Below are 57671 nucleotides of genomic sequence, written 5' to 3'. Positions count from 1 at the left end.
AGGACGCCGCCGGTGGCTGGCCTGGTCGGCGGGGCGGCGACACGCCGAGCGGGTGCGACCGGGCCGCCGGGCGGTGGCGTACAGTCGGCATCGGCGCGGACCTCCTGGGGCGATGGTGATGCAGACCGGGGTGCGCAGCGGCGCCGCGAAGGACGTCGGACGGCTCCGACGCCGGGTGGTCGTCGGGAGGGGGCAACGAGCACATGGCTGGCAACGGTGACCGTGCCGAGACCTGGACGTCGGAGCTCCGCGAGCAGCAGGCCACGCTCGGGGCGGATCTCGGTCCGGCGGATCCGGCGGCATACACGATGCGTAAGCCGATTCCCGAGCCGATGCCGACCGACCGGCACGGCCCGGCCCGGATCATCGCGATGGCCAACCAGAAGGGTGGTGTGGGCAAGACCACCACGACCATCAACCTGGGCGCCGCGCTGGCCGAGTACGGCCGCAAGGTGCTGCTCGTCGACTTCGACCCGCAGGGCGCCCTCTCGGTCGGGCTGGGGGTCAACCCGCACAACCTCGACCTGTCGGTCTACAACCTGCTCATGCAGGACGACGTCACCGCCGAGGACGTCCTGATCAAGACCGACGTGGCGGGGCTGCACCTGCTGCCGGCCAACATCGACCTCTCCGCGGCCGAGATCCAGCTGGTCAACGAGGTCGCCCGGGAGATGGCCCTGGCCCGCGTGCTCCGGTCGGTCCGCAAGGAGTACGACTACATCCTGATCGACTGCCAGCCCTCGCTGGGCCTGCTGGCGATCAACGCGCTGACCGTGGCGCACGGCGTGCTCATCCCGCTGGAGTGCGAGTTCTTCAGCCTGCGCGGGGTGGCCCTGCTGCTGGACACCATCGACAAGGTGCGTGAGCGGCTCAACTTCGACCTGGAGCTCGAGGGCATCCTCGCCACCATGTACGACAGTCGCACCACCCATTGCCGGCAGGTGCTCCAGCGGGTGGTGGAGGCCTTCGGCGACAAGGTCTACCAGACGGTGATCACCAAGACCGTCAAGTTCCCCGAGTCCACCGTCGCCGGCGCCCCGATCACCACGCTCGACCCGGCCTCGTCCGGCGCCCGCAACTACCGCCAACTGGCCCGCGAGGTGATCGCCGCCCAGGCCGAGCGGTAGGCCGGCGTGCACCTTCGCGCCGAGCCGGCCGGGGCGTGGACTACGGTCTTCCGGTGACCGCGCCACCCCTCGACCCTCCGACGACGCCGGAGCAGCCGCCCGTACGGGCCGCCGAGGCCGTCGCCGAGGTGCCGACGGATCCGGCCGGCGTGCCCGAGGCGGCGGTGGAGAGCGGCGGGTTCACCGTCCGGCTGGCGAACTTCACCGGCCCGTTCGACCTGCTGCTCCAGTTGATCGGCAAGCACAAGCTCGACGTGACCGAGGTGGCGCTGCACCGGGTCACCGACGAGTTCATCGCCTACATCCGCGCCATGGGCGACCAGTGGGACCTGGACGAGGCCAGCGAGTTCCTGCTCATCGCCGCGACGCTGCTCGACCTGAAGGCGGCCCGGCTGCTGCCCGCCGCCGAGGTCGAGGACGAGGAGGACCTCGCGCTGCTGGAGGCGCGGGACCTGCTCTTCGCCCGGCTGTTGCAGTACAAGGCGTACAAGGAGGCGGCGGCGCACATCGCCGCGCTGGAGGAGGTCGGCGGCCGGCGCTACCCCCGCGCGGTCACCCTGGAGGCCCGGTACGCCGACGCGCTGCCCGACCTGGTGCTCGGCATCGGCCCGGAGCGGCTGCTGAAGCTGGCGATCAGGGCGATGACGCCGAAGCCGGTGCCCGAGGTCTCCATCGCCCACGTGCACATGGTCCGGGTCAGCGTCCGGGAGCACGCGGGCATCCTCACCGAGCGGCTGCGCCGGGTCGGCACGGCCACCTTCTCGCTGCTCTGCGCCGACTGCGAGGCCACCCTGGAGGTGGTGGCCCGGTTCCTGGCCCTGCTGGAGCTCTACCGGGAGGGCCTGGTCGCCTTCGTCCAGGAGCAGGCCCTGGAGGAGTTGACCGTACGCTGGACCGGTCCCGCCGACGGCGGCCCCGACCTGCACGTCGACGAGTACGCCGGCACCCCGCCCGAGCCGGCCCCGACGTCGCCCGAGCCAGCCCCGGCGTTGCCCGAGCCGGCGGGCTCCGGTCCGTTGCCGGCGGCGTCGGCCGAGCGGCGGCCGGTGCCGGACGGCACGGCGGACGAGAGCGGCTCAGGCACGGTCACAGGTGCACTGGCGGCCGACACCGCATCGGCGGCGGACGCCGGTTCGGCCGTGGTCGACGCCGGAGCGGTGCCGGGGGACGCCGGTTCGGTGGCCGACGCCGGATCGCCGCCGGATGCGACGGCGGAAACCGGATTGGTGGCCGACAACGAATTGGCGCCGGGCGCGACGGTGGACACCGGATTGATGGTCGACAGCGGAGCGGCGCCGGGTTCGGTGGCCGACGCCGGATCGGCAGAGGCCGACAGCGGAGCGGCGTCGGGTGCGGCGGTGGTGGAGAGCGGGACGTCGCCGGGTGTGGCGGCGGACGGGAGCGGGGCGGCGACGCCGGAGGAGCGAGCGGGATGAGCAACGACGAACGTCGGGACTCCCTGGCCGACCAGGCCGCCGCCTGGGTGCCGCCCTGGCAGCGCCCCACGGCCCCTGCCGCGGCCCCCGAAGCCGGAGATCTTGGCACTTCCGCGCCCCCGGAGGGGCCCGAACCTACCAAGATCTCCGAGGACTCCGACGCCGCACGGGAGGCGGGTGCGGGGGCGGGCTTCGAGGATTCCGACGCCGCGCCCGGAGCGGAGGCTGGCTCGGGCGCGGCGACCGTGAACGGGGACCAGCCCGGGGAGCGGGCAGGGACTGAGGAGCCGGCACCGGCGGCAGGGCTTGAAGCACCGGCACCGGCGGCAGGGCCTGAAGCGGCGGCACCGGCGGCTGCGCCCGAGGAACCGGCATCGGCGGTCGGGTCGGCAGGGTCGGCCGGGAAAAGCGGGACCGTGGTCGGGCCGGCGGGAAGTGGAGCGGCAGGGGAGAGCGGGGCTGCGGTCGGGTCGGCGGGGAGGGGGCCGGCGGGGGGCGTACCCGCGAAGGGGCCGGCGGGGCGGCGGCGGGCGGTGCCCGAGCCTGCGCCGGAACTCGACGACGCGGAGCTGCGGGGGGCGCTGGAGGCGATCCTGCTGGTGGTGGACGAGCCGGTCAGCGAGTTGGTCCTCGCCCAGGTGCTGGAGCAGCCCGCCGAGCGGATCGGGCCGGCGCTGGACGAGATCGCCGCGGGCTACACGGCCGCCGGGCACGGCTTCGAGCTGCGCCGGGCCGCGGGTGGCTGGCGTCTCTACACCCGCCCGGAATACGCCACCTACGTGGAACGGTTCGTACTGGACGGGCAGTCCGTGCGGCTGACCCAGGCGGCGCTGGAGACACTGGCCGTGGTCGCCTACAAGCAGCCAGTGACCCGGTCGCGGATCTCGGCCATCCGGGGTGTCAACTGTGACGGGGTGATCCGTACCCTGGTCTCCCGCGGGTTGGTCGAGGAGTGCGGCACCGAACCGGACAGCGGGGCGTTCCTCTACCGGACCACCACGATGTTCCTGGAGAAGCTCGGGCTGAACAGCGTCGACGACCTCCCGCCGCTGGCCCCGTTCCTTCCCGACGACGTAGAAGAGCTTGCCGATGCCACGCGATGACCGCACGCCCCGCCCCGACGCGCCCGCCTTCGAGGGGGCCGAGCGCCTGCAGAAGGTGCTGGCCGCCGCCGGCGTGGGTTCCCGGCGCGCCTGCGAGGACCTGATCTTCCGTCGCCGGGTCACCGTCGACGGCCGGGTCGCCCAGCTCGGCGACAAGGTCGACCCCGCCACCGCCGTGATCCACGTCGACGGCGAGCGCCTCGTCGCCGACACCCGACTGGTCTACCTGGCCATGAACAAGCCCCGCGGGGTCGTCTCCACGATGGCCGACGAGAAGGGCCGCACGGCGCTCGCCGACTTCCTCGGCAACCGGGTGGAGCAGCGGGTCTACCACGTCGGGCGGCTCGACGCCGACAGCGAGGGCCTGCTGCTGCTCACCAACGACGGCACCCTCGCCCACAAGCTGATGCACCCGTCGTACGGGGTGCAGAAGACGTACCTCTGCGAGGTGTCCGGGCCGATCCCGCGCAACCTCGGCAAGCGGCTGATGGCCGGCGTGGAACTCGAGGACGGGCCGGCGAAGGTCGACTCCTTCCGGGTGGTGGACACGCTGGGACGGACCGCCCAGGTGGAGCTGAGCCTGCACGAGGGACGCAAGCACATCGTCCGCCGGCTGCTCGGCGAGGCGGGCCATCCGGTGAGCCGGCTGGTGCGTACCGCGATCGGGCCGATCCGGTTGGGCGACCTGCGCGCGGGGCGGACGCGGCGGCTGACCAACGCGGAGGTCGCCGCCCTGTTCAAGGCCGTGGGTGACTGACCCCCGAGTTCGGGGTACGGCTGCCGGTAGGCTCCCTGGCGGCCCGGCGCGGGCGGCGCCCACCGGGCGGCGCGACGCCGGGCATCATTGAGAACGTTTGGACAACCGCTCGCGACACATCCGGTGTTTCGTGAGGTACGGGCTGAGGAGGACGACGGTGGAGGAAAACGAACGGGCCGGGCGATGTGTGGTCGCTGTGGACGGACCGTCCGGTTCGGGTAAGTCCACCGTCTCCCGGCGGCTCGCCGTCGGCCTCGGTGCCCGCTATCTCGACACCGGCGCCATGTACCGCGCCATCACCTGGGCGGTGCTGCGCTCGGGGGTCGACCTGACCGATGCCGAGTCGGTGGCCAAGGTCGCCGGCGAGGTGGACCTGCGCATCGGCACCGACCCGCAGGGGTACGGCGTGACCGCCGACGGCGTGAACGTCGACGCCGAGATCCGCGGGCCGGAGGTGACCGGGGCGGTCTCCGCCGTGGCCGCCGTGCCGGCGGTGCGCGCGCTGCTGGTCACCCGGCAGCAGGAGATGATCACCAATGCCGGTCGGATCGTGGTCGAGGGCCGCGACATCGGGTCCGTGGTGGCCCCGGACGCCGACCTGAAGGTCTACCTCACCGCCTCCGAGGCGGCCCGGGCCGCCCGACGCAGCGCCGAGGACGCCACCGACGTGGCGGCGACGGCGGCCGACCTGGCCCGGCGGGACCGGCTCGACTCGACGCGCAAGGCCGACCCGCTGACCCAGGCCGCCGACGCCGTGGTGCTGGACACCACCGAGTTGGGCATCGACGAGGTCGTCGGGCGCCTGCGCGGCCTGCTGACCGATCGGGGAGTGGCATGACCGACACCGACGGGTGGATCGAGCTGCGGGAACCGGACGTCGACACCGAGGAGCCGACCGGCCCGCAGCCGGTCGTGGCCGTGGTCGGCCGCCCCAACGTGGGCAAGTCGACACTGGTCAACCGGATCATCGGCCGCCGTCAGGCGGTCGTCGAGGACGTCCCCGGGGTCACCCGGGACCGCGTCCCGTACGACGCGCAGTGGGCCGGCCGGCAGTTCACCGTGGTGGACACCGGCGGCTGGGAGCCCGACGCCAAGGACCGGGCCGCCGCGATCGCCGCGCAGGCCGAGACGGCGGTCGTCACGGCCGACGTGGTGCTGTTCGTGGTCGACGCGATGGTCGGCTCGACGGACGTGGACGAGGCGGCCGTACGGATGCTGCGCCGCAGCGCCAAGCCGGTGATCCTGGTCGCGAACAAGGCCGACAACACCGCCATCGAGATGGAGGCCACCTCGCTGTGGTCGCTGGGCCTGGGTGAGCCGTACCCGGTGTCGGCGCTGCACGGACGTGGTTCCGGCGACCTGCTCGACGCCATCATGGCCGCGCTGCCGGAGGCCCCGAAGATCGTCGAGAACCGCCCGCGCGGCCCGCGCCGGGTGGCCCTCGTCGGCCGGCCGAACGTCGGCAAGTCCAGCCTGCTCAACCGCTTCTCGGGCGAGGAGCGGGCGGTCGTCGACTCGGTCGCCGGCACCACTGTGGACCCGGTCGACAGCCTGGTCGAGATCGGCGGGGAGACCTGGCAGCTCGTCGACACGGCGGGCCTGCGCAAGCGGGTCGGCAAGGCCAGCGGCACCGAGTACTACGCCAGCCTGCGGACCGCCGGGGCGATCGAGGCCGCCGAGGTCGCCGTGGTGCTGCTGGACTCCAGCGAGCCCATCAGCGAGCAGGACCAGCGGATCCTGTCCATGGTCACCGAGGCCGGCCGGGCGCTGGTGATCGCCTTCAACAAGTGGGACCTGGTCGACGCCGACCGCCGGTACTACCTGGACAAGGAGATCGAGCGCGAGTTGCGCCGCATCCCGTGGGCGATCCGGCTCAACCTGTCGGCGCAGACCGGCCGGGCGGTCGACAAGCTCGCACCGGCGCTGCGCAAGGCCCTGGCCAGCTGGGAGACCCGCGTACCGACCGCGCAGCTCAACTCGTGGCTGACCGCGCTGGTGCAGGCGACCCCGCACCCGGTGCGGGGCGGGCGGGCGCCGAAGATCCTCTTCGCCACCCAGGCGGGCGTGGCGCCGCCGCGCTTCGTGCTGTTCACCACGGCCCCGCTGGACGCCGGCTACCAGCGGTTCGTCGAGCGCAAGCTGCGCGAGGAGTTCGGCTACGAGGGCAGCCCGATCGAGATCTCCGTACGCCCCCGCAAGAAGCTCGGCCCCGGCGGCCGGGGCAAGGCGCACGGCTGACCCGACCGATCGGAAGCCGGGTGGGAGCACGCTCCCACCCGGCTTTTCCGCTGCCCATCAACTTCCCTATCCTCCTAGGACGCTGTAGGGGATGTGCGCGGGACGACGCGTTCCGGCACGGGAGGGGGCAGTGCGGACGGCGTGAAGATCCTGCGCTAAGCTGTACCGGCTGTCGCGGGGAGATCCGCGCGGGGGCATCGGGACGTGGCGCAGCTTGGTAGCGCACTTGACTGGGGGTCAAGGGGTCGTCGGTTCGAATCCGGCCGTCCCGACGCAGGTCAGAGGGCTGATCCGGACATCGGGTCGGCCCTCTTTGGCGTTCTGGGGACCACGCCGGTCAAGTGCGCCGCCCGGTAGCGCTCCTTGACCGCTGGTCAAGTTCCAACGGCTGCCGCTCTTGCCTTCCGGATCGTTCGCTCACAGCAACAAAGATCCTGGACGGGCCGTACGTGTGCCGTCACCTGGGCGTCCTCGGCCGCTTGCCACTCTCGCTCGGCGACCGCCACGCCCTTGCCCGACGGCTGGCGGGGGGCAGGCACGTTCCTGCCCTCCACCCTCTGACCTGCGACGGGAAGCAACGTGACGAGCTGCGGTACGGTGCCAGATCAGCTGCCGAGTCTGTGGGGCATTCGTCTTGTCAGGAGGGGTGACCGTGCAGTTGCATCGGAACACTGCGAAACTGCGCAAGATTTGCCTCGCCTGGGGGCTGTTCGGGGCGCTCGTCTGGTTGGCGGCGCGGTGGGCCGGGGCCAACCCTGACCACTTTCATCACAGCAAGGCGCCCTTCTACGAAGTTGTTAGCGTGGCTATAGTCGCTGTTTCTCTCCTTACGTGGCTGATGCTGCTCTGGCCGTTTCTGATTAAAGTCGATGTGAATGGACTGACACTTCGGCTGCGGGGAATCACGACCCGGTTGTCTTGGGAGTCGGTGGAGTCGCTGACCGTAACGAAGGTGGGGGAGTCGTGGGATGCGACGAACATCAAGATCTGCCTGGCTCCGGGGGTGAAGCTCGGGGGACGGGTGGCCACCAAGCGAGACGGACGGCGAATCTACTCGTTGCTCGCATTGGACGATTTCACCATCGCGCCGGAAGAGGTGATTGCGGCTCTGCAGCGGTACGGCGGAGGCAGGGTCGACGCGCAGGAGTACCTTCAGCACCGGGCGGCGAAGCGGGTCGTTGCGCGATACATGCGCGGCGATGAAGTCCGAGCCGACCCGCATCTGGCCGAATACATGGCAGTACAGCGGAGCACCGATGCGGAGAAACGCGAGAAGTTGTCATCTGGTGACGACCAGGAGCCGGACTCGTTTACTCCTCGCTGAACCGGTGCTGCGTTTCGTCGAGCGTCTCAGTGCCTGGGGACCAGGTGGGGTGCCCTTCCCCTCGTAGCGTGGAGGCCAGAATTTGAGGGATAGAGGTTCATGGCTGAGACGAGACGCCGGTTCGATCCGGAGTTCCGCGCGGGCGCGGTCCGGATCGTGCGGGAGACCGGGAAGTCGATCGCGCAGGCAGCGCGTGATCTGGGGATCAACAGTGGCACCCTGGCCAACTGGGTGCAGCAGGATCGTGCCGCTCGTGGCGAAGCCGCTGCCGGGCAGCTGGCCGAGGACGAGCGGGCGGAGCTGGCGCGCTTGCGGCGGGAGAACGCCGAGTTGGCGATGGAGCGTGATGTCCTCAAGCGATCCGTGGTCCTGTGGGTCAAGGAAGCGACGGGCCGGTGAGCGTGGCCGCCTTCATCGCTTCCCAGAGGACCGAGCACGACGTGCCGCACGCGGTGGCCTGCCGGGCCCTGGGGGTGTCCGAATCGTGGTTCTACAAGTGGCGGGACCGTCGGCCGACACCCCGCCAGGACCGTCGGACCAGGCTGACGGACGCGGTCCGGTGCGTCTTCGACGCCTCGGGCGGCACCTACGGCAGTCCACGCGTCGGCGACGAGTTGCGCGAGCAGGGCTGGCGGGTGTCGGACAACACGATCGCCGCGCTCATGGCCGAGCTGGGCCTGGTCGCCAGAGCGAAACGACGCCGGCGTGGGCTGACCCGGCAAGGCAGACGGCCAGCCGCCCCGGACCTGGTCAAGCGCCAGTTCACCGCTCCCGCGCCGGACGTGGCCTGGTGCGGCGACATGACTGAGATCGTCACGCAGGAGGGCAAGCTCTACCTCGCCACCGTCATCGACCTGTACTCCCGGCACATCCTCGGCTACGCCATGGGCGACCGGCACGACGCCGGCCTGGTCGTCGCCGCGTTGAATCCACGCTACGAGGGGAAGGGCAGCTGAGACCTCTTGTCGGGCCGTGCTGATGCCAGGCTGATCGAGATGGGTCAACACATCGACACTCCCTCCTTCGGTGTCCGCCCCGGGATGCCCCGCGAACGCCCTTGGTGCCGACGGCCTCGATTGCTAGGCATCAGCTCCTTTGGTGGCGGCGGGACTCAGTCGTTGGTGGACGCCCCTGGTCCAGTCGCGGCGTACCGGGCGGCGATGGTGCGGACGGCCTCGTCGACTACCTGAGCGACGCGTTCGGCGCTCACCTCCCAGCCCGGCACTAGGAGTGTTGGCCAGAAGACGTAGTTGGAAATCATGCCCAGGAACTGGGTGGCTGCGAGGTCCACGTCCTCGACCCGCACCGTTCCCGCCTCGTGCTCAGCCAGGAGGTAGCTGCGTACGGACTCGAAGTAGGGCATCTTCCCGTGCGAGAACTGCGCATGGGCCAGCTCCGGGAACCGCGGCAGCTCGGCGATGACGATCCGGAACAGGTCGGTCATCTGGGCACGGCTTAGCAGCTCGGCGTAACGGCGACCGATGGCGCTGAGCCCGTCAACGACGTTGCCTGCCGGCGGAGGATTTTCCTCGTCAGCGGTTGACCAGGACTCGGTGACGATGGCGTCGAACAGGGCAGCCTTGCTTGGGAATTGCTTGAACAAGGTGGCCCGCGAGACACCCGAGCGCTCTGCGATCCGCGCCAGCGATGTCCGGTCGTAGCCCAACTCGAGGAACAGCGCGGTCGCGGCCGTCACGATCAGCGCGCGCTTTTCCTGGGCGACGCGCTGGTGGTACGTCGATACGACCCTGCTCATGGACTGAGCATACGAGGTGAGTGGCTTGACTCGCCACTGCCGCCAACCTAGTGTCAAGGCAGTGGTGAGTCGCTCGGCTCGCCATCGGCCGGCCGTTCATCGCCGATGATCCCGGTCAGTCACTCACGTACCGAAGGAACATCTGATGAACCGCTTCGACAACCAGACCGTGCTCGTGACCGGTGGGACCGGTGGCCAGGGATCGAGCCACGTGCGCGCCTTTCACGCGGAGGGAGCGAACGTGGTGATCGGCGACATCGACACCGAACGCGGCGCCGCTCTCGCCGACGAGCTCGGGACCCGCGCTCACTTCACCCGCCTCGACGTCACCGACGAGAGTTCGTGGTCCGCCGCTGTGCTAGCCGCCGAGAGCGCCTTCGGCGCCCTGAACGTGCTCGTCAACAACGCGGGCGTCCAGAACCCGCCGGCGCCGATTGAGAACACGGACCAGACCACGTGGTCGCGCATCCTCGACATCAACCTCACAGGGACCTTCCTCGGCATCAAGGTCGCCGCCCCCGCTCTGCGCCGCGCAACAGGGGGAGCCATCGTCAACATCGCCTCGACGATGGGCTTGGGCGGCACGGCGCACTACGCGCCGTACGTCGCCAGCAAGTGGGCCGTGCGAGGCCTAACCCGAACGGCAGCGCTCGAGCTCGGCCGGGACCACATCCGCGTGAACACCATCCACCCCGGCGTGATCGCGACCCCCTTCATCCAAGAACCAGCAGCCGGCGCCACCGCGGCAATCGCCGACTTCTACTCACCCGAGCCGTTCGCCATCCCCCGACTTGGAGAGCCGACCGACGTCACCCGGCTTCTCCTGTTCATCACGTCGTCAGACGCGTCGTTCATCACGGGGTCGGAGTACGTCATCGACGGTGGACTCCTCCTCGGGCCCGCCCTTCAGACCGAGACCGCATGAGCAGTCCAGACACGACCGGATGGAACGACTCCGCACGTGACGCGTCTTTGTGCACCTGCCCGATCACATCCGGCGAGCCATCGAGATCACACCCGCCGCAGGCACCAGCGAACGGATCATCGACATCACGACGCTGGGGCGCCGCACCGGCCGGCCACGCCGTATCGAGATCTTCTTCTACCGAGCTGCGGGCACCACCTACCTGTGTAGCGGCGCCGGCGGTGCCGCGACCGACTGGCATGCGAACCTTCTCGCCAATCCCAACTTCACCTTCCACCTCAAGAACGGGATCCGCGCAGATCTGCCTGCACGGGCCACGCCTGTCACCGACCCAGCTGAACGTCAGGCCGTGCTGGCGGAGATCGTCGCGGATCTCAATCAGCCCCACGACCCCGGCACCATCCGGCCGACTCGGCTCGAAGACTGGGCTGACAGTCGGCTGATGCGCATCAGCTTCCGCCATCGGCCGTGATCGCGGATCCCTCGACAGATGACCTACTACTCCCAGGGACTGGGGTGTAGTCGCGGCTAGAACAGCTCTTCGCCAGATGAGGGTGTAGCTGGCGCGGCGGTCCCAGATGGATGTCGAGGTTTCCAAAGGGAAAGTCTCCTACACGCTCATCCTGAAAGAACCGCCACGTGCCCGACGCTACCGTCGGCGACCGCTCGCACGCGTTCGCCCACCCCGATCTAACGACCTTCTGCAGACTCGACGAGCTCGGCCTCGTCGTCACCGGCCAACGCCTCGAGCCCGACCGCGCGGTCCTCGCGTGCCGGGTCCTCGAACCCGACCAATGCTGCCGCCGCTGCGGCTGCGAAGGGACCCCCGGTGTCAACGCCGGCTCAACCTTGACCCCTCTGTTCCGGGCTCAGTGATCGCTACGGTGGAACCGTCGGTCTCACGTCGTGACCAGACGCATCGGCTCACGCGGCCTGGGTGCTCGCCGTCGTACTGGTCATGCGGCGCGGTGAGCTGGCCGGCTTGAATTGGACGAGGCTTGACCTCATGAGGGGAGTCTTGTTCGTGGACTGGCAACGGACGACGACGAGCGCGGGCGTGGTGGAGAAGAGCGCGAAGGGCAGGAGTACGCGCCCCATCGCGATCGGAGGACTCGTTGTCGCAGTCCTCGAAGCTCATCACGAAGCCCAGGCGGCTGAGAAGGCCGCAGCGGGCATCGCCGTTCGCCCCCAGTAACCCCGACATTTGTCCGCCGAGGGTCGATCGTCGTCGACGCCTGCGTGCAGGTGATCTCCGCCGCCCGGCCCAAGTAGATCTCCCCGTTTCACCGAGGTTGCAGCCTGCCCAGCTCCGCCGGCAGCCGGGCGGTTACGTCGGAGTAGGCCGTCAGGAGACGGTTCGCCAAGACGTCGCCGACATCTGACTCTTCCTGCACCCGGGAAGGGGATCTACCTCTTTGCCGGCGACCTGTTTGAAGCAACGGCATTATGTGCTGATATGAGGACAATGTCAGCTCTGGTAGTACTCATGATCGCTGTTCTGGCGGGCGGCTGTGACGCGGCGGAGAGGGAGCCGAGAGGCGGGCCACCCCACTCCTCCACCGCCGCCACCAGCCCCGGACCCCGAACCACACTTACCGTGGTGGCGGCCGGCGACCTGCTCGTACACCCCGCGCTCACCGAGCAGGCAGCCGCCGATGCGCGCCGAGCAGGACGCGATGGGCACGACTTCACCCAAGTGCTCGCCGCGGTCCGCGCCCGCGTGAGCGCCGCCGATCTGGCCATCTGCCACATGGAGACGCCCCTGGCCGAGCCTGGCGGTCCGTTCACCGGCTGGCCGAACTTCAGCGTGCCTCCCGCACTCGCCGACGCCGCCGCATGGGCAGGATTCGACACCTGTTCCACCGCATCCAACCACTCACTGGACGTCGGAGCCGAGGGCATCGCCCGCACTCTCGACAACCTCGACCGGGTGGGCCTGCGGCATACGGGCACGGCCCGCACTGCGACGGAGAGCCAACGCCCAAACGTCATGGACGTGGGCGGCGTGAAGATCGGACAACTCTCGTACACCTTGAGCTTCAACGACATCCCACTGCCACCCGGACGACCGTGGGCGGCCAATCTGATCGACGCGGACGCCATTCTCGCCGAAGCACGGCGGGCCCGCGTTGCCGGCGCGGAGATCGTCATCCTGTCGATGCATTGGGGTACGGAGTACCAGAACGAACCGAACGCCGATCAGGTCGACCTCGCGAACCGGCTACTGTCCTCGCCCGACATCGACCTGATCATCGGCCATCATGCGCACGTGGTGCAGCCCTTCGAGAAGGTCGGCGCGAAGTGGGTCGCCTACGGCATGGGTAACCTGACCACCCGGTTCAGTGACGGCTCGGCGGAAAATACCCAGGACGCGGTTGTGCCTGAATTCACCTTCACTCGCACCCCGTCCGGCGGCTGGGAGGTCACCGCCGTGACTGTGCTGCCAACCTGGATGGAGTACCGACCGACGGCCCGCGTCGTCGACCTGACCGCCGCGCTGAGTGACCCAGTGGTGCCCGCTCCGCGTCGGGCGCACTATGCCGCGATCGTACGGCGGATCAACGGATACGTCGACCTGCGGGGCGCCTTCTCCGCCGGGCTACGGATGCCACACTGAATCGGAAAATGGATACCCCATTAGCCCCTGACGATGCGGCGAGGATCTACGGAGTGCAGGCTGCGGCAGCGTCTCAACGTGGCACACCCTGGCGGCGAGACGCTGCCCCAGGTAATACGCCCAACGTTCCGGCGTCATCGGCAATTATCCAATTTGGCTTCGCCCAGTTCGGAGCGGGTGCGCCGTGCCGCGATTGTCATTGCTCCGGAGTGGACCCGGGTTCGGCCGTTTTTTGCGGCGCGCCCTACCGACTCATTCCTGGTAACCGTCAGGTCTCATGTGTCGGGGAAGGCGTATTCTCTTGCATTAAGCGGGCAGTGGCCGGTGTCGGTCCGTGAGTGGTGCCGGGAAGAGTCGAGACCCATTCGTGCCCGCTGCCTCGCGTGTTGCTCCTCCTCGCCATTCGATTGAGATTCGGACGTATCCCAGGTTTTCCTGCCACCTCGCCGTCCAACTGCGGGCCGGAGGCGGGAGTGCCGCCCCGGTTCGGTGCCGAAGAGGGCGACCTGCCAGTTTTTCGTCCACTTTGGTAACTATGCATATTTTGCGGTCAAATTGTCGGTGGCGGCATTGGATGCTTTGCCAGGGCGTCGGGCGTGACTGATAGTTATCGCTTTGCCGGCGCTCGATGCAGATGAGAGGAAGCTGTCCGTTTGGATGATGTTTTCAAGAGACGCGGTGGACCGAGACTGTGCGAGTCACGGTGGCGTGGCGGGAAAACTATCCTTGTTTCAACCTAGGGTATTCATGCAGCTGGCGAGTATTGCGCGGACGGTTAGGGCTATTTCCGGAAAGGGTGGGAGCGCTCCTGTTCCCGCGCGGCAGGTCGGTCCATTGGCTGCGGCGCACCCTCTCCGGGTGGGACCGCGCGGTGGCCCGGTCGTCGAGTGGCCGCTGGCCGACGACCAAACGCCGGCTCGGCTGCGATCGCGCAGGGCACGGAGGGACGTTCGGTGAAGTACGGCATCCTGGGACCCCTGGAGGTGGTTCATGGCACCGAAACCGTGCAGCTCGGTGGCCCGCGCGACCGGGTGATCATGGCGATGCTGCTACTCGAGGGCAACCAGGTGATCCCGGTGGAGCGGCTGATCGACGCGGTCTGGGACGACCCCCCGTCGACGGCACGCGGTCAGGTGCAGATCTGCATCTCCAACCTGCGTCGGCGGCTCCAGGCGGTCAGCGGGCGGGACCTGATCGACACCCGTAGCCCCGGCTATCTGCTCAATGTCGGTCCGGACGAACTCGACCTGCGGGTCTTCGACGCCCGGGTGGCCGAGGCTCGTGACACCGGTGGTCCGCTCGCCGCTGCCGCGTTGCTGCGCGACGCGTTGGCCCTCTGGCGTGGTCCCGCGTTGTCCGGGATGGACAGCCGGGTGGTCAACTCCTACGTCAGCCGGCTCAACGAGCGCCGGTTGGCGGTGCACGGCGAGTGCATCGACCTGGAACTCCAGGCTGGTAAGCACTACGAGCTGGTCGGCGAGCTGATCGAACTGGTGGACCAGCACCCGCTCCAGGAGCACTTCCGTGCCCAGCTGATGATGGCGCTGTACCGCTCGGGCCGGCAGGTCGAGGCGCTGGAGGGCTACCGCCGCGCCAGCGAGGTGCTGATGGACGAGCTCGGCATCAACCCGGGCGAGGAGCTGCGTCGACTGCACCAGGCCATTCTCGAGGGCGAGTGTCCGATTCCGCTCCCGCCGCACGGTTCCGCTGTCGCGGGGACCATCGCCCAGGCAGCGCAGGTGCGGTCCTTGGTGCCGAGCCTGCTGCCGGCGGCGATTCCGGACTTCACCGGCCGGGCCCCGATCGTCGGCGCGATCCGCGCCCAGCTGGGGGAGCAGGGGCAGGTTGAGGCCGATCGGCCGGGGGTGCGGGTCGGGGTGATCGTCGGGCCGGGCGGGGCGGGCAAGACCACGCTGGCCGTCCACGTCGCGCACCAGCTCGCCCCGGAGTTCCCCGACGGGCAGCTCTTCGCCCGGCTGCGGGTCGGTGACCGTCCGGCCAATCCTGCGGACATCCTGGAACGCTTCCTGCGGGCCCTCGGCGTGAGCGGTGCGGCGATGCCGGACGGGATCGAGGAACGGGCCGAGCGCTTCCGTGACCTGCTCGGCGGGCGTCGGATCCTGGTCGTGCTGGACGACGCGATGACCGAACAGCAGATCGCGGTGCTGTTGCCGGGCACCGCGAAGTGCTCTGTGATCGTGACCAGCCGTCGCCGGCTCACCGGGTTGCCGTCGGTCAACCGGGTCGAACTCGGCGCGCTCAGCCGGGACAACGCCGTGCAGCTGCTCACCCGGATCGTCGGTCCGGCACGGATCGCCGCCGAGCCGTCGGCCGCCGACGAGTTGTGCCGGCTCAGCGGCGACCTGCCGCTGGCGCTGCGCATCGTCGGCGCCCGACTCGCGGCCCGGCCGCACTGGAGCGTGACCGACCTGCTCGAGCGGTTGGTGGACGAGTCCCGCCGCCTGGACGAGCTCAACCACGGCGAGATGGGGGTCCGGGCCAGCATCTCGGTGACCTACGAGGGGCTGTCCGCGGACGCCAAGGTCCTGCTGCGCCGACTCGCCCTGTTGGATTCGCCCAGCTTCGCGTCCTGGGTGGGCGCGCCGCTGCTGGAGACCGACCATCTGCGGGCGCAGGACGCGCTGGAGGAGCTGACCGAGGCGTACCTGATCGACACCGAGCCAGGGCCGGCGGCCGGTCAGCTGCGATATCGCTTCCACGACATCACCCGCCCGTTCGCCCGCGAGAGGTTCGTCGAGGAGGGCCCCGAACAGCGGCGGGCCGCTCTCGAACGCTGGTTCGGCGCGCTGCTGGCGCTGGCTGGTGAGGCGCACCGCCGGGAGTACTCCGACGACGTCCTCGCCCCGAACAGCGGGGCCAGCCGTTGGCCGCTGCCAGCGCCGTTGGTGGACCGGTTGCTGGCGGATCCGCTGGCCTGGTTCGAGCAGGAGCGCGCCACCATCGTCGCCGCCGTCGCCCAGGCCGCCGCCAGTGGGATGGTGGAGCACGCCTGGGACCTGGCGTTGACCGCGGTCACGCTGTTCGAGTCCCGCTCGTACCTCAACGACTGGCGGCAGACCCACGAGGTCGCGCTGAACGCCGCCTGCCGCGCCGGCGACGTGCGGGGTGAGGCGGCGATGCGCTACTCACTCGGCTCGCTGCACATGTTCGCCCAGCAGAGCGCACCGGCGGCCCGGCAGTTCACGCGTTCCTACGCCCTCTTTGAGGAGTTGGGCGACCGGCTCGGCATGGCACAGGTGCTGCGGAACTCGGCCTACCTCGACCGGGTCAACGGCGACCTGGCCTCGGCCCGCGACCGCTGGGGCCGGGCGCTGGAGGCCTTCCAACTGCTCGGTGACCGGATCGCCGAGGCGCACGTGCTGCACAACCTGGCTCAGATCCACCTTGACTACGGCGAACAGGACGCGGCCTACGAATTACTGGTCCGGGCCGGGCAGATCTGCGAAGAGGTCGGCAACCGTCGGGTCGGTGCGCAGGTCCGGCACCGGCTGGGTGAGCTGCTGCTGCGCCGGGGGGACCTTGAGGCAGCCGGGGTGGCCTACCACGGGGTGCTCGACTCGGTGCGGGCCGCCGGCGACCAGATCGGTGAGTGTTACGCCATCCTCGGGCTGGCGGCGGTCGACCATCGACGTGGCGACCTGGCGTCCGCCGCCAGGCGGCTGGCCCGGGCCCAGGCGCTCGCGGTGGCCGCTGGCGACCGGATGGCCGAGAGTCGGGTGGCACACGCGCTCGCCGACGTCGCCTTGGATGCCGGGGAGCTGGGTTCGGCCGCCGAGCACGCCGATCGCGCGGTGCGGATCTTCGGTGAGATAGGGGCCGCGCTGCTCGGTGCCAGCGCGATGGCGTTGCGCGGGCGGATCCACGTGGCCGCCGGTGAGCGGGCCGCCGCCCGGGCCGGTTGGGAGTCCTCCAGGGCGGTGCTGTCCGGGCTCAGCCTGCGCGGTGCGGTCACGCTGCAGGCGCAGCTGCGACGGGATTTGTCCGCACTGGGCGGCGCGGATGCCGATCGGCCCGTCACACCGGTTGGATCAGGCGGTGTTCACGCCGGCCGGCCCGCCGGCCGCGAGGAGGCGACCGGGTCCGGGCCGGCCCCACGGGCCTGAGAGCCGCCGCCGCGCCGGGATGGTCGTACCTGACCGTCCCGGCCATCCGGTCTCAGCCCCAGATCGTGTTGCGCTGCGGATCCGCGGGCGGGGTGGGAGATGCCGTGGGCGCTGGCTCCAGGGGCGCCGTGGGAGGTGCCGACGGGGCGGGCAGGTGACCGTGGCCGGGATCGGCCGAGGTGATCGGAGCGGCCCAGGACAAGCCGACGTATGCCACCGGTCCGGCCGCCACGGCGCCGAGGAGCACGACGCCGGCAAGGAACCTTCGGGAAACGTTGAACGCCATGGGTACCCACTCTCTGTGCGATAGCCGGCGTTGCCTACGACGGCTCGAACTGGATTGGCTAAGACGCTAGAAAAGCTGGCTATGGTCTCGCTAAAGGCTGGTTTTCGGTCCGGTATCGCCGCCGGCGTTGGTGCCATAGCCCACCAGGTGACGCCACTGGCTGAGGTTTGGCGCCGTCCCAACGACCAACCCAACATTCCATGAGGGACAACGAACGGCCAGTTCTTGTCGTCCACCCGGGTATCGATAACAAATCGATGAGCGAACGATATCGGCGTAACCGACCATCGTCCCTGCGGACGCCACCGGCGGCCGACCGGCAGCCGGACCGGCTGCCGGCAACGAGAGGTGGTCTAGCTCATGGTGCTCTCCGTCGAGGTCGTCGACTGTTCGTTCGGCATGGCCGCCGCAGACGTGGGCGTCGTGCTCACCCGGCAGGTCGGGCTGCGGTGGCGGGACCTGGCCAGCGGCCGCACCGGAACCGATGGTCGGCTCGCCATCTGGACCGAGCCGACCATCGACGCCGGCATCTACCAGCTGGCGGTCGACCTGGACGGCTACTACTCGATCCTCGGCGCCGTACCGCTGCACCCGAGAGCGGTGGTGGAGTTTCGCGTCGCGGACCCGGACGCCGACCTGCACCTGCCGCTGATGGTCACCTTGAACTCGTACCTGAGCTATCGGGGCTGCGGCTGACGGTGCCGGCGGCCGGACCGGCGCCGCGGGTCGCGGTACCGGTCCGGCCGTGCTCGACGTGGCGTCGCCGGAGTGGTCGCCGGTGCTCAGCGACCGGCCGGTGCCGGGCCCTGGCCGGGAAAGAGCGCCGGCTCCGGTACGACGGTGCCGGCGTCATCGAGGCTGCCGAGGCGGGCCTGTGGATCGGTGACCGAGCGTCGCACGGTCTCGGCGATCACCCGCAGGGCCCGTACGACCGCGTCCGCGCCGAGCACGTCGGGATCGACCCGCAGGGTGACGCCGATCCACTGCTGCCCGTCGCCGTGCACCCGGGCGTAGAACGGATGCCCGGCATTTCGCGGCGGAACGTCCCAGCTCAACTCAGCGGTACCGGCGGAGCGGGCGTCGTCCGGAACCTCGCGCGGCGGCTCGGAGATGTAGTTGAACCAGCAGTCGTGCGTGAACCGGGTGCCGTCCGGGCTGCCGATCTCCTTGGCCAGTTCCTCGGCCCGGTCCACGTCGTAGCTGCCGCTGCGGTAGGCCAGCATCGCGTTGAAGTGGGTCCGCTTCAGGTACTGCGCCAGCGTGCTGTCCGGATCGACCCGGCAGACCAGCGGGACCAGTTGGTTGAGGGTGCCGATCAGCGGCTGCCACTCGGGATCGAACCGGTTCGCCGACATCAGACTCATCATGATCCGGTCACGGTCGACGAACTGGGCGAGCGCGACGGCGGTCGCCGCCATCACCACGCTCTGCTGCGAGACACTGTGCGCCTTCGCCGCCTGGGCCACCAGCACAGCGAGGTGGTGTGATCGGAGGGTGGCCTGGATCCGTCGCTCGGCCGCGCGGCCTGTCGGCGGTGCGGGCAGGTTGCGTACGGGGCCGTCGGTCAGCAGCCGCCGCCAGTAGGTCTCGGCACGTCGGCGACGGGACTGCCAGGAATCGCTGCGCTGCGCCAGGGCCAGCTCACGGCTGCGCGGCGCCGGTGCCGAGCCGGCACCGGGGTCGGCCACGACGGCCCGGAACTGCTGCTCCAACTCCTGGATCGCCCACAGGTCGACGACCATGTGCGACAGCGACAGGGCCAGGAACTGCGGCTGCCCCGCCACGCTGACGAGCCGGCCGTGCCAGCCGGGATCGTCGAGCACCGGGAACGGCAGCTGGTGCAGCGCGCGCAGGGTGGCGGCCGGGTCCGCCGGGTCGCGTACGGCGTGGTCGACCTGCTCGATCCGCAGCGGCAACTGGTCGTGGATCCGCTGCACCGGCTGGTCGTCGACGACGTGATAGGTGGTCCGTAGCGACTCGTGCCGTCGCGCCAACGCGCCCAGCGCGCCGAGCACGGTGTCGGCGGTGAGGCCCCGGACGTCCCAGGTCGCCGGGACGTTGACCTCCATCAACCGGTCGGTGGCGAACGTCTCCATCGACCGCCAGGTCGACAGCTGTCCGTAGGTGAGTGGAGCGTCGATCGCCACGGTGACTCCTTCGAGGTCGGGGGTGGCCGCGCCCGGTCGAAACCCGGGCCTCGCCGGGCGCGGCGACGAGGTGCGACGGTCACCCGGCGAGGCTGGGCGACCGTCAGGTGCAGACGACCAACGACCGGTGTCCGGCACTGCGCATGTTCATCACCTCCTCCGCGGTGATCCGTGTCCGGGAACCGGACCGGCCACTACGGCCGGCGGTATCCCATCGGCGGTGCGATACGCATGTTAAGACCTACTCATAAGGCATTTGGTCAGGTCAACAGCGGCACTCTGGCAGCTTGTTACCGTCGCTTAATTGCCACTCGGAATAGGGCTGTACCAGCCTTGACGGCCACGCCGGCGGAGCAGACGATTCAAGCGCGTCTTCCAGGTCGGAGAACGGCCGGCGCGAAACATCTCCTCGGTATGACCGGATCGGTGCGGCGTTCCTTCTGGCCGTAAATCGGAAACGAACCGGGGCGGTGGCTGTTCACGAATGCACTGCGACGGGTGGGTGAGCGGATGTCTTCCTCGGTCAGCGGATCTGCGGCCATGGAGCCGGTGGCCGTCATCGGTATGTCCTGCCGGCTGCCTCGCGCCGCGGACGCCGACCAGTTCTGGCAGCTGCTGCGTGCCGGCGGGGACGCCGTCGCCGACGCTCCGGCGCACCGCTGGGCCGAGCAGTCCGAGTTCCGACGTGGTGGCTTCCTCGACGAGGTCGACCGGTTCGACGCCGGCTTCTTCGGCATCTCGCCGCACGAGGCGACGGCGATGGACCCGCAGCAGCGCCTGATGCTCGAACTGTGCTGGGAGGCGCTGGAGCACGCCCGGATCGTGCCGAGCGTGCTGCGCGACGCCGCCGTCGGAGTCTTCGTCGGTGCCATCGCAGCGGACTACGCGAACCTGCACGACCGGCTCGGTGCCCGTACCCTCGGCCCGCACACCCTCACCGGCACCCAGCGTGGCCTTATCGCGAACCGGCTGTCCTACCTGTTCGGACTGCGCGGGCCGAGCCTGACCGTCGACGCCGGTCAGTCGTCGTCGCTGCTCGCCGTGCAGTTGGCCTGCGACGAGCTGCGCCGCGGCGGTGCGACGGTGGCGATCGCCGGCGGGGTGAACCTCAACCTGCTGCCGGAGACCAGCGCGGTGATCGGCCGGTTCGGCGCGCTCTCCCCGGACGGCCGTTGCTACACCTTCGACCACCGCGCGAACGGCTACGTCCGCGGCGAGGGTGGTGGGCTGGTCGTGCTCAAGGCGCTCTCCGCGGCGCTCGCCGACGGCGACCCGGTGCACTGCGTGATCCTCGGCGGCGCGGTCAACAACGACGGCGGCGGTGCCGGGCTGACCGTCCCGAACCCGGTCGCCCAGACCGAGGTGATCCGGTTGGCCTGCCACCGGGCCGGGGTGGCCCCGGCCGACGTGCAGTACGTGGAGCTGCACGGCACCGGCACCCCGGTCGGCGACCCGATCGAGGCGGCGGCCCTGTCCGCCGCGCTCGCCGCCGACCGGCCGGCCGACCGACCGCTGCTGGTCGGCTCGGTCAAGACCAACATCGGTCACCTGGAAGGCGCCGCCGGCATCGCCGGCCTGCTCAAGACCATCCTCGCCATCAGTCACCGACGACTGGTGCCCGGCCTCAACTTCGAGGCCCCGCACCCGCTGATCAAGCTCGACGAGCTCAACCTGCGGGTGGTCTGCGCCGAACGCGACTGGCCCGCAGCCGACCGGCCGCTGGTCGCCGGGGTCAGCTCCTTCGGAATGGGCGGCACCAACTGTCACCTGCTGCTGGCCGAGGCGCCGCCCCGCCGCGCGGTGCACCGGGACCGCGCCCCGAGCGCCGACGCGCCGTGGTTGCTGTCGGCCCGTACCGCACCGGCGCTGCGCGCCCAGGCCGCCGCGTTGTCCGGCCACGTCACCGCCGACCCGTCGGTCGAGCCGGCCGACGTCGCGTACTCGCTGGCCCGCACCCGGGAGCGGTTCGAGCACCGGGCGGTCGTGCTCGGCGCCGACCGGCACGAGCTGCTCGCCGGCCTCGACGCGCTCGCCACCGGCCGCCCTGCCGACGCCGTCGTCGCCGGCCGGGTGGCCACCGGCCGGCGGGTGTTCGTCTTTCCCGGCCAGGGCTCGCAGTGGCCGGCGATGGCCCGCGAACTGCTCGCCCACTCGCCGGTCTTCGCCGACCGGCTCACCGCCTGCGCGCAGGCGCTCGCGCCGTACGTCGACTACCCGCTGCTCGACGTGCTGCGCGAGGCGCCCGGTGCGCCGAGTCTGGACCGGGTCGACGTGGTGCAGCCCGCGCTCTGGGCGGTGCTGGTCTCGCTGGCCGAGCTCTGGCGCGCGCACGGGGTCGAGCCGGACCTGGTCGTCGGCCACTCGCAGGGCGAGATCGCGGCCGCGACCGTGGTCGGCGCGCTGTCGCTGGCCGACGGGGCGCGGGTGGTCGCGCTGCGCAGCCGGGCCATCGCCGCGGTCTCCGGCGGCGGCGGAATGGCCTGGATCGGCGCGCCGGTCGACCTGCTCGTCGAGCGGCTGCGGGCCACCCCCGGGGTGAGCCTGGCGGCGGTGAACGGGCCGCGCTCGGCGGTCGTCTCCGGCGACCTGCGACAGATCGGGCGGCTGCGCGAGGCGATCGAGGCGGACGGGCACCGGACCAGAGACGTGCCGGTGGACTACGCCTCGCACTCGCCCGCGGTCGACGGTCTGCGCGACGAGATCGTCGAGGCGTTGGCCCCGATCCGGCCGCGCTCCACCACCGTCCCGTTCGTCTCCACCGTGACCGGCGAGCCGATCGACACCGCCGAACTCGACGCCGACTACTGGTTCCGCAGCCTGCGCCAGCCGGTCCGGTTCGACCAGGCGACCAGGACCGCGCTGCGCCTCGGCGGCGCGCTGTTCATCGAATGCAGCCCGCACCCGGTGCTCACCGCCAGCATCGAGGAGACAGCCGAGGAACTGGAGTCCGACGCACTGGCCGTGGGCACCCTGCGCCGCGACGACGGCGGCCAGGCCCGACTGCGGCACGCGCTGGCCCAGGCGTACGTCGGTGGGGCCGATGTCGACTGGGACGCGTACTGCGTCCGGCCCGACGCCCGGCCGGTCGACCTGCCGACGTACCCGTTCCAGCGGGAGCGGTACTGGCTCGGCGACGCCGCGCGCCCGACTGGTGAGGACATCGCCACGGCGGTGCCGCAGACCGCCGCGCCGGCCGGGACAGCACCACCCGCGGCGTCCCGGCGGGAACTGCGTGACCTGGTACTGGCGACGGCGGCGGCCGTCCTCGGGCATCGTGACGCCGCCGAACTCGACCCGGTACGCACCTTCAAGGAGCTGGGCTTCGACTCGGTGAGCACGGTCGAGCTGCGGCACCGGCTGCGCGCCGCGACCGGGCTGCGCCTGCACACCACCGTCGTCTTCGACCACCCCACCCCGAACCGGCTCGCCGAGCACCTGCACGCCGCGCTGGGCCAGCCCTCGGCGGGCACCGGCGGAGCCCGGGTCGACGCCGGCCACGGCGCCGGACGGGACAGCGCACCGATCGCCGTCGTGGCCATGGGCTGCCGCTACCCCGGTGGGGTCAACTCCCCCGAGAAGCTGTGGAGGCTGATCTCGACCGGCACCGACGCGATCTCCGCGCTGCCCACCAACCGGGGCTGGGACCTGGACACCCTCTACGGCGCCGGCCCGGAGCGGCCCGGCACCTGCGCCACCCGGTACGGCGGCTTCCTGCACGACGCGGACCTCTTCGACGCGGCGTTCTTCGGTGTCAGCCCCCGCGAAGCGCTGGCCATGGACCCCCAGCAGCGGCTGCTGCTCGAGGTGGCCTGGGAGGCGTTCGAGCGGGCCGGCATCGACCCGGCCGACCTCGCCGGCTCGTCGACCGGGGTGTACGTCGGCGCGATGGCCACCGACTACGGTCCCCGGCTGCACCTGCAGACCGGGGCCGCCGAGGGGCACCTGCTCACCGGGACGGCGCTGAGCGTGGCTTCCGGCCGGATCGCCTACACCTACGGTTTCCAGGGCCCGGCGGTCACCGTCGACACCGCCTGCTCCTCGTCACTGGTCGCCATCCAGCTCGCGATCGAGGCGTTGCGTCGCGGCGACTGCCCGCTCGCCCTGGCCGGCGGGGTGACCCTGATGGCCAACCCGGGCAACCTGGTGGAGTTCAGTCGGCAGAACGGGCTGGCCGTGGACGGCCGGGCGAAGGCGTTCGCCGCCTCGGCCGACGGGACCGCCTTCGCCGAGGGCGCCGGGGTGCTGCTGCTGGAACGGCTCGACGACGCACGCCGCAACGGGCACCCGGTGCTCGCGGTGCTGCGCGGTGGCGCGGTCAACCAGGACGGCGCCAGCAACGGGCTGACCGCGCCGAACGGCCTGGCCCAGGAACAGGTCATCCGGCTGGCCCTGGCCGACGCCGGACTCGGCGCCCAGGACGTGGACGTCGTCGAGGCGCACGGCACCGGCACCGTGCTGGGCGACCCGATCGAGGCGCACGCGATCCAGGCGACGTACGGCGAGAACCGGACCGGGCAGCCGCCGGTCTGGCTCGGCTCGGTCAAGTCGAACATCGGGCACACCCAGGCCGCCGCCGGGGTGGCCGGTGTGATCAAGATGGTGCAGGCGATGCGGTACGGCGTACTGCCCCGCTCGCTGCACTGCGAGGAGCCGACCACCAAGGTCGACTGGGACTCCGCCGGGGTCAGGCTGCTGACCGAGCAGCGACCCTGGCCGGCGACGGGGCGGCCGCGGCGCGCCTCGGTGTCGAGCTTCGGCATCAGCGGTACCAACGCGCATCTCATTCTGGAGTCGGTCGAGCCGGCCGAGCACCCGGACGAGGCCGGGCCGGCGACCGGCGACCCGCTGCCCTGGGTGCTCTCCGCGCGGACCGGTGACTCGCTGCGCGCGCTGGCCGAGCTGCTGCGCGGGTACGCCACGGACGCCCCGGACGCGGATCTCGGTGCCGCCGCCGCCGTACTGGCCGGCCGCGTCGCCTTCCCGCACCGGGCGGTCGTGTTCGGCGCCGACCGGCCCGGACTGTGCGCCGCGCTGGCCGATCTCGCCGCCGGTACGCCGAACCCGGCGGTGCTGACCGGCGTCGCCACGAACCGTCCCGGGCCGGTCGCGGCGGACGGCCAGCCAGCCGAGGCGGAGCCGGGCGTCGACGGGGCCGGTTCCGACGCCCTCAGCGCCGCCGCCCGGGCCTGGGTCGGTGGCGAGCCGGTCGGCTGGGCGCGGCTGCTCGGTCTTCCGACGCATCGTCCCGAGCTGCCGAGCTACCCCTTCGAGCGCCGGCGCTACTGGCTCTCCGACGCGGCCCAGCCGGCCACCGAGACGCTCCGGCACCCGCTGCTCCGCTCGGCGGTGCCGGTGGCCGAGAACGGCGGGCTGCTGCTCGGTGGGCGCCTGTCCGACACCGACACGCCCTGGCTGGTCGACCACATGATCGCCGGGCGGGTGCTGCTGCCCGGTACCGCCTTCGTGGAGCTCGGGCTCGCCGCCGCCGCCGCGGTCGGCGCCGACCGCCTCGCCGAGCTGACCCTGCACGCCCCGCTGTTGCTGGCCGAGGCGGCAGCCGCGGAGCTGCAGATCTGCCTCGGCGAGACCGAGGCTGACGGTCGCCGTACGCTCAGCATCCACTCCCGGCCGGTCGGTGAGGCTGAGGCCGAGTGGACCCGGCACGCCAGCGGGTCGGTGGCCCCCGCGACCGCCGACCCGACGTCCGAACCGCTCACCGTCTGGCCGCCGGCCGGTGCCGAGCCGATCGACCTGGCCACCGCGTACGCCGACCTGGCCGCGGTCGGTTACCAGTACGGCCCGGCGTTCCGGGGACTGGTCGCCGCCTGGCGGTGCGGCGCCGACCGGTACGCCGAGGTGCGGTTGCCCGATGTCGGCGGCGCGCGTGACTACCGCATCCACCCGGCCCTGCTGGACGCCGCACTGCACCCGCTGGTGCTCGACACCGGGGCCGGCGACGGCGAACTCCGGCTGCCGTTCGTCTTCTCCGACGTGCGGGTCACCGGGGCCGGCGCCGACCGGCTGCGGGTCCGGTTGAGCCCCGGCGCGGACGGCGCCGTCGCGCTGACCCTCCACGACGGCACCGGCCAGCGGATCGGTGCGGTGGCCGCGCTCAGCATGCGCAGTGTGCCGCCGGGCACCGAGCTGACCGCACCGGGCGCCTTCGGGCCGGGCCTGCACGACCTGCGCTGGGTCCCCGCCGGTACGCCGCAGGCGCAGCTCGCCGGCCGGAGCTGGGCGGTGCTCGGCGACACCGGAGCGGCCGACGCGATCCGCGCCGAGCTGGACGCCGCCGGGGTGACCGTCTCCCGGCACCACGACCTCGCCGCGCTGGCCGGGCCGGACGCCGGTACGGTGCCGCCGGTCGTGCTGGTGCCGCTGCCCACCGGCGACGACGAGGACGACCTCGATCCGGCGGGCCGGGCCCGGACCCACCTGCACCGCGTCCTCGGGCTGCTGCGCCAGTGGCTGGGCGAGGCCCGGTTCACCGGCGCCCGGCTGCTCATCCTGGCCGGGCACCGCTCGGTGGGCACGGCCGCGGTGTGGGGGCTGGTACGGACCGCGCAGGTCGAGCACCCCGGCCGGTTCGTCCTGGCCGACCTGCCCGGCGGTGACGGCTCCGCCGGCCGGTGGCAGCGGCTGGCCGCCGCGTTGGACGCCGGTGAACCGCAGTTCGCCGTGGCCGACGGCGCGCTGCTGGTGCCCCGGCTCGCCCGCCGGGAGTCCCGGCCCGGCCCGCTGGTGGACCTCGGCTCGGGCACGGTCCTGGTCACCGGGGGCACCAGCGGCCTGGGCGCGCTCGCCGCGGCCCGACTGGTCGAGCGCCACGGCGTGCGCGACCTGCTGCTGACCTCCCGTCGGGGCGAGAGCGCCGACGGCGTCGCCGAGCTGGTACGGCGGCTGACCGGGCTCGGTGCGTCGGTCCGGGTGGCGGCCTGTGACGTGGCCGACCGGGCGGCGTTGACCGGGCTGCTGGCCACGATCCCGCCGCGGCGGCCGCTGGTCGGCGTGGTGCACGCGGCCGGGGTGCTCGGTGACGCCACGGTGGACCGGCTCGACGCGTCCGCGCTGGACCGGGTGCTCCGCCCGAAAGTCGACGCCGGCTGGCTGCTGCACGAGCTGACCGCCGAGCTGCCGGTACGGATGTTCGTGCTTTTCTCCTCGGTGGCCGGCCTGTTGGGCAACGCCGGACAGGCCAACTACGCCGCGGCCAACGCCTTCCTCGACGCCCTGGCCGGTCACCGGCGCGACCTCGGCCTGCCGGGTACCTCGATCGCCTGGGGCCTGTGGGGCGTCCGGACGCAGATGACGGAGGGTCTCTCGGCCGCCGACGAGGCCCGGCTCGCCCGCGCGGGTCTGGCCGGCCTGAGCCAGCGGCAGGGACTGGAACTGTTCGACGCCGCGCTGCGCGACGCCGGGCAGGGCGACCCGCTGGTGGTCGCCGCCCGCTGGGAGCCGGCCGGCCTGCGGGCCCGGCTGGACGCAGGTGGCGAGTCACCGGCGATCCTGCGGCAACTGCTGGGTGCCGGCCGTCGGGCGGCGCCCGCCAGCCCGGCCGGCACCGTGCTGGCGGGTGCCGCCGGTGTCGTGCCCGGCGCCACCGGCCCGGCGGCCGCCGCCAGGCTGGCCGACCAACTGGCCGGGCTGGACCACACCGAGGGCCGCCAACTGGTGCTGGACCTGGTCGGGCGGACCGTGGCGCTGGTGCTGGCCTACGGCCCGCAGGACACCGTCGAGGCCGACCGGCCGTTCACCGAACTCGGACTGGACTCACTGTCCTCGATGGATCTGCGCGATCGGCTCGCGGCCGACACCGGTCTGCCGCTGCCCGCGACGCTGGTCTTCAACGAGCCGACCACCGAGGACGTGGCCGACTGGATCCTGCGCGAGCTGATGCCCGCCCCACCAGCCGCCGACGAGCTGCTGCGCGAGGCGCTGGACCGGGTCACCGCACGCCTGGCCGACGCCGACCCGGACGAACAGGACCGGGTGACGGCCGTGCTGCGGGCCGCGCTGCACCGGTTCGACGGCGGGCGCGAGCAGGAACCGGACACCCCGGCCCTGGCGCCGGTACTGACGTCGGCCCGCCTGGGCACGGCCTCTGACGAGGATCTCTTCAATTTCATCGACAGCCAGCTCTGAAACCACACCGGACACACGAAGAAGGGGAGGGACAGCCATGGCGATCGAAGACAAGCTCCGTGACTATCTCAGGCGGGTCACCGCTGATCTGGCCGATGCGAAGCAGCAGCTGGCCGTGGCCGACGAACGGCACCACGAGCCCATCGCGGTCATCGGCATGGCCTGTCGCTACCCCGGCGCCGTGACGACCCCGGAGCAGCTCTGGGACGTCGTCGCCGGCGAGGTGGACGCCACCGGCGAGTTCCCGACCGACCGTGGCTGGGACCTGGAGAAGCTCTACAACCCGGACCCGGACGCGTACGGCACCTCGTACACCCGCCGGGGTGGCTTCATCGACGACCCGGCCGGCTTCGACGCGCCGTTCTTCAACATGAGCCCCCGGCAGGCCCTGGCGACCGATCCGCACCACCGGCTCTTCCTGGAGATCACCTGGGAGGCGTTCGAGCGGGCCGGCATCGACCCTGCCACGGTGCGCGGCGACCGGGTGGGCATCTGGTCGGGGATGATGTACGACCACTACTCGACCCAGTTCCTCGGTGACATGCCGACGAGCGTCGAGGGCACCCTGATGGTCTCCAGCGTGCCGAGCGTGCTCTCCGGCCGGGTGGCCTACACGTTCGGGCTGGAGGGCCCGGCGGTCACCCTGGACACCGCCTGCTCGTCCTCGCTGGTCGCGCTGGACCTGGCCGTGCAGGCACTGCGGTCCGGGGACTGCCCGATGGCGCTCGCCGGTGGGGTCACCGTGATGGCGGTACCTGACCCGTTCGTCGAGTTCTCCCGCCAGCGGGCCCTGGCCACCGACGGCCGGTGCAAGGCGTTCTCCGACGACGCCGACGGTGCGGTGTGGGCCGAGGGAGCGGGCGTGCTGCTGCTCGAACGGCTCCGCGACGCGCGGCGCAACGGTCGCCGGATCCTGAGCGTCATCCGCGGCATCGCGGTGAACCAGGACGGTACGAGCAACGGGATGACCGCCCCCAGCGGGCGCGCCCAGGAGCGGGTCATCCGGCGGGCGCTGGCCGACGCGCGGCTGGAGCCGGCCGCGATCGACCTGGTCGAGGCGCACGGCACCGGCACGCCGCTGGGCGACCCGATCGAGGCGACCGCCATCCTCGCCACCTACGGGCAGAACCGCCCGGCCGACCGGCCGCTGTGGCTGGGCTCGTTGAAGTCCAACATCGGGCACAGCCAGGCCGCGGCCGGCGTCGGTGGCCTGATCAAACTGATCATGGCGATGCGGCACGGCACGATGCCCCGGACGGTGAACGTCACCGAGCCGACGCACCACGTCGACTGGAGCTCCGGCGCGGTGGAACTGCTCACCGAGGCGCGGCCCTGGGCCCGCCTCGACGAGCAGCCGCGCCGGGCCGGGATGTCCTCGTTCGGCATCAGCGGGACCAACGCGCACGTGATCCTGGAGGAGCCCACCGAGGCGCAGGCGCCCGCACCGGCAGCCGGGCACTCAGGCCCGCACGCCTGGGTGATCTCCGCCCGCACCCCGACCGCGCTGCGCCGGCAGGCCCGGCGACTGCACGACCGGGTGCTCGCCGACGCCGCCGTACGGCCTGCCGACATCGCCTTCTCGCTGGCCGACACCCGAGCCCGTTTCGACCACCGGGCGGTGGTCGTCGGCCGGGACCGGGCCGAGCTCGTCGACCGGCTGGCCGGGTACATCGACGGCCGGCCCGGCGCGGTGGTATCGGCCGGCGTGGCCCGGGGCCAGGTGTCGACCACCTTCCTCTTCACCGGGCAGGGTGGCCAGCGCCCCGGCATGGGCCGGGACCTGTACCGGGCGTTCCCGGTCTTCGCGGCGGCCTTCGACGAGGCCTGCGCGGCGCTCGACCCGTACCTGGAGCGGCCGCTGCGCGAGGTGATGTGGGCCGAGCCGAACACGGCCGGCGCGGCGGCGCTGAACCAGACCCTCTACACCCAGCCGGCGCTCTTCGTCTACGAGGTGGCCGCCTTCCGGCTGCTCACCTCGCTCGGGGTACGCCCGACCAGGCTGGCCGGGCACTCCGTCGGCGAGATCGCCGCCGCGCACGTGGCCGGCATCTGGACGCTGGCCGACGCCGCCCGCCTGGTCGCCACCCGGGCCCGCCTGATGCAGAACCTGCCCGCCGACGGCGCCATGGTCGCGGTGGCGGCACCGGCCGCCGAGGTACGCGCCTCGCTGGCGGGGATGGAGCACCTGGTCGGGATCGCCGCGATCAACAGCCCGGGTGACGTGGTGGTCTCCGGCGACGAGCAGTCCTGCCTCGCGGTGCAGGCGCACTGGCGCGCGCTCGGCAAGCGCACCGGGCGGCTGCCGGTCAGCCACGCGTTCCACTCGCCGCTGATGGAGCCGATGCTCGACGAGTTCGCCCGCGAGCTGAAAGCGACCAGTTTCGGCGCGGCCCAGCTGCCCTACGAGACCAACCTCGGGCCGGAGCGGTCCTGGACCGACCCCGACTACTGGGTGGACCAGATCCGCCAGACCGTCGGCTTCGCACCGATCATCGAGCGGCTGGAGGCCGCCGGCACCGACGTCTACCTGGAGGTCGGTCCGTTGCCGGTGCTCTCCGGGATGGCCGGCAACTGCCTCACCGACCAGCGGGCGGTCGTGACCGCCACCTACCGCCGCAAGCAGGAGGAGCTGGAGGCGCTCCACGGCTGCCTCGCCGAAGCGTTCGTGGTCGGCGTGCCCGTCGACTGGACGGCCCTGACGGCCGGCGGCCGCGCTGTCGACCTGCCGACCTACGCCTTCGAGCGGGAGCGCTACTGGCTGATCCACCGGCGCTCCAGCGCGGACGTCGCCTCGGCCGGGCTGCGCCCGGTCGACCACCCGCTGCTGCGCGCCGCGGTCGACGTCGCCGACGGTACCCGGGTGGTGGTCACCGGCCGGGTGTCACTGACCGAGCTCCCCTGGCTCGCCGACCACGCGGTCGGTGGCGGGGTGGTCGTGCCCGGCGCCGCCCTGCTCGACGTGGTCGGCCAGGTCGGTGCCCAGGCCGGGCTGGCCGAGGTGGTGGAGCTGACCTTCGAGGCGCCGCTGGTGCTGCCCGCCGACGGCGGACTCTCGCTACAGGTGGTGGCCGACGGTGGCGACGGCACGGTGGGCGTCTACGCCCGCGCCGACGGCGACGACACCTGGGTACGACACGCCAGCGGCATCCTCGCCCCGGACGGCGGCGGCACCGACGGCCGGTGCGGCTGGGCGACCTCGTGGCCGCCGGCGGGTGCCGTCCCGATCGCCTTCGACGGCGCGTACGACCGGCTGGCCGAACTCGGCTACGAGTACGGTGACGCGTTCCGCGGCGTGCAGGCCGCCTGGCGGGCCGACGACGCGCTCTACGTCGACGTCGCCCTGCCGCAGGCCGCCGAGACCGAGGGCTTCGGACTGCACCCGGTCCTGCTGGACACGGCGTTCCACCCGTACATCTTCGAGGGTGGTTCGGACGAGCTGCGGTTGCCGTTCGTCTTCCGCGGGGTCCGGCTGGCTGGCCACGGCGCCTCGGCGCTGCGGGTCCGGCTCAGCTCCGACGGCGCGGACAAGCTCGCGGTCGAGGCCGCGGACGCGGACGGCCGGCTGGTACTCGCCATCGAGGAGCTGCGGGTCCGGCCGGTCTCCATCGCCTCGATGGTCACCGCGATGGGCCGGGCCACCGGGCCGGCCGGGTTCTTCGGCCTGGACTGGGTGGACCTGCCGGTTGCCGACGCCGACGAGGCGCCGACCTGGCGGTACCTCGGCGAGCCGGTGGCCGGGCTGCCCGGTCACCCGACGGTGGCCGCGCTGGCCGCCGCGGTGGCCGGCGGCGAGCGGTGCGACTTCGCGGTCTTCTCCGGCGCCGGCACCGAGCCGGACGTGCCGACCGCCGCCCGCGAGCTGACGGGGCGGGCGCTGGAGGCCATGCAGCAGTGGGTCGCCGACGAGCGGCTGGCCGGATCCCGGCTGGTCTTCCTGGCCGACCCGCTGTCGGTGCGCACCGGCGCGGTGTGGGGACTGGTCCGCGCCGCGCAGGTCGAGCACCCCGGCCGGTTCGTGCTGGCCGACCTGCGGGCCGACGCCGGTGACGCGCCGTGGGGCCGGCTGGCCGCCGCGGTCGGCAAGGGCGAGTCGCAGTGCCTGGTCGAGGCGGAGAAGATCCTGGTGCCGCGGGTCAGCCGTCGCTCGCCCACCCCGGTGGACGAGCTGGACCTGGCGGACGGGACGGTGCTGGTCACCGGCGGTACCGGCGGTCTCGGCGCACTGGTCGCGACCCGGCTGGTGCAGCGCTTCGGCGTACAACATCTGCTGCTGACCTCCCGGCGCGGCCCGGCGGCCAGCGGCGCGGCCGAACTCGTCGCCCAGCTGGAAGGCCTCGGCGCCTCGGTCCGGGTCGTCGCCTGCGACGTCGCGGACGCCCCGGCGCTGGCCGAAATGCTGGCCTCGGTGCCGGCCGACCGGCCGCTGACCGCCGTGGTGCACGCCGCCGGGGTGCTCGACGACGCGCTGCTGGAGGGGCTCACGCCACAGCGGCTGGAGTCGGTCTTCCGGCCCAAGGCCCAGGCCGCCTGGCTGCTGCACGAGCTGACCGCCGACCTGCCCCTGCGGGCCTTCGTGCTGTTCTCCTCGATCGCCGGGGTGCTCGGCAACGCGGGGCAGGGCAACTACGCGGCGGCGAACAGCTTCCTCGACGCGCTCGCCGCCCACCGGCGGGCGTCCGGGCTGCCGGCGCTCTCCATCTCCTGGGGCATGTGGTCGATGTCGACCGGGATGGCCGCGGAGCTGACCGCGGCCGACGAGGCCCGGCTGTCCCGGGCCGGCGTGGCGGCCATCTCGGCCGAGCAGGGCCTGGACCTGTTCGACACGGCGCTGCGCGAAGCCACGACCGGCGACCCGCTGGTGGTGGCCTCCCGCTGGGACCTGGCGGCGCTGCGCTCGCGGGCCGAGAGCGGCGACGACATCCCGGTGGTGCTGCGCGGCCTGGTCCAGCCCGCCCTGCGACCGCAGGGCGGCAGCGCGGCGAGCGCCTTCGGCCCGGTCGCCCGGCTCGCCGCCCTGCCGACGGACGAGGCCCGGGCGGAGATCGTGGCGGCGCTGCGCTCGCACGTCGCCCGGGTGCTGGCCCACGGCTCGGCCGCCGCAGTGGAGATGGACCGGACCTTCAGCGAGATGGGCTTCGACTCGCTGACCGCGGTCGAACTGCGCAACCGGCTCAACTCGGAGCTGGGCATGCAGTTGCCGGCGGCGTTGGTCTTCGACCACCCCACCGTCGACGCACTGGCCGACTACCTGCTCGGCGAGCTGGCGCCGGCGGCGCCAGCGGTCAACGACGTGCTGACCGAGACCCTCGACCGGATCACCGCGCAACTCGCCGACGACGACACCGGGGAGCGGGACCGGGTGGTGGCGACGTTGCAGGCGGCCCTGCTCCGGCTCGGCCTGGGGACCAGCGCGGAGGCGTCGAAGGCGCAGCTGGATGCCGCCTCGGACGAGGAGATCTTCCAGTACATCGACACCCAGCTCTGACGATCCAGCTTCCCACCACCCACGCGCTAGGACAGGGGATTTGACAGATGGCAGCCGAGAACAAGCTCCGCGAATATCTCAAGCGGGTCACCGTCGACCTGACTGAGGCGCGCCGGCAGCTCGCCGAGGCCGATGCCGGCCGGCACGAGCCGATCGCCATCGTGGGCCTGTCCTGCCGGTTGCCCGGCGCGCAGAACGTGGACGCCTACTGGGAACTGCTCCGCGACGGGCGTAGCGCGGTGCTCGACGACGCGCCGGACGGCCGGTACGACCTCGACCCGTACGTCGCCGACCACGGCGTCTACACCCGTCGCGGAGCATTCCTCTCCGACATCACCCGCTGGGACTCCGAGTTCTTCGGCTCGCCACCCCGCGAGGCGCTGCGGATGGACCCGCAGCAGCGGCTGCTGATGGAGCTGACCTGGGAGGCACTGGAGGACGCCGGCACCCCTCCGGCCCGGGTGGCGGGCAGCCGCACCTCGGTGATGATCGGCTTCTCGGACACCACCCAGTACGGCCGGTTGCAGTCCGAGCTGCAGGGCGCCGCCGCCTTCACCGACCCGTACGCCGGGCAGGGCAGCTCGGCGAGCGTGGTCGCCGGGCGCCTCGCGTACCACTTCGACCTGCGCGGCCCGACCGTCACCCTGGACACCGCGTGCTCGTCGTCGCTGGTCGCGGTGCACCTCTCCAGCGAGGCGCTGCGCCGCGGCGAGTGCGACCTGGCGGTGGCCGCGGGCGGCTTCCTGCTCATCCAACCCGACCTGTACGTCAACGCCTGCGCCACCTCGATGCTCTCCCGGGACGGGCTGAACAAGACCTTCGACGCCGACGCCGACGGCTACGTGATGGGCGAGGGCGCCGGGGTGGTGGTGCTGGAGCGGCTTTCCGACGCGCTGCGCAACGGCCGCCGGATCCACGCGGTGATCCGCGGCTCGGCGGTCAACCAGGACGGTCACAGCAACGGGATGACTGCGCCGAACCGGGGCGCCCAGGTGGACGTCATCCGCCGGGCGCTGGCCGCCGCGCGGACCAGCCCGGACGAGATCTGCTACGTGGAGGCGCACGGCTCCGGCACCCGGCTCGGCGACTCGATCGAGCTCGGCGCGCTGGGCGACGTCTTCGGCGGCCGGTCCCCGGCGACGCCGCTGCATGTCGGGGCGGTGAAGACCAACATCGGGCACACCCAGGCGGCGGCCGGCATCGCCGGGCTGATCAAGACGGTGCTGGTGCTCAAGCAGGGGGTGGTCCCACCGAACCTCAACCTGGTCAACCCCTCCGAGGCGGTCCTGGCCAGCGACACCGTGCGGCCGGCGACGACGACGCTGGATCTGCCCGAGCAGGACCGGCCCCGGCTGGCCGGCGTCAGCTCGTTCGGCTGGTCGGGCACGAACGCGCACCTGGTGCTGGAGGCCGCCCCGCAGGCCGAGCCGGTCGCCGAGGCACCCGGCCCGTACCTGCTGCCGGTCTCCGCGCACCACCCGGAGGCGTTGCGTGAGCAGCTCGTCGCGCTGGGCGGCGCGCTGGACCGCTGCACCGTCGCCGACCTGGCGTACACCCTGCAGAGCGGGCGGGCCGAGCACCGCCTCCGCCGGGCGGTCCTCGCCACGGACACCGCCGACGCCACCCGGCGGCTCACCGCCGCGGCCGGCGCGGCCGGTGTGCGCAGCCTGCGTGACCGGCCGCGCGTGGCCTTCCTGCTGCCGGACGCCGGTGCCGGTCACCGCGGGCTCGGGGGCGGGCTCTACCGGCGTGAGCCGGCCTACGCGGCCGCGGTGGACAGCTGCGTCGAGATCGCCGCCGAGCATTGCGGGCTGGACCTGCGGCCGTTCCTCCACGCCGGACCCGGTGCCGGGGCCGACCGGCCGGAACTGGCCGAGTCGTTCCACTTCGTCGTCCAGTACGCGCTCGCCCAGCTGCTGCTGCACCGCGGGGTCCGGCCGGACGTGCTGGTCGGCCAGGGCATCGGCGAGCAGGTCGCGAACTGCCTGGCCGGGGTGCTCACCCTCACCGACGCGCTTCGGCTGACCAGCCTGCGGGCCCGGCCGACCGACGACACGGCGAGCGGCACCGAGGCGGCCGAGGTGCCCGACCCGGTGACCCGGCAGGCGCCGGCGATCCCCGTGGTCACGGTCGCGGCCGACGGTACCGACCTGGCCCGGCAGTTGCCGCGGGACGTCGACGTCCTGGTCGAGCTGGGCGCGGGTACCGTCCTCGGCGACCTGTTGGCCAGCCAGCTCCCCGATCAGCCGGACACCGTCCTGCTCGGCACTCTGCCCGCCGGGGCGACCGGCGGGGACGCGGCCGACGTGGCGAGCCTGCTCGACACCTGCGGGCGGCTGTGGGAGATCGGGGTGACCCTCGACTGGTCCGCGCTGCGCGGTGGCCCGGCCCGGCTGGCGGACCTGCCGACCTACCCGTTCCAGCGGCAGCGGCACTGGTTCGAGCGACCGGCCGGCCCGGCCGTGGCCCGGCCCGGCACCGAGGCGGTCGAGGCCGAGCCCGCCCCGGGCGACGAGCACGTGCGGTTGCTGATCCAGCAATGGCGAGCGGCGCCCACCGGTGCCGCCACCGTCCCGACCGCCGGTCGGTACGTGCTGCTCGCGCCGGCCGGTGCCGGTACCGCCACCGAGGTGGCCGACGAACTCGCCACCCGGCTGCGCCGCTCCGGCGGCGACGTGGCGCTGGCGACCTGCCCTGGCGACCTCGTCGCGCTGCTCGGCGCCGGCCCGAACACGGTGGTCGACCTGTCGATGACGCAGCCGGTGCCGGCCGACGCGGCCGCCGCCGCGGTGCACGGCGCCTCGGCGGTGCTCGCCGCCTGCGGCGGTAGCGGCCACAGCGGTACCCGCGTGATGATGGTCACCCAGGGCGGCCAGGCGGTGCCGGACAGTGCCGGGGTGACCGTCGGTGGCACCGCGCCGGCCCAGGCTGCGGTCGCGGTGCTGCCGGTGGTCGCCAATCAGGAGTACCTGGACCTGGAGAGCGTCAACGTCGACCTCGACCCGGAGTACGGCCCCGGCGCGATGGCCGACGCCCTCGCCGCCGAGCTGGGCCGCCGCTCCGACGAGGTGCTCGTCGCCCACCGGTGCGGCACCCGGTATCTGCCCACGTACGAGGCACCGGCGACGCCGCTGGAGACCCACCTGGTGGCCAGCGGCGGCACCTACCTGATCACCGGTGGTCTCGGCGACATCGGTCTCACGATCGCCGGGCACCTGGTGCGCAACGGCGCGGCCGGGCTGGTGCTGACCAGCCGGCGTGGGCTGCCCGACGACCCGGACGACCCCCGGCACGCCGCCGTGGCCGCCCTGCGCGCGCTCGGCGCGACGGTGCGCACCCCGCGCGTCGACGTCACCGACGAGGCGGCCATGCGGGCGCTCTTCACCGACGTCCGGATCGACGGCGTGGTGCACGCGGCGGCTGACGCTGGCACCGACACCTTCGTGGCACTGCGGGACCTCGACGGGGCCGCGGTGGCCCGGCAGTTCGGGGCCAAGGTGGACGGCGCCCGGGTGATCGCCCGGATCGTCGCCGGACTGGACGACCGGCTGGTACCGGCCTGGTGCCTGCTCTTCTCCTCGACCTCGGCCCTGCTCGGCGGGGTGACCTTCGGTGGCTACGCCGCAGCGAACGCGGCGCTGACCGCGCTCGCCCACGCCGGCACCGACGGACGCAGCCGGTGGATCTCCGCCGGCTGGGACACCTGGGCCTGCACCTTGCAGCGGCTGCGCGACGGGATCGGCGCGAGCATGGCCAGCCACTCGATGAGCGACGCCGAGGCCCTGGCCGCCTTCGACCGGCTGGTCGGCGCCGCGCTGCCCGCCGTGGTGGTCGCCGCCGGCGGCCTGGACGACCGGCTGCCCCGCCTCGGCAGCGCGACCGTCGAGCCGGTCGGCGGAGACGCGATCCGCCACCCGCGCCCGGATCTGCCGCAGCCCTACACCCCGCCGCTGACCGGCACGGAGCGGGCCCTGGCCGAACTCTGGTCCGACGTGCTCGGCATCGAGCCGGTCGGCATCCACGACAACTACTTCGACCTCGGCGGCACCTCGCTGCTGGTACCCCGGCTGCTGGGGCTGGTCAAGAACCGGTTCGCGGTGGCGGTACCGACCGTGTCGCTGTTCGAGGCGCCGACCGTCCGGTCCTTCAGCGCGCTGCTCGAGCAGCAGCGTGGCCCGGCCCCGGCGGCGCCGGCCCGGACCGGAGAGCCGGCCGTCGCGCCGGCCGCCGTCGCCGCGCCGGTGGCACCCGTGCCGGTCGCCGCACCGGCCGCGTCCAGCGGCGCCGAACTCGTCGTGGCGGCATCGACCGCGCCGGTGCGCGACGGGGAGCAGCTGGACCGGCGGATCGCCATCGTCGGGATGGCCGGGCGGTTCCCGGGCGCCGAGGACGTGGCCGCCTTCTGGCGCAGCCTCTGCGCCGGTGAGGAGCTGATCAGCTTCTTCACCCCGGAGGAACTGGTCGAGGCGGGCGTGCCGGCCGAGCTGGCGCACGACCCGGCCTACGTACCGGCCCGCCCGATCCTCGACGACATCGCCGGCTTCGATGCCGGGTTCTTCGGCATCAGCCCGCGGATGGCCGCGCTGACCGACCCGCAGCAGCGGCTCTTCCTCGAGGTCTGCTGGGAGGCGCTCGAACAGTCCGGCTACTGCCGGCCGGAGCACCGGGGGCGGGTGGGGGTCTTCGGTGGCACCAACATCAGCACGTACCTGCTCGGCGCGCTCGGCCAGCTGAGCATGCACGAGGACCTGAGCGAGTACGAGCTCATCATGGGCAACGACAAGGACGCCCTGACCACCACCGTGTCGTACCTGTTCGACCTGCACGGCCCGAGCGTCGCGGTGCAGACCTTCTGCTCCACCTCGCTGGTCGCGGTGCACCTGGCGGTCCGCAGCCTGCGCAGCGGCGACTGCGAGATGGCGCTGGCCGGCGGCGTGTCGATCCGGGTGCCGGACAAGCAGGGCCACCTGTCCACCCCGGGCGGCATGGAGTCGCGCGACGGGCACGTGCACACCTTCGACGCGCAGGCCAGCGGGACGATGTTCGGCGACGGCGCCACCGTCGTGGTGCTAAAGCGGCTGGACGCCGCGCTGCGCGACGGCGACCACGTCTACGGAGTCATCCGCGGCTCGGCGATGAACAACGACGGCGCGCTGAAGGTCGGTTACACCGCGCCGAGCGTCGCCGGACAGGCCCGGGTGATCGCCGACGCGATGGCCGACGCCGGGGTGAGCCCCCAGGAGATCAGCTACGTCGAGGCGCACGGCACCGCGACCGAACTGGGCGACCCGATCGAGGTCGCCGCGCTGACCCGGGCGTTCGGCAGCACCGAGCAGCGGCAGTACTGCCCGATCGGCGCGGTCAAGACCAACGTCGGGCACATGAACCACGCGGCCGGTACCGCCGGCCTGATCAAGACCGCGCTGTCCCTGCAGTCCCGGGTGATCCCGCCGACCCTGCACTACACGCAGGCCAACCCGGCGATCGACTTCGAGAACAGCCCGTTCTACGTCAACGTCGACCTCGCCGAGTGGCCGGCCATCGAGGGCCGGCCCCGCATCGCCGGGCTCAACTCCATCGGGATGGGAGGCACCAACGTGCACGTCGTCGTGCAGGAGCCACCGGTACGCCCGGAGGTGCCGGAGACCGACGAGCTCACCGGCCCGGCGCACACCCGCCGGTACCAGGTGGTGCCGGTGTCGGCCCGGACCGCGAGCGCGGCGGACCGCGCGGTGCGGCGCCTCGGCGAGCACCTGGACTGCCAGCCGCACGCCAGGCTGGCCGACGTGGCGTTCTCGTTGCAGGTCGGACGCAAGACCTTCGAGCACCGGCGGGTGGCGGTGACCGCCACCCTGGGCGAGACGGTCGGCACCCTGACCGGGCGCGACGGTGCCCCGCCCCCGATGGGCCGGGTGGAGGCGGTACAGGGCCGACCGGTGGCGTTCCTGCTCGCCGGCGTCGGCGAGCAGTACCCGGGACTGGTCGGTGAGCTGTACCGGCGCGAACCGGTGTTCCGCGCCGCGCTGGACGAGTGCCTGGCCCCGATCGCCGCGGCACTACCCGAACTGGACCTCACCGACCTGCTGACCGGGCCCCGCGGCGGCGGCTCCGACCTGGCGGCGCTGCTTGGCCGGGGCGGCGGCACCGACCCGCGTACCGCCGCCCTGCGCCGCACCGAGGTGGCCCAGCCGCTGCTCTTCGCCGTGGACTACGCGCTGGCCAGCACGTTGCTGGCCTGGGGGCTGCGGCCGACCGCGATGCTCGGCTACAGCCTCGGCGAGTACGCCGCGGCCTGCCTGGCCGGGGTGCTGTCGCTACCCGACGCGATCGCCCTGGTGGTGCACCGGGCCAAGCTGATCGGGGCGCTGGAGACCGGCTCGATGGCCGCGGTACCGCTGGCCGCCGACGAGCTGCGCCGCCGGTTCCGGCTGGAGCAGCGCGGGCTGGACATCGCCGCGATCAACGGGCCGGAGACGGTGGTGGTCGCCGGTCCGACCGCCGCGCTCGACCAGCTCGCCGCCGACCTGCGTCAGGCCGAGATCCCGTGCCGGCCGCTGGAGACCAGCCACGCGTTCCACTCCCGGATGCTGGCCGGGATCAGCGACGAACTGACCGCCTGGGTGGCCGCCAACATCCGGCTCAACCCGCCCCGGCTGCCCTATATCTCCAACGTCACCGGCGCGCTGGCCGACGCCGCGCTGGTACGCGACCCGGCCTACTGGGCCCGGCACATGTGCCAGCCGGTGCAGTTCGAGGCGGGTGTGCAGGTGCTGCTCGCCGACCCGGAACTGGCCCTCGTCGAGATCGGCCCCGGCCAGTCGCTCGGCGCGCTGGTGCGCTCCGCCGGCTGCCCGCCGCAGCGCTGGCCGTTGATCACCGCGACGCTGCCGGCCGGCAGCGACCCGCGCCCCGCCGACCTGGTGCTCACCGACGCGCTGGCCCGGCTCTGGCTGACCGGCGTCGAGATCGACTGGGCGGCACACCACGGCCGCGGCGACGGGGCCACCCCGGTCTACCGGGTCGCCCCCGGCCGGATTCCGTTGCCCACCTACCCGTTCGAGCGGCAGCGGTACTGGATCGAGCAGACGCCGATGACCGCCGGGCGGGAGGGCGGCGCCGAGCTGCCGGCCGAACCGACAAGCCTGGCCGAGATCGGCCGGATCCCGCGGCTGCCCGAGGAGCAGTGGCTGCACCTGCCGGTGTGGCGGCAGACCGCAGCCCCGGCCGCCGACGAACGGCAGCCCGACTCGTGGCTGGTCTACGCCGGGACCGGCGCCACCGCCGACGGGGTGCTCGCCGAGCTGGAGCGGACCGCGGCGGCCACCGGCGCGCGGCTGACCGTGGTGCGGGCCGGCGCGGAGTACCACGCGGCCGCCGACGGCTACACCGTCCGGCCGGGAGACCCGACGGACGCGCTCACCATGCTGCGCGCCCTGCGGGCGGCCGGGGTCGGACTGGACCGGGTGGTGCACCTGTGGACCCTCGGCGAGCTGCCGGACGAGGACCGGACCGTGTCGCTGGGCCTGCACACCCTGGTCGCACTGGCCCGTGCGGCGGCCGAACTCGGCCTGGACCGGTGGGCTCTGGACATCGTCAGCACCGGCTCACAGCAGGTGCTCGACGGCGCCGAGGCCCGGCCGGCCAGCGCCACCGTGCTCGGCCCGGCCCTGGTCATCCCGCTGGAGTACCCGTCGGTCAGCACCCGGCTGGTCGACGTGGAGCCGGCCACCCCGGCCGGCGCGGTCGTCGCCGAGCTGCGTCGCCCGCGGACCGAGCCGACGGTGGCGATCCGTGCCGGTCGGCGCTGGGTGTGCGGCTACGAGTCGATCCCGCCGGCCGACCTGGACACCGCCCGCCAGGTGCTCCGCGACGGCGGGGTGTACCTGATCACCGGTGGTCTGGGCGGCATCGGGCTCGGCCTGGCCGCGCAGCTGACGCAGGACTGCCGGGCCCGGCTGGTGCTGTTCGGGCGCACCGGTCTGCCGGCGGTCGAGCGGTGGGCCGGCGTCCTGGCCGGCTCCGACAAGGTGGACGAGAGCACCCGCAGCCGGGTGGAACGGGTCCGGGCGCTCGTCGAGGCCGGGGCCGAGGTCGAGATCGTGGTCGGTGACGTCGCCGACCCGACCGACGTCCGGCGGGCGGTCGACACCGCCCGGGAGCGCTTCGGCGCGCTGCACGGCATCCTGCACACCGCGGGCGTACCCGGCACCGGGTTGATGCAGTTCAAGCTGCCCACCGACTCCGACCTGGTGCTCGCGCCCAAGGTCGCCGGCACCCGGGCGATCGTCGAGGCGCTGCGGGTCGGTGCCGACGACGAGATCCGGCTCGACTTCCTGGTGCTCTTCTCGTCGATCACCTCCGCCACGGGTGGTGGCCCCGGCCAGGTCGACTACTGCGCCGCGAACGCCTATCTGGACCGCTACGCCAACATGCTCACCGCCGCCGGACGCCCCACCCTCTCGGTGGACTGGGGCGAGTGGGCCTGGAACGCCTGGGACGGCGGGCTGAGCGGGTTCGACAGCGAGGTGCAGGCGTTCTTCTCGGCGAACCGGGCCCGCTTCGGCATCACCTTCGAGGAGGGCTGGCGCACCCTGCTGCGGGCGCTCGCCTCGGGGGAGTCGCAGTTGGTCGCGGCGACCCAGGACCTGGCCACCATGGTCCGCTTCAGCCGGTGGTTCAACGTCGAGGCGGTGACCGCGCCGAACGGGGCGGCCAGCTCCGAGGCACGCCACCCGCGGCCGGAACTGGTGACCCGCTACCAGGAGCCGACCGGGCCGACCGAGCTGGGCGTGGCCGAGGTCTGGTGCGACTCGCTCAAGCTGGAGCGGGTCGGCGTCGCCGACAACTACTTCGAACTCGGCGGCAACTCGCTGCTCGGCATCGCGCTGCTCAACACGCTGCGCCGCCGGTTCACCGAGGCGGAACTGCCGCCACACATCCTCTACGAGGCACCGACGGTGGCCGCGCTCGCGCGAGTCATCGACGGCACCGCCGCCCGGGCCGCCGCCGCGGCCGAGGACGACGGTCAGCTGCGGGCGCAGCTGCGCCGGTCCGGTCTGAAGACCGCGGCGGCCCGCCGCCGCGCGTCGTGACGACGGTGTCCGTCTCCGCCAACCAGCGCACGCGACCCGTCGGCGGCGGGTGCTCGGCAAGTTCAGCCAACCAGGGTACGGAAAGGGAGAAGTCATGACCGTCATCGGCGTAGTCGGCGCCGGCGTCATGGGCGTCGGAGTGGCACAGAATCTGGCCCAGTACGGGTACGAGGTCGTCCTGGTCGACCGGACCGAGGAGATCCTCGCCGGGGCCCGGGCCGTGATCGCCCGCAACTGCCGGATGAGCCGGCTGATGGGCGGACCGGCGCTGGACCCGGACGCCATCCTGGCGAGGATCACCACCGCAGTGGGGGTCGAGGCGTTGGACAAGGCCTCGGCCGTGATCGAGAACGTCACCGAGAACTGGGACATCAAGCGCGAGGTCCACCAGCGCCTCGACGAGGTGTGCCCGGCGGAGACGGTGATCATCGTGAACACCTCGGCGATCCCCATCACCCGGGTCGCCGCGGTCGGCAAGCACCCGGAGCGGGTCATCGGGGTGCACTTCATGAACCCGGTACCGGCCAAGCCGGTGGTGGAGATGATCCCCGGCTTCCACACCTCGGCGTCGACCATCGAGCGCACCCGGGAGCTGCTGAGCGGGATGGGGAAGAAGGCGGTCGACGTCAAGGACGCCTCCGGCTTCGTCTCCAACCGGGTGCTCATGCTGACCGTGAACGAGGCGGCGTTCCTGGTCCACGAGGGCGTCGCCACCGCCGAGTCGGTCGACGAGGTGTTCCGGGGCTGCTTCGGGCACCCGATGGGTCCGCTGGAGACCGCCGACCTGATCGGCGTCGACACGATCCTCTACAGCGTCGAGGTCCTCTACGAGCACTACGCGGACAGCAAGTACCGCCCGTGCCCGCTGCTCAAGCAGATGACCGACGCCGGACTGCACGGCCGGAAGACCGGCCGTGGCTTCTACAACTACGAGAGCTGAGGACGACACCATGTCGGAGACGGTCAACACCCAGATCCTGTCCTTCATCCAGGGTCGCTTCCCGCAGGCGCAGATCGGCGAGACCGACGACATCTTCGCCTGCGGCTACATCAACTCGCTCTTCGCGATGGAGCTGGTGATGTTCCTCGAGAAGACCTTCGAGTTCACGATCCCGAACGACGAGCTGAGCATCGACAACTTCCGTACCGTCAGCGCGATGACCGCGCTGGTGGACCGGCAGCGTCGCGGCGTGACGGTCGGGTAGTGCGGCGATGACGAGTCTCATGCAGGCGCCGCTCCTGACCGGACCGGTGACCCGGGCCAGCACCCGTGCCTTCGTCGACGAGCACATCTCTCCGTACGCCGACGCCTACGACCGGGCCGGCGCCATCCCCGAGGAACTCCTGGAGCGGATCGGCGACGCCGGGCTCTGGGCGCCGTTCCTGCCCCCGGCGGTCGGCGGCGCCGGGCTGGACCTGGTGACCCTCGGCGAGGTGCACGAGGAGGTGGGCCGGGGCTGCTCCTCGGTACGTAGCCTGCTCACCGTGCACACCATGGCCTCCTGGGCGGTGCAGCGCTGGGGCAACGCCGAGCAGTTGGCGCGCTGGGGGCCGGAGCTGGCCAGCGGGCGTACCCTCGGGGCGTTCTGCCTCTCCGAGCCGGGCGCCGGCAGCGACACCTCCAACCTGGCCACCACCGCGGTCGCCCGGGGCGGCGACTGGCTGCTCAACGGGGTGAAGACCTGGACCACCGGTGGCCAGCGGGCGGACCTGTTCCTGGTCTTCGCCCGGACCGCGTCGAGCATCGTGGCGCTGCTGGTGCCGCGGGACACCCCCGGGGTGTCGGTGCGGCCGATCCACGACATGCTCGGCACCCGGGCGTCGATGCTGGCCGAGATCACCTTCACCGACGTGCTGCTCGGCCGGGAAGCCCAGCTCGGCCCGAGCGCCTTCGCCTCCGGGATGGTGCTCACCGGCACGCTGGACCTCGGCCGGTACAGCGTCGCCACCGGCAGCGTCGGCATCCTCCAGGCATGCCTGGACGCCTGCGTCGGCTACACCTCCCGCCGCAGGGTCGGCGGCTCGCCGCTACGCGACCTGCCGCTGATCCAGGCGAAGATCTCCGACATGGTGACCGACGTCCGGGCGGCCCGGATGCTGGTCGCCGAGGCCGGCCGGCTCAAGGACGCCGGTGACGCCTCGACCATCATGGCGACCTGGGTGGCGAAGTACTTCGCCTCCACCGCCGCAGCGCGGCACGCCGCCGAGGCGGTCCAGGTGCACGGCGCCAACGGGTGCAGCCCGGACTACCCGGTCGCCCGCTACTACCGGGACGCGAAGGTCATGGAGATCATCGAAGGCAGCAACGAGATCCAACGGATGACCATCGCCGGCGAGGCATACCGGGGGTGGGCGGCATGAGCGTGCTGGCGCAGGCCCCGCCGACCAAGCCCAAGCAGGGCCGCATCAAGTGTGTGGTCTGGGACCTGGACCACACCGTCTGGGACGGGGTGCTGCTGGAGGACGGCGAGGTGACCGTCCGGCCGGCCGCGGTCGAGCAGATCCGCGCGCTGGACGCGATGGGCGTGCTCAACTCGGTGGCCAGCAAGAACGACCACGAAGCGGCCATGGCCAAGCTGCGCGAACTCGGCCTGGACGAGATGTTCGTGTTCCCCCGGATCGGCTGGGACGCCAAGTCCGAGTCGATCCGGCAGATCGCCGCGAAGCTCAACCTGGGCCTGGACGCGTTCGCCTTCGTCGACGACCAGGAGTTCGAACTGGCCGAGGTGGCGTACGCGCTGCCCGAGGTGACCTGCGTGGACGCCGCCGACATCGAGCAGGTGCTGACCGGGGTCGAGTTCCGGCCGCGGTTCATCACCGACGAGTCGGCCCAGCGCCGGGGCATGTACCAGAGCCAGCTGACTCGCGACGAGGTGGCCGCCGACTTCGTGGGGACCAGCGAGGAGTTCCTCGCCACCCTGGACATGACCTTCACCATCGAGCCGGCCCGGCGGGAGGACCTGCAGCGCGCCGAGGAGTTGACCGTCCGCACCAACCAGCTCAACTCGACCGGCAAGACGTACTCCTACGACGAGCTCGACGCGCTGCGCGAGTCACCGGACCACCTGTTGCTGGTCGCGACGCTGACCGACCGGTTCGGCTCGTACGGCAAGATCGGCGTCGCGCTGGTGGAGAAGAGCGAGCCGGACTGGCGGCTGCACATGATCCTGATGTCCTGCCGGGTGATGTCCCGGGGCGTCGGCTCGGTGCTGCTCGGCCACATCATGGGCCAGGCGAAGGCGGCCGGGGCCGGCCTGCGGGCCGACTTCGTGGAGACCGGCCGTAACCGGATGATGCAGATCACCTACGCGTTCAGCGGTTTCCGGGAGGTCAGCCGGGACGGTTCGCACCTGGTGCTGGCGGCGAACCTGGACAACCTGCAGGAGCCGCCGGACTACGTCCGGATCGAGGTGCTGCGGTGACCAGGACGGTCGACGACACCCGGCTGCGCCGCTGGCTGCCGTTCGGCATGTCCGACGGCGACGTGCGGCTGTACTGCCTGCCGCACGCCGGCGGGTCGGCGTCGGCGTACCGGCCCTGGTTCGGCCGGTTGGGGCCGGTGGCGGTCTGCCCGGTGCAGCCGCCCGGCCGGGAGACCCGGCTGCGGGAGGAGCCGTTCACCGAGGTGGAGGCGCTGGTCGGCGAGCTGGCCGAGGTGGTGCTCACGGAGGACGACCGTCCCTGGGCGGTCTACGGGCACAGCCTGGGCGCGGTGGTCGGGTTCGAGCTGGTGCGCGAGATCCGCCGGCGCGGCGGCCCGGACCCGGTGCACCTCTTCGTCTCCGCCAGCCCGGCACCCGGCACGCCGGACACCGACCCGCAGGTGACCGGGCTGGACGACGAGCAGGTGGTGGCGATGCTGCGCCGGCTCGGCGGCACACCGGACTGGATGCTGGCCGATCCGAGCGTACGGCGAATGATCCTGCCGCCGTTCCGCGGCGACTTCGCGCTCAAGGAGAACTACCGGTACCGGACCGAGCCGCCGCTGCGGGTGCCGATCACCGCGATCGCGGCCAGCCACGACCCACGCGCCAGCGCGGTGTCGATGCACGGCTGGCGCGAGGAGACCACCGGGCGGTTCCGGGCGCACAGCATCGGTGGTGGACACTTCGCCGTCCTCGAACAGCCCTCGGTGACCCACCGGTACATCGGCGCGGCGCTCGGTGTGCTCGCCGGCGCCGGGCCGGTGGGAGGGACCCCGTGAGGACGGCGCAGATCGCGACGCGGTCGCCGCTGCCCGGGCGGTCGATCGACGATCCGCCCCGGCCGGCCCCGGTGCCGGCCGGGGCGCCGCCCCGGGTGCTCGCCGAGTGGTTCGACCGGGGGCTGCGGATCGACCCGACGGCCGAGGCGCTGCGGGTCGACGGGCACACCTACAGCTACCGCTGGCTGCACGAGCGGGCGTTGGCGCTGGCCGGCGACCTGGTCACCACGGCCGGCGCGGCGCCGCGCCGGGTCGGACTGCTGGCCAGCCGCACCCCGCAGGCGTACGCCGGTCTGCTCGCCGCGGTCTACTCCGGTGCGGCGGTGGTGCCGCTGCACCCCGACTTCCCGGCCGAGCGGACCCGGCAGATGATGGCGGCGGCCCGGGTGGACACGCTGATCGTTGACGAGCACGGCGAGCGGGTGCTGCCCGAGTTGGCCGCCGAACTCACCGACGTGGTGGTGGTCCGCGAGCCGGGTGGCACCCCGCTGGCCGCGCCCCGGCAGGTCGCTGCTGACGAGATCGCCTACATCCTGTTCACCTCGGGCTCCACCGGCCGGCCCAAGGGCGTACCGGTGCTGCACCGCAACGTCGACGCGTACCTGCGGTTCGTGCACGACCGGTACGGCTTCACCGCCGCGGACGTCTTCTCCCAGACCTTCGACCTGACCTTCGACCTGGCGATGTTCGACCTCTTCGCGGGGTGGGGCAGCGGCGGCACGGTGGTCACCGTCCCGCCCACCTGCTACGCCAACCTCGCGGAGTTCCTGACCGAGCACCGGATCACCGTCTGGTTCTCCTCGCCCAGCGTGATCGCGCTGGCCCGCCGGCTGCGCCGGCTGGCGCCCGACGCCTTTCCCGGCCTGCGTTGGAGCCTGTTCTGCGGGGAGCCGTTGCTCGCGCACGACGCCGCCGACTGGCAGGCCGCCGCACCGGGCAGCCTGGTGGAGAACCTGTACGGCCCGACCGAGCTGACCATCTCGTGCAGCGTGCACCGGTGGGACCCCGACTCGTCGCCGGCCCGCTGTGTCAACGACGTGGTGTCGATCGGCACCATGCATCCGGGCATGCGCCACCTGATCCGACCGGTCGCCCGGGAGGCGGCCGACGACGCCGGGATCGAGCTGCCCGGCGCCACCGCCGGTACCGTCGGTGAGCTGTGCGTGACCGGGGACCAGATGTTCCCCGGTTACCTCGACCCGGCCGACGACGAAGGCCGGTTCCTGCGCCACGGCGGCGAGCGCTGGTACCGCACCGGTGACCTGGTCCGGCCGATCGGCGGCGGCGAGCTGGCCTACCTCGGCCGGGTGGACCACCAGGTCAAGATCCGCGGGGTACGGGTCGAACTGGCCGAGATCGAGTGCCGGCTGCGCGCGCTGGACGGCGTCCAGGACGCGGTCGCGGTGGTGGTGGACGACGTGCTGGTGGCGTTCTGCGTGGGGGTACGCCGTCCGGCCGCCGTGCTGGCCGGTGAACTGGCCGCCACCCTGCCGCGCGCACTGCTGCCCCGGCGGTTCGTCTTCCTGGCCGAGTTTCCGCTCAACACCAACCGCAAGACCGACCGTCGGGCGTTGGCCGCGACCGCCGCCGAGCTGGTCGGCAGCTGACCCGGCGAGCGAGGGGGGCACCGGCAGACCGCCGGTGCCCCCTCGCTCGGTTCAGCCTGACTGTTAGTGATCCTGCCCGACCAGGGCGGCCAGCTGGCGGACCGTCGGGTACTCCACCAGCGCGGTGACCGGCAGCTGCGCCGAGACGTTGCTGCGCAGCTTGGTGGCGAGCGAGATGGCGATGAGCGAGTGTCCACCCAGCTCGAAGAAGTTGTCGGTGGCGCCGACGGTCTCCAGGCCGAGGGTGGCCGCCCAGATGTCGGCGATCGTGCGTTCCACCCCGGCCGCCGGTTCGACGTACGGGGTGGCCAGCGTGGGCCGGGGATGGCGCTCGCGTTCGACCTCCTCGGCACCGCCGGCCGCCGGGTCGTTGGTGACCCACTGCGCGATCCGGGCCTCGATCGGGCCCGTGGAGATCACCAGGTGGCCGACGTGCCCGACGGCGGCGAGGGCCCGACCGAAGACGTCGACCCCCTCGGCCGGCGACATCTCGTACTCGCGGACCGTCTGCCCGGTCATCCCGTCCGGTCGGCTCGGATCGATCGCCCAGGTGTCCCAGTCGACGGTGATCCAGCGCCCCTCGCCGTGCAGCCGGGCCACCCGGGCGTACGCGTCGAGGCCGGCGTTCGCCGCCGAGTACGGTCCCAGCGCGATCCCGCCCAGCACGGCGGAGACCGAGGACAGCGTGATGCGCCGGTCCGGGGCGTGCCCACCGAGCACCGCCTGGAGCACGTGGAAGCCGTGGATCTTGGCGTTCAGGTGCGCGTCGCAGGACGCCCGGTCGGAGAGGTGGGCCAGCCCGAAGTGCTCCGGGCTCTGGATGCCGGCCGCGTGCACCACCACGTCGATGCCGCCGAACTCGGCCACCGCGGCGTCGACCACCTCGCGCATCCGCGCCTCGTCCCCGACGTCGGCGGCTGTCGCGAGCACCGCGGCGCCCTGCCGCTCCAGGTCGAGGATGTTGCGGATGTGCCGGGCGACCCGGTCGTCGCCGTCCTTCCGCGCCGGCCACTGCTCGCGCGGCGGCAGCGCGGTCCGGGCGGTGAGCACCAGTCGGCAGCTGTAGCGCTCCGCCAGGTGCCGGGCCAGCACCAGCCCCACGTCGCCGAGCCCGCCGGTGATCAGCACGGTCTCGCCGGCGCTGACGATCGGCCGGTCCGCCGTCGGGGCGGGCAGCGGGTGCGGTCGGTAGTGCCGGGACCAGGCGTCGCCGTCCCGGACGGCGACCGGGCCCTGGTGCGGGTGCACGCTGGCGGCGAGCGCCTGTTCGATGTCGACGGTGCCGGCCACGTCGACGTGCCGGCAGGCCAGGAACGGGTTCTCCTGGGCCAGGCTCGGCGCCAGCGCGGCCAGCGTGGCGTGCTCGGGGTGGCGCAGGTCGGCACCGAGCACCCCGAGCGCCCCGGAGGTCAGCAGCACCAGCTCGGTCGGCGGGGTGTCCGGGTCGTCGGCCAGCGCCCGCACCAGGGCGAGCGCGGAGCGGAATCCCCGGTCCTGCTCCCGCTCGAAATGCTCGCCGCCGGTGCCCTCGGGGGAGCCCAGGCTGAACCCGTGCACGATGGTGCGTGGGGCGACGAACAGGGCACGGACCAGCTCGGCCAGGTCGTCCGGCGCGTCCGAGCGGACGGTGAAGTCGCCGGCCTCGTCCTGCGCGAACGCCTCGCCCGGCCGGGCCGCGCAGACCTCGGCACCGGCCTCGGCCAGTCGGGCGAGCAGCGCCTCGCCGCGCTCGTCGGCGGTGAGCACCAGCCACGGGCCGGCGGCGCGCAGCCGCTCGTCCAGGTCGGCGGTGTCCAGCGGGCGCGGTGTCCAGGTCGGCAGGTAGGTCCACTCCGCCGGGTCGTCGACGCGGCCCTCGGCCGGCCGCGCCGCAGTGGCCTGCGCCGGGCGGGGCTTGACCCAGTAGCGGCTGCGCTGGAACGGGTAGGTCGGCAGCTCGACGCGCCGGCCGGCACCCAGGTGCAGCGCCGCCCAGTCCACCGTCGCCCCGGTCAGCCAGACTTGGGCCAGGGTGGTCAGGACCCACTCGGCGGCGACCTGGTCACCGGGGGCGACGAGCACCTCGACCGGGCTGGCGGGGCCGGCCGGCTCGCCGGCCAGCACCACCCCGAGCCGGGCCAGCCCGGTGCCGAGGTCGGCCAGCACGCTGTTCCGGTCGGTGCCACGCGTTGCGCCGTCAGCCGGCAGCAGCGGGCCGACCGCCGCGGACAGCTCGGCCCACCAGGCGTCCGGTACGCCGTCACCGGCGCGTAGCAGCACCGCCGGATCGCGCCGACGGGTCTCGCCGTCGATCCACCGGCCGGCGTCGGCCAGGGCCGCGATCGCGTCGTCCCGGTCCCGGCAGACCACCGCCCTGCGCAGCGCGAAGCGCCCACGGGACACCTGCAGGGTGTACGCGACGTCGGCGAGGTCGGCCTCCGGGTGCTGGACCAGGTGCTGGCGCAGCCGGTCGGTCAGCGCTTGCAGCGCGGTCGGGTCAGCGGCGGAGAAGGTCAGCAGCTGCGGACCGGCCGCAACCCGGGGGGCACGCGTCGGCGCCTGCTCCAACACCACGTGCGCGTTGGTGCCGCCGAGCCCGAACGAGCTGACCCCGGCGCGGCGCGGGTCGGGCCCGGCCGGCCAGGGGCGGGGCTCGGTGAGGACGGTGAACCGGTCGGCCGCCGCGGCGAGCGTCGGGTTCGGTGCGGTGTAGCCGGCGACCGCCGGCAGGATCTCGTGCCGCAGGCTCAGCGCGGCGCGCATCAGGCCGGTCACCCCGGCCGCGCGGTCCAGGTGCCCCACCGAGGGTTTGATGGAGCTGAGCACGCACGGGGTCGGCGGGGTCGCCTGGAACACCCGGCTCATCGCCGCCAGCTCGATGGAGTCGCCCAGCGGCGTGCCGGTGGCGTGGCATTCGACGTAGCCGATGGTCTCCGGCTTCACGCCGGCGACGGTCAGCGCCGTCTCGATCACCTCGGCCTGGCCCTCGACGCCGGGCGCGGTGTAACCCACCCGCTCCGGGCCGTCGTTGTTGACCGCCGAGCCGAGGATGACCGCGTGGATGACGTCGCCGTCGGCGAGCGCGTCGGTCATCCGCTTGAGCGCCACCACCCCGACGCCCGAGCCCATCACGCTGCCGTTGGCCGCCGCGTCGAAGCTGCGCACCCGGCCGTCGGGGGAGAGGATCCCGCCCTGCTCGTAGCGGTAGCCGGCGGGCTGGGGCAGCGGCAGGAAGGCGCCACCGGCGAGGGCCACGTCACAGTCGTAGGTCAGCAGGCTCTGGCAGGCCAGGTGCACCGCGACCAGCGAGGTGGAGCAGAACGTCTGCACGGTCACGCTCGGCCCGCGCAGCCCGAGCTTGTACGAGACCAGCGAGGTGAGCGAGTCCCGTTCGTTGCCGACCGCGAAGAGCAGGCCCTCACCGGGCTCGTCGACCATGTGCGCGACGTTGTTGATCATGTAGTCCGGGAACGCGCAGCCGGCGAAGACCCCGACCCGGGCGCCCGGGTCGACCGGCTGGTAGCCGGCGGCCTCCAGCGCCTGCCAGGAGCACTCCAGGAAGAGCCGGTGCTGCGGCTCCATCGTCTCGGCCTCGCGCGGGCTGAAGCCGAAGGCGCCCGCGTCGAACAGGTCGAGGTCGTCGACCGGGCCGCCGACGCGTATGTAGTCCGGGTCGGCGGCCCGGGCCGGGTCGACACCGGCGCGGGTCAGCTCCTCGTCGGTGATCGGCCGCAGCCCGGGCACCCCGTCGCGCAGATTGCGCCAGAGTTCGCCGACGTCGGCCGCCCCCGGAAAGCGCCCGGCCATACCGATGAGCGCGACCGCGGAGTCGTAGTCAGTTTCAGTCACGATGACCTCCAGGTACACCGGATCGGGGGTTCGGACGGATTGCTCGGGTGCCGCTCACATCAGCCGGCTGCGGCCCCAGCCCCGAGCGAGCCGCCAGGAGGCCAGCCCTCCGGCGACGAGGGCGATGCCCAGGCAGACCAGTGCCGGGCGGAGCATGCCGGCGGGGTCGCTGTCGACCGCGGCACGCAGCATCGACATGGCCCAGTAACCGGGGGAGAGCGGCGCGACGTGCTGCGCCCAGCCGGGCATCAGCGACACCGGTACCAGCGCGCCGCCCAGCGCGCTGACCATGATCGCCCCCAGGTCGGAGGCGACGCTCAGTTCGCCGCGGCTGCGTACCACGGTGGCCAGGGCGGCGCCCACCGCGAGCAGGGTCAGCCCCCAGATGCCGACCGCGAGGGCCAGGTAGCCGACCGCGGACGGCCGAGGTAGGGGCAGCCCGACGACCAGGCAGCCGAACGCGAACAGCACGGCCTGCTGCAACAGCAGCAGGACGAGCACCGGACCGGTCTTGCCGAGCAGCAGCTCGACGCGGCCGGCCCGGCTGGCCCGCAGCCGGTCCCAGGTGCGCCACTCCCGCTCCACCAGGATCGAGTTGCCGACGATCGACAGCGCGAAGACCGAGAACATCACCAGCGGCCCGGTCACCGCCTGCAGCGTGCCGCTGTCCAGCGCCTCCTCGTAGAGGGGCTTGAGCACCAGCATCAGCACCATCGGCAGGGCGATGTAGCTGATCAGCTGGGCGGGGTCGCGCAGCCGGAGCACGGCGTTGTGCCGGACCAGCAGGCCGGTACGGCGAAGGGCGTCAGTCGACATCGGTTACCGCCAGCGAGTGGTAGAGGTCGTCAAGATCGGGACGGCGCAGCTCGACGGACTCGACCTGACGGTCCGTGCCCTTCAGCAGCTCCACCAGGGCGGTGGTGGGGTCGGTGGTGGAGACCTGCACCACCTCGTCGGCGAAGGTCACCCGGACCTCGCCAGGCAACCCCTCAAGCAGCTCCGCGCTGCTGCCGCGGGCGATGATCCGGCCGCGTCGGGCGACCGCGATACTGGCCTGCAGGTCGGTGAGTTCGTTGAGGTAGTGAGTGGTGTAGATGACCGCCGCCCCCTCGCCGGCCCGCTGCTTGACCACGTTGAGCAGCGCCTGCCGGGTCTCCGGGTCGGCACCCGCGGTCGGCTCGTCGAGCAGCAGCAGCGACGGTCGGTGGATCAGGGCCACCGCGGCCTGGGTCCGGCGTTGCTGCCCGCCGGAGAGCACCCCGACCGGCCGGTCCAGGAACCCGGTCAGGTGCAGGCCGGTGGCGAGGTCGTCGATCTCGGTACGCAGTGCCTGGCGCCGCAGCCCGGCGATGCCGCCGAAGAGCCGCAGGTGCTCCCGGACGGTGATCGGCGGGTACAGCGCGATGTGCTGCGGTGAGATGCCGATCTGCCCGCGCGCCTGGGTGGGGGTCCGGCCGTCGACCAGCACCACCCCGCTGTCCGGCCGGATCAGGCCGGAGACCACCTCGACGAAGGTGGTCTTGCCGGCACCGTTGTGTCCGACCAGTCCCACGATCTCGCCCCGGGCGACAGTCAGGCTGAAGCCGGCCAGCGCAGCCACGTCGCCGTAGCGCTTGGTGACCTCGATCGCCTCCAGCGACGTCCACTCCTGATCCTGGTGTCGGGCCGGCGATCCGACCGGCTGCGCCTTGATCGTGCTCACATCAGCGTCCCTTCCCTGAGTCATTGGTCCTCCGCCATGCCGCTGGCCAGCCCGAACTGGTGCTGCCGGAACGGGATGCGGCCGACCGCGACCCGGTGCTCGGGATGCCGGTCGTCCCGGCGCGGCGCCCGGGTGTCGGGCACCAGCTGCGCCGGCGGGCTGCTCATCCGGTGCACCGCACTCAACGAGCGCAGCGTGATCGCCTGCCAGTCCAGGGCGCCGAGCTGGTCGAACGCCTCCAGGGCCACCTCGTGGCGGGCCGCGGCATGGTCCAGCCGCTGCTCGCAGAGGTCGAGCCGGCCGAGCCCGTACAGCATCACCGCCTCACCGAGTCGGTCCTCGGCCCGCACCGCGGCCTCCAGGGCGCAGAGGTTGCTCTCCCGCCACTCGCCGAAGCGGGACTGCGTCTCGGCGAGCGCGGCGACGGCGGCGGCGAGGTTCCAGCAGTAGGCCACCTCGCCGACGCGGGCGGCCTGCCGGACCGCGGCCAGCAGCGCGGTGCGTTCCCGCTCGTACCAGGCCAGCGGATCGGTCAGCGCGGCGTCGACGAGCGGCTCGGCCAGCGGCCAGACGGCCGCGGCTGAATGGCGGGCGATGCGGTGGCCGCCCTGCCGTACCCGGGCCTCGTCGGCCAGGAGGAGCCACCCGCCGAGCATCCGTCGGATCACGGCGGCCCGGTCGGCCGCGCTGCTCTCGGCCAGCGACAGGTCGCGGGCGTGCAGCCGGACCAGGTCGCGCAGTCGGTAGCGGGTGGCCCCGCCGGTGCCGCTGAGCACGTCGACCAGCCGGGCGTCGATGAGGGTCTCCAGTACCTCGGCGGCGGAGTCCGCGTCGAGCTGCAGCAGCGGGGCGGCCACCCAGGCCGCGAAGGTGTCGGTCTCCAGCTCGCCAAGGTGCCTGAACAGCAGCTGTGCCGCCGGCGGCAGGGCGTCGTAGGTCCCCCTCAGCCCGGCCCGTACGTCGAGGCCCTGGTGGACCAGCCCACCCAGCCGCTGCCCGGGCTCGACGAGCCGGGCGGTGAGCTGTCCCAGGCTCCAGTGCGGCCGGGCGGCGAGCCGGTTCGCGGCGATCCGCAGCGCCAGCGGCAGACCACCGCAGAGCTCGACCAGCTCGAGGGCCTTGCTCGGCTCAGCGGCGACCCGGTCCCGGCCGACCATGGCGGCCAGCAACTCGATGCCGTCGTGGGCGTCGAGTCGGTCGATCTCGAAGACGTGCGCGCCGGGCAGCCACGCCCGGCGGGCCCGGGTGGTCACGATCAGCCGACAGGCCGGCGTACCGGGCAGGAGCGGTCGGGCCTGGGCCGGGTCGCTGACGTCCTCGATCACCACCAGCATCCGCCGGTCGGCGAGGGCGCTGCGGTAGAGCGCCTCCCGGCCGTCGAGGGTCTCCGGAATGGTCGACCTGGCGAAGCCGAGCGACCGGAGGAACCGCTCCAGCACCTCGGCGGCGCCGTCCGGGCCGGGCGGCATCCGGGCGTAGAGCTGGCCGTCGGGAAACTCGCCGGCCAGCGCGTGCGCGGTCTCGATGGCCACAGTCGACTTGCCGACCCCGACGAAGCCGGTGATCACCGCCACGTCGAGCGAGTGGCGGTTGCGCCCTGTACCGGTTGCGTCGCCGAGCCGGTGACGCAACAGGTGCAGCATCTCCGCGCGGCCGGTGAAGTCCGGCGTCCGGGCCGGCAGCATCCGGGGTACCGGCATCCGCAACTGCGGCCCGGGCCCGGCCGCCACCGGCGTCGCCAGCTGGTCGGCGCCGGTCAGGATGGCCAACTCCAGTCGGTGCAGCGCCGGGCTCGGTTCGAGCCCCAGCTCGTCCACGAAGGTCTTGCGCACCGCCTGGAAGGTGGCCAACGCCTCGGCCTGCCGGCCGGACCGGTGCAGCGCCCTCATCAACTGGCCGGCCGGTCGCTCGCGCAGCGGGTACTCGGCGACGAGGGCCCGGATCTCGCCTATCACCTCGTGGTGCAGGCCCAGGTCGAGTTCGGCCTCGATGCACTCCTCGAGCACCTCGACCCGCCGTTCGGCGATCCGGACCAGCTTCGCCCGGACCGCGTCGCTGTCCACGTCGCAGAGCGGCTCACCGCGCCACAGGGCCAGCGCGGCGCGGAACGCAGTCCGCGCCGCCTGCGGATCCCGGGCCACGCCGGCGGCCCGGCCCCGGGCGACCAGGTCGGCGAAGACGTGCAGGTCGAGTTCGCCCGGCGTCAGGTCGATGAGGTAGCCGGTGCCCTGCATCCGGATGCGCTCGCCGAGCCCGGCCCTGGCCAGCGACCGGCGCAGCACCGACACGGCGGTCTGCACCTGGGCCCGGGCGGTGGTGGGCGGCGTCTCGCCCCACACCGCGTCGATCATCGACTTCAGCGCCACCACCTGGTTGGGGCTGAGCAGCAGCAGCGACAGCACGACGCTCTGCCGGCGCGCCGTTACGGTGACCGGCTCATCGCCCTGCACCTGCAACGGCCCGAGGACCCGGAAGCAGAGCGGGCCGCGCTCGTCGTCTTCCTGCCTGACCAATTGATCCACCTGCCTCATTCAGCGGTACTGCGACGACGGTTCGGAGTGTCGGGCTGCGGCGGCGTGCGGGCGCGCGTTCAGAGCAGGACCTCGGTCGGCGGTGGATGGCCGAGGAACGCGGTCGGGCTCGCGGTCAGGCCGTACGCGCCGGCCTGGAAGATCGCGATCAGGTCGCCGGGCTCCGCCCGGGGCAGGGACACGTCGTTGCCGAGCAGGTCCAGCGGGGTGCAGAGGCAGCCGACCACGGTGACCGTCTCCTCCGGCGCGGCGTCGAACCGGTTGGCCACCGCGAGCGGATAGTTGCGCCGGATCACCTGGCCGAAGTTGCCGGACGCGGCGAGCTGGTGGTGCAGCCCGCCGTCGACCACCAGGAAGGTCTTGCCGCGGGAGGTTTTCCGGTCGACGACCCTGGTGAGGTAGACACCGGCCTCACCGACCAGGTAGCGGCCCAGCTCCACGGCCACCCGGGCGTGCGGCAGGTTCGGGCGGATCCGGGTGTCGAGCAGGTCGGCCAGGTTCTCGCCGATCGGGGCCAGCTCCAGCGGCTGGTCCCTGGCCGAGTACGGGACACCGAAGCCGCCGCCGAGGTTCAGGTAGCGGATCGGTGCCGGGGTCAGCTCGGCCAACGTGAGGATCATGTCGACGGTGCGACGCTGCGCCTCGCAGATGTTCTCGGCGTGCAGGTTCTGCGAGCCGGCGAAGACGTGGAAGCCGTGGAAGTCGATCTCGTCGACGGCCAGCTCGGGCAGCAGGTCGGGGACGGACTCGACGTCGACGCCGAACTGCTGCGGACCGCCGCCGAGGCGCATGCCGGAGGCGCGTACCGCGAAGTCGGGGTTCACCCGCAGCGCCACCCGGGCCTGGATGCCGAGGGTCTTGCCGACCTCGCGCAGCCGGGCGAGTTCGCCCGCCGACTCCAGCTCGATCAGGACACCGGCGGCGACCGCCCGGGTGAGTTCGTCGGTCGTCTTGCCCGGCCCGGCGAAGCTGACCTGCTCGGCCGGCATCGGGGTGTCCAGCGCGTGCCGCAGCTCGCCGGCGGAGGCCACGTCGAAGCCGTCGACCAGGCCGCTCAGGTGGTGCAGCAGCGCGGGCATCGGGTTGGCCTTGACCGCGTAGCTCAACCGGATGCCCGGCGGCAGCGCGGCGCGGACCGCCGCGACCCGCTCGGAGACCAGGCGGCGGTCGTAGGCGAAGAACGGCGTGCCGCCGACCCGGGCGGCCAGCCGCTCCACCGGTACCGTGCCCACGGTGAGCT

Annotated in this window: 29 protein-coding genes, 1 tRNA gene and 2 pseudogenes (1 of these 32 only partly in view); 25 read left to right on the top strand and 7 right to left on the bottom strand. The window is 72.6% G+C overall.

The features are described from left to right. Positions 1-203: 203 nt before the first annotated feature. From ACGFNF_RS21000 to ACGFNF_RS20955, 10 genes and pseudogenes are all read left to right on the top strand, one after another. Positions 204-1127, top strand: a complete 924-nt coding sequence (locus ACGFNF_RS21000) for a ParA family protein (RefSeq protein WP_121397670.1) — start codon at positions 204-206, stop codon at positions 1125-1127. Positions 1128-1162: 35 nt separating this feature from the next. Then, positions 1163-2197, top strand: a pseudogene (locus tag ACGFNF_RS20995) (segregation and condensation protein A); the annotation flags it as partial. A 611-nt stretch (positions 2198-2808) separates the two neighbouring features. Further along, on the top strand, positions 2809-3666 hold the full coding sequence (gene scpB / locus ACGFNF_RS20990; protein WP_393170015.1) for an SMC-Scp complex subunit ScpB: 858 nt from the start codon (positions 2809-2811) through the stop codon (positions 3664-3666). Further along, positions 3653-4423 (top strand): pseudouridine synthase, encoded by a 771-nt coding sequence (locus tag ACGFNF_RS20985; RefSeq protein WP_121397673.1) that lies wholly within the window; start codon positions 3653-3655, stop codon positions 4421-4423. The genes scpB and ACGFNF_RS20985 overlap by 14 nt, the downstream gene beginning before the upstream one ends. Positions 4424-4580: 157 nt before the next feature. Continuing rightward, the gene (cmk, locus tag ACGFNF_RS20980) at positions 4581-5261 is read left to right on the top strand and encodes a (d)CMP kinase (protein WP_311413896.1); all 681 of its coding nucleotides are present in this window, start codon (positions 4581-4583) and stop codon (positions 5259-5261) included. Continuing rightward, positions 5258-6661, top strand: a complete 1404-nt coding sequence (gene der / locus ACGFNF_RS20975; RefSeq protein WP_132234404.1) for a ribosome biogenesis GTPase Der — start codon at positions 5258-5260, stop codon at positions 6659-6661. The genes cmk and der overlap by 4 nt, the downstream gene beginning before the upstream one ends. Positions 6662-6859: 198 nt before the next feature. Then, a tRNA-Pro gene (locus ACGFNF_RS20970) sits at positions 6860-6933 on the top strand. Between the two features lie 374 nt (positions 6934-7307). Then, positions 7308-7985, top strand: a complete 678-nt coding sequence (locus tag ACGFNF_RS20965; protein ID WP_393169987.1) for a hypothetical protein — start codon at positions 7308-7310, stop codon at positions 7983-7985. Between the two features lie 99 nt (positions 7986-8084). Next, on the top strand, positions 8085-8384 hold the full coding sequence (locus ACGFNF_RS20960; protein ID WP_393169985.1) for a transposase: 300 nt from the start codon (positions 8085-8087) through the stop codon (positions 8382-8384). After that, positions 8381-8941: an IS3 family transposase gene (locus tag ACGFNF_RS20955; protein ID WP_393169983.1), complete on the top strand. Its 561-nt coding sequence runs from the start codon at positions 8381-8383 to the stop codon at positions 8939-8941. Before ACGFNF_RS20960 ends, ACGFNF_RS20955 begins: the two co-directional genes overlap by 4 nt. 155 nt (positions 8942-9096) lie before the next feature. Here ACGFNF_RS20955 and ACGFNF_RS20950 read toward each other — a convergent pair whose 3' ends face one another. Then, positions 9097-9741, bottom strand: a complete 645-nt coding sequence (locus ACGFNF_RS20950; protein WP_393169981.1) for a TetR/AcrR family transcriptional regulator — start codon at positions 9739-9741, stop codon at positions 9097-9099. A 145-nt stretch (positions 9742-9886) separates the two neighbouring features. Here ACGFNF_RS20950 and ACGFNF_RS20945 point away from each other — a divergent pair, with 145 nt between their 5' ends. From ACGFNF_RS20945 to ACGFNF_RS20920, 6 genes and pseudogenes are all read left to right on the top strand, one after another. Continuing rightward, positions 9887-10666 carry a glucose 1-dehydrogenase gene (locus tag ACGFNF_RS20945; protein WP_393169979.1) on the top strand — a complete coding sequence of 260 codons (780 nt, stop codon included), beginning with the start codon at positions 9887-9889 and terminating at the stop codon, positions 10664-10666. 49 nt (positions 10667-10715) lie between these two features. Then, a complete protein-coding gene (locus ACGFNF_RS20940; RefSeq protein ID WP_393169976.1) occupies positions 10716-11138 on the top strand; it encodes a nitroreductase/quinone reductase family protein in 423 nt (140 codons plus the stop codon). A 167-nt stretch (positions 11139-11305) separates the two neighbouring features. Further along, positions 11306-11494: pseudogene (locus ACGFNF_RS20935) on the top strand (ISL3 family transposase); the annotation flags it as partial. A gap of 772 nt (positions 11495-12266) precedes the next feature. After that, positions 12267-13283, top strand: coding sequence for a CapA family protein (locus tag ACGFNF_RS20930; protein ID WP_393169974.1), 1017 nt, complete (start codon positions 12267-12269; stop codon positions 13281-13283). Positions 13284-14236: 953 nt separating this feature from the next. Further along, on the top strand, positions 14237-17407 hold the full coding sequence (locus ACGFNF_RS20925) for a BTAD domain-containing putative transcriptional regulator (protein WP_393169972.1): 3171 nt from the start codon (positions 14237-14239) through the stop codon (positions 17405-17407). A gap of 646 nt (positions 17408-18053) precedes the next feature. Then, positions 18054-18389, top strand: a complete 336-nt coding sequence (locus tag ACGFNF_RS20920) for a hydroxyisourate hydrolase (RefSeq protein WP_393169970.1) — start codon at positions 18054-18056, stop codon at positions 18387-18389. Between the two features lie 86 nt (positions 18390-18475). Here ACGFNF_RS20920 and ACGFNF_RS20915 read toward each other — a convergent pair whose 3' ends face one another. Next, positions 18476-19840 (bottom strand): condensation domain-containing protein, encoded by a 1365-nt coding sequence (locus ACGFNF_RS20915; RefSeq protein ID WP_393169968.1) that lies wholly within the window; start codon positions 19838-19840, stop codon positions 18476-18478. 510 nt (positions 19841-20350) lie between these two features. Here ACGFNF_RS20915 and ACGFNF_RS20910 point away from each other — a divergent pair. The 9 genes from ACGFNF_RS20910 to ACGFNF_RS20870 all read left to right on the top strand — a co-directional run bounded on the left by ACGFNF_RS20910 (position 20351) and on the right by ACGFNF_RS20870 (position 48370). Further along, a complete protein-coding gene (locus ACGFNF_RS20910) occupies positions 20351-27982 on the top strand; it encodes an SDR family NAD(P)-dependent oxidoreductase (protein ID WP_393169966.1) in 7632 nt (2543 codons plus the stop codon). 37 nt (positions 27983-28019) lie between these two features. Beyond that, complete coding sequence (locus ACGFNF_RS20905) at positions 28020-33467, top strand: type I polyketide synthase (RefSeq protein ID WP_393169964.1); 5448 nt, start codon at positions 28020-28022, stop codon at positions 33465-33467. A 47-nt stretch (positions 33468-33514) separates the two neighbouring features. Further along, positions 33515-42559 carry a beta-ketoacyl synthase N-terminal-like domain-containing protein gene (locus tag ACGFNF_RS20900; protein WP_393169962.1) on the top strand — a complete coding sequence of 3015 codons (9045 nt, stop codon included), beginning with the start codon at positions 33515-33517 and terminating at the stop codon, positions 42557-42559. A gap of 94 nt (positions 42560-42653) precedes the next feature. Further along, complete coding sequence (locus tag ACGFNF_RS20895; RefSeq protein WP_393169960.1) at positions 42654-43499, top strand: 3-hydroxyacyl-CoA dehydrogenase family protein; 846 nt, start codon at positions 42654-42656, stop codon at positions 43497-43499. 10 nt (positions 43500-43509) lie between these two features. Beyond that, the gene (locus ACGFNF_RS20890; protein WP_151452356.1) at positions 43510-43764 is read left to right on the top strand and encodes an acyl carrier protein; all 255 of its coding nucleotides are present in this window, start codon (positions 43510-43512) and stop codon (positions 43762-43764) included. Positions 43765-43771: 7 nt separating this feature from the next. Then, positions 43772-44920: an acyl-CoA dehydrogenase family protein gene (locus ACGFNF_RS20885; RefSeq protein WP_393169958.1), complete on the top strand. Its 1149-nt coding sequence runs from the start codon at positions 43772-43774 to the stop codon at positions 44918-44920. After that, positions 44917-45981 carry an HAD-IIIC family phosphatase gene (locus tag ACGFNF_RS20880; protein WP_393169956.1) on the top strand — a complete coding sequence of 355 codons (1065 nt, stop codon included), beginning with the start codon at positions 44917-44919 and terminating at the stop codon, positions 45979-45981. Before ACGFNF_RS20885 ends, ACGFNF_RS20880 begins: the two co-directional genes overlap by 4 nt. Then, positions 45978-46763, top strand: coding sequence for a thioesterase II family protein (locus ACGFNF_RS20875; RefSeq protein ID WP_393169954.1), 786 nt, complete (start codon positions 45978-45980; stop codon positions 46761-46763). The genes ACGFNF_RS20880 and ACGFNF_RS20875 overlap by 4 nt, the downstream gene beginning before the upstream one ends. Then, the gene (locus tag ACGFNF_RS20870) at positions 46760-48370 is read left to right on the top strand and encodes an AMP-binding protein (RefSeq protein ID WP_393169952.1); all 1611 of its coding nucleotides are present in this window, start codon (positions 46760-46762) and stop codon (positions 48368-48370) included. The genes ACGFNF_RS20875 and ACGFNF_RS20870 overlap by 4 nt, the downstream gene beginning before the upstream one ends. 63 nt (positions 48371-48433) lie before the next feature. On the opposite strand, the gene ACGFNF_RS20865 is transcribed toward ACGFNF_RS20870, so the two are convergent. The 5 genes from ACGFNF_RS20865 to ACGFNF_RS20845 form a co-directional block, all read right to left on the bottom strand. Then, positions 48434-52198, bottom strand: coding sequence for an SDR family NAD(P)-dependent oxidoreductase (locus ACGFNF_RS20865; RefSeq protein WP_393169950.1), 3765 nt, complete (start codon positions 52196-52198; stop codon positions 48434-48436). 54 nt (positions 52199-52252) lie between these two features. After that, a complete protein-coding gene (locus tag ACGFNF_RS20860) occupies positions 52253-53014 on the bottom strand; it encodes an ABC transporter permease (protein ID WP_151452353.1) in 762 nt (253 codons plus the stop codon). Continuing rightward, on the bottom strand, positions 53004-53900 hold the full coding sequence (locus tag ACGFNF_RS20855) for an ABC transporter ATP-binding protein (protein ID WP_393169947.1): 897 nt from the start codon (positions 53898-53900) through the stop codon (positions 53004-53006). Before ACGFNF_RS20855 ends, ACGFNF_RS20860 begins: the two co-directional genes overlap by 11 nt. A 20-nt stretch (positions 53901-53920) precedes the next feature. Next, on the bottom strand, positions 53921-56413 hold the full coding sequence (locus ACGFNF_RS20850) for a BTAD domain-containing putative transcriptional regulator (protein ID WP_393169945.1): 2493 nt from the start codon (positions 56411-56413) through the stop codon (positions 53921-53923). 77 nt (positions 56414-56490) lie between these two features. Then, positions 56491-57671: the 3' portion of a pyridoxal-dependent decarboxylase, exosortase A system-associated gene (locus ACGFNF_RS20845; RefSeq protein WP_151452350.1), read on the bottom strand. Its footprint extends 37 nt past the window's final position; 1181 of the gene's 1218 nt are visible here — the last part of the coding sequence; the start codon falls outside the window, past its right edge; it ends in the stop codon at positions 56491-56493.

This window comes from Micromonospora sp. NPDC048868, from assembly GCF_043198195.1.
GTDB classification, from domain to species: domain Bacteria; phylum Actinomycetota; class Actinomycetes; order Mycobacteriales; family Micromonosporaceae; genus Micromonospora; species Micromonospora reichwaldensis.
The sequence above is the reverse complement of the archived record's forward strand: the minus strand, read 5'-3'. Positions and strand labels throughout refer to the sequence as shown.

Bases quoted from the DNA above. Each gene is read 5' to 3' on its own strand.
- ACGFNF_RS21000 (WP_121397670.1), top strand. From the start codon at position 204: ATGGCTGGCAACGGTGACCGTGCCGAGACCTGGACGTCGGAGCTCCGC.
- ACGFNF_RS20985 (WP_121397673.1), top strand. From the start codon at position 3,653: ATGCCACGCGATGACCGCACGCCCCGCCCCGACGCGCCCGCCTTCGAG.
- der (WP_132234404.1), top strand. From the start codon at position 5,258: ATGACCGACACCGACGGGTGGATCGAGCTGCGGGAACCGGACGTCGAC.
- ACGFNF_RS20960 (WP_393169985.1), top strand. From the start codon at position 8,085: ATGGCTGAGACGAGACGCCGGTTCGATCCGGAGTTCCGCGCGGGCGCG.
- ACGFNF_RS20950 (WP_393169981.1), bottom strand. From the start codon at position 9,741: ATGAGCAGGGTCGTATCGACGTACCACCAGCGCGTCGCCCAGGAAAAG.
- ACGFNF_RS20945 (WP_393169979.1), top strand. From the start codon at position 9,887: ATGAACCGCTTCGACAACCAGACCGTGCTCGTGACCGGTGGGACCGGT.
- ACGFNF_RS20920 (WP_393169970.1), top strand. From the start codon at position 18,054: ATGGTGCTCTCCGTCGAGGTCGTCGACTGTTCGTTCGGCATGGCCGCC.
- ACGFNF_RS20910 (WP_393169966.1), top strand. From the start codon at position 20,351: ATGTCTTCCTCGGTCAGCGGATCTGCGGCCATGGAGCCGGTGGCCGTC.
- ACGFNF_RS20905 (WP_393169964.1), top strand. From the start codon at position 28,020: ATGGCGATCGAAGACAAGCTCCGTGACTATCTCAGGCGGGTCACCGCT.
- ACGFNF_RS20900 (WP_393169962.1), top strand. From the start codon at position 33,515: ATGGCAGCCGAGAACAAGCTCCGCGAATATCTCAAGCGGGTCACCGTC.
- ACGFNF_RS20895 (WP_393169960.1), top strand. From the start codon at position 42,654: ATGACCGTCATCGGCGTAGTCGGCGCCGGCGTCATGGGCGTCGGAGTG.
- ACGFNF_RS20890 (WP_151452356.1), top strand. From the start codon at position 43,510: ATGTCGGAGACGGTCAACACCCAGATCCTGTCCTTCATCCAGGGTCGC.
- ACGFNF_RS20885 (WP_393169958.1), top strand. From the start codon at position 43,772: ATGACGAGTCTCATGCAGGCGCCGCTCCTGACCGGACCGGTGACCCGG.
- ACGFNF_RS20880 (WP_393169956.1), top strand. From the start codon at position 44,917: ATGAGCGTGCTGGCGCAGGCCCCGCCGACCAAGCCCAAGCAGGGCCGC.
- ACGFNF_RS20860 (WP_151452353.1), bottom strand. From the start codon at position 53,014: ATGTCGACTGACGCCCTTCGCCGTACCGGCCTGCTGGTCCGGCACAAC.